The sequence below is a fragment of the Microcoleus sp. PH2017_12_PCY_D_A genome (assembly GCF_020738565.1).
Lineage (GTDB): Bacteria > Cyanobacteriota > Cyanobacteriia > Cyanobacteriales > Microcoleaceae > Microcoleus.
Genome location: NZ_JAEQCI010000112.1, coordinates 1 through 47,112, shown reverse-complemented (window position 1 = coordinate 47,112; position 47,112 = coordinate 1). Strand labels below are relative to the sequence as shown.

Genomic DNA, 47,112 nt, shown 5'->3' with positions numbered 1-47,112 from the left:
GGTTTGTGCATCATTACAATGCTAATTTACAACTCTAAATGCCTACTTTTCTTTGACGTGAGTTTTATTCTCTCGATCCTTTCCTTCAGGGCACTACCAGCTTTCCAAGCTTGTCCGATCGCAATTTGTTCGGGAATTACCCAAGCGTGTACCCATCTCAGAATGGTTCGCAAATCGTTAAGGGCGTTGCTGTTGACTTGTCCTCCCAACACGCTGATTGCACCCGCAACTTTCCCGTCCAAATGCTCGAAACTCATCAAATCCAGGGCATTCTTGAGAGCACCGCTAACGCTACCGTGATACTCCGGCGTTGCCAAAATTAAACCGTCGGCTTGCTTCACCCCATTCCGCAGCTTTTCCACGTCCGGGTAATCGTGATAATCATTCTCTCCGTCGCAGAAGGGCAGATTGAGCGATCGCAAATCTAATATTTCAACTTCCGCGCCCAGGGCCTGGGCCCGTCCTGCTGCTATCTTCAGCGCTAACTGGCTGTAGGAGCCAGGCCGCAAACTTCCACCAATGCCGACAATCTTTACCATAGGACTTGAAAAACAATAACTACTTGATTAAAGCGTACTCAGTACGACTATGATTAATGTAACAAGTGCGATCGGCAAATGTCAATCGATTTTCGGTTTTGGATTTGAGATTTGAGATTTACGGACGTGGCCGAGAAACCGGGTTTTTGCCAAAATCCTTGGTAAAAGCCTCAGATCAGGTAAAAAACCCGGTTTCTGAGTCTCCGTGCGTAAGTTCAGTGGAGGGGCCGAGAAACCGGGTTTTTGCCAAAATTCTTGGTGAAAGCCTCAGATAAGGGAAAAAACCCGGTTTCTGAGCCGCAGTGGGTTCAAAATCCAGCATCTTGAGCGGCCCCTGGAAATACAGGCGAGAGATAAACCCATTGAACACCCGGCATCTTGTTAAAATAAACGAACGTAGCAAACCACAAGCGGTCAATCTTAGCAGTCTTCAACCTCGGGCACAGCAATATATATGAAAAATTCTTGGAAACACGCATGGCTGGGGCATCTAGCTGTAAAAAAAGACAAATCGAGCCAGCAGAATCCTAAAAAATCAATTCCAGGACGAAATCTGTGGCGCATTCTGGGTAGTTTGGTGATTTCTCAAGGAATATTGCTCTCTACCCCGGTTTTTGCCGACAGCGCGCCAAACAACACGATGAGTTACAGCCAACTGATCGACAACATAGAAAAAGGACAAGTCACTAAAGTCGAAATAGACGAAATTCAAAGAACTGCCAAAGTTAGGCTAAAAGATCAAAAAAACGATCAGGCGCAAATTGTTACTCTCTTCGACTACAACAACCGAGAACTCTACTCGCAAATCCGCGCCAAAAAGATTGACTTTGAAGTCAAACAAACAGCCGACAACGCCGCCGCAGTTAGTTTAGTCGTAAACTTGCTGGTAATTTTTGCAGTGTTGGCAGTGTTGATGGCTATCCTGCGCCGATCGACCCAATCGCAAGGAAATGCCATGAACTTCGGCAAATCCCGAGCCCGTTTCCAAATGGAAGCCAAAACCGGCGTGATGTTCGACGATGTAGCAGGTATCGAAGAAGCTAAAGAAGAACTGCAAGAAGTTGTAACTTTCCTCAAAAAACCCGAACGCTTCAACGCCATCGGCGCCAAAATTCCCAGAGGAGTTCTGTTAATCGGGCCTCCGGGAACAGGTAAAACCATGTTGGCAAAAGCGATCGCAGGGGAAGCAGCCGTCCCCTTCTTCAGCATCTCCGGTTCAGAATTTGTCGAAATGTTCGTCGGAGTCGGCGCCTCCCGCGTCCGCGACTTGTTCAAGAAAGCGAAAGACAATGCGCCCTGCATCGTCTTCATCGATGAAATAGACGCCGTAGGAAGGCAGCGCGGTGCTGGTATTGGCGGCGGAAATGACGAGCGCGAACAAACTCTCAATCAGTTGCTGACAGAGATGGACGGCTTTGAGGGTAACAGCGGCGTGATTGTGATCGCAGCTACTAACCGCCCTGACGTGCTCGATACTGCTCTGCTGCGGCCCGGTAGGTTCGATCGCCAAGTAACGGTAGATTTGCCCAGCTACAAAGGGCGTTTGGGGATTTTGGAAGTGCACGCGCGCAACAAAAAACTCGACGAGGAAGTTGCCCTAGATACGATCGCCCGCCGCACTCCAGGCTTTTCCGGCGCTGACTTGGCAAACTTGCTCAATGAAGCAGCTATTCTGACAGCGAGGCGGCGCAAAGACACGATTGGTACTTTGGAAGTTAATGATGCGATCGACCGAATTACGATCGGGCTGACTCTGAATCCGCTGCTCGACAGTAAGAAAAAGTGGCTTGTAGCATACCACGAAATCGGACACGCCCTCGTCTCAACGATGCTCAAAAATACCGACACCCTAGAAAAAGTAACGATCATTCCCCGTTCCGGGGGCATCGCAGGGTTTGCCAATTACGTGCTCGACGAAGAAATGCTTGACAGCGAAGGTTTGAGGAGTCGGGGGTGGCTGTTAAGCCGGATTACGGTAGCTTTGGGGGGACGGGCTGCGGAGGCGGAAGTTTACGGCGATGCGGAAGTAACTCTGGGCGCCAGCAGCGATATCACAGAAGTCAGCAAGCTAGCGAGGCAGATGGTAACGCTTTACGGAATGTCGGATTTGGGGCCTGTGGCTTTGGAAAGTCCGAACAATGAGGTGTTTTTGGGCCGAGACTGGAATTCGCGATCGGATTATTCTGAAGCAATGGCGATGAAGATCGATCGGCAAGTCCGAGAAATCGCTATTCACTGCTACGAAGAAGCCCGCCGAATTATCCGCGAAAACCGCGCTTTGGTAGACAAACTGGTCGAAGCGCTGTTGGATGAAGAAACGATCGACGGTGAGGAATTCCGCCGGATTGTCGATCGATATGCCGAGTTGACAAAAAAAGAGTTGGCCCCAACGTGAATTAGTCATTAGTCAGAAGTCATTAGTCAGCAGTCAGCATTCATTGGTAATTGATAATTGATAATTGGTAATTGCCAATTGTTAATTGGTAAGGGTTCGGTGGGCATTGCGTACTACTTCTTCTTCCCTCTTCCTACTAATGACCAATGACCAATGACCAATGACTAATGACTAATGACTAATGACTAATTAAGATTGATTGGAATACATTTCGCGAAGTACCAAAGCCGGATCTACCCAGCGCCCGCCGTACTTCAATCCCCAATGCAGGTGAGGCCCACTCGTGCGCCCTGTCATCCCCACTCTGGCAATTCTCGCACCCGCCGGCACAGTTTGACCCTGCCAAACTTGCAGGCCGCCTTCGCGATCGATATAATAACGCCCGCCGTTAGCAGTTTGCACTCTACCTTTGAGGTGACAGTAGATGTGTTCCCAATTTCCCGATCGCACGATCATACCAGTACCGCACCTGCCATCTTCCCAAACTTCCGCAACTTGACCCCCCCACCAATTACGGATGTAGCTACCTTCGGGGGCCGCCATGTCCAAACCGTAATGAAAATCGCCGCCGCGGGGGCCGAAGGGGGAAGTATACGCTTCAAAACTCTCCACCGGGAAAGAGGCTTCCTGCCATATATTGCCCGTCGCTACTTTGCTGGGTAAGCCAGACTGAGCTGTTACTAACTGCTGCTGCAAATAAGGGCCGATCAAAACAATGCCGATCGAAAGTGCCAATAGCAGCATCTGTCTGAGACGAAAAAAGCGTTTTATCGTCAGCGGGCCTCTAGAGTCTTGCAGGATTTTTTTCACGGCTCAAAGTTAAATATGTGTGCAAGTATGCGTTGTCTACTGCCAATTCGCTGCAAGAAGATTTGCGTGTGAGTTCTACTCGCTTGGCGAATCAGTCGATCAACGTGTATCTTACTCCATCCAAAACCCGTGTCAAGACTTCCGGGTGAATGCCCGAGACGGGGCGAAGCAAAATTTCGCAGCCGAATTTGTGCTGCGCTTGAATTCGATCGAGCTTTTGCTTGACACTATAGTAGTTCGGGGATTTTGGATGTCGTCTGAAATCTCAAATTCATAACACACATCAAGCAATGCTTACTGAAATTTTTCCTTTTAGTTTTGCCATAGACGCAACTGCGATCGCCGGTACATCATTATGGTCTTTGGCCCTGTATTGGGGCCTGTCACCCATCACAGAATGGGTAATCCTGCAACTCAACCGCTGGATGAATTTTGCCGAAAGATCCCTGTACACCTCAGAAGCCGAGTTTGAGAGAACCCGCCAAGCCCGAGAAGCTCAAAATGCCTTTTACGCTTCCCTGTTGAGCATTCTGCCCTTTTTGATTGTGGGAGGATTGTGCAATTGGGGCGTCGAATTGTCGTTGGGTACCAGTTGGGCCGTGTCTATGGGGACGATCGCCTGTATTGGCGGCGGCGTGTACGAGCTCGGGCGCCGAGACGGCGAGGAGTCTTAGGCGATTTTAGGTTTGAGATTTTGGGTAGGACTTGCGCGCGGGTGTTTAGAAACCGGGTTTTTTCGACAATATTTTGATTGTCACCCGCAGATTCGATAAAAATCCGGTTTCTTGGTCGAAGTTCGCAAGTTCTGTACGATCGTTGCTATGATTGTTACTTAAAAATTAGGATGTAAAGCTATGAAAATAAAGTGGTTAATACCTGCAATTATCTCATCTTTTTCAATCGTTGTTATTCCTGCGAAAGCGGCTGAAACCAGGTGCGGATGGTTGATTAATCCCACGCCTGCTAATTGGTATCTCAAAGACAAATATGCTCAGTGGATTATCTCGGCGCAAGGGGGATATCAAGCCGGAGGAATGGATAATATTCCTCCTTTTAACGACGATGAATATGTCAAAACTAATGTCAATTATGGATATGGTTGTGCTTGTTTGGATGTGGTAACAGATAGAAATCGAATCAGAATTACCACGATACAAGGTGGCGAACAATTACCACTCTCGACTTGTCGCCAAGATCCGAATTTACCAAAAATTCGTTAGTTGTGGCAAAACTAGACATTGTTTTTTAATTCAGTCAAATGAAATACGAACCAACATTATTAAATCAAGCCCGCGCTGCCTTCAAACAAATCTGGGGATACGACGACTTTCGGCCGCCACAAGCAGAAATCGTCAGCAGTTTGTTAGCCGGGAAAGATACAATTATAATTATGCCAACTGGTGGTGGCAAATCAATCTGCTTTCAACTGCCAGCTTTGTTACAAACAGGTTTAACTTTGGTAGTTTCGCCCTTAGTCGCACTGATGGAAAATCAAGTCCAAGAATTGCGCGATCGCAATTTACCTGCTGCCCTCCTCCACAGTCAATTGCCAACACAGCAACGCCGCCAAACTCTGCAATCGCTGCAACAAAAAAAGTTGAGATTGCTGTACCTGTCTCCCGAAACATTGCTCAGCAAACCTGTTTGGGAAATTATCAGTCAGCCCCACATCCAAATCAACGGTTTAATATTAGATGAAGCTCACTGTTTAGTGCAGTGGGGCGATACTTTTCGCCCAGTTTACCGCCGTTTGGGAACAGTGCGATCGGCTTTATTGAAATCTAAGCCGGAAGGTAGTAAAATTGCGATCGCAGCTTTCACCGCCACCGCCAACCCCGAAGCACAAAAAACAATCAAAAAAGTCTTGCAACTGCACAAGCCGGAAGCATTTTTGCTGAGTCCCTACCGTTCTAACCTGCACCTGCAAGTACAAACTGTCTGGACACCCAGAGGACGAAGACAACAGTTATTAAATTTTATCAAAGCTCGACCAAAAGAAGCAGGTTTAGTCTACGTCCGCACGAGAAAAGATAGCGAAAACTTGGCTAATTTGCTGGAAGATGCGGGTTATAAAACCGCAGCCTATCATGCAGGTTTGAGTTCTGAATCGCGGCGAAAAATAGAAACAGCTTGGCTGAACAACGAGCTTAAATTTGTTGTTTGTAGCTCAGCGTTTGGTATGGGAATTAACAAGCCGGATGTGCGGTGGGTTGTTCACTTTCAAGCACCTTTGCTATTATCGGAATACATTCAGGAAATTGGGAGAGGCGGGCGCGATGGTAAATCTGCGATCGCCCTGACGTTGATTAGCGAACCGACGGGTTTGCTTTATCCCGATGACAAACAAAGAGCACAATTTTTTCAAGACAAATTGCGATCGCAATTTCGAGAAGCGCAGCAGTTGGCGAAACAACTCCCGGCTAAAGGCGATGCAGATGCTGTGGCGCGGGAATTTCCAGAAAGTGCGATCGCCCTTTCAATCTTACACAGCAGCGGACAATTGACATGGCTAGATCCTTTCAATTATGTTATGAATAAATCTGCACAGCAAAAAGCCGAAAAAGCAAATTTTACCGCCGCTGAGGAAATGGCAAAATATCTCAAACATCGGGAGTGCAGGTGGCAATTTTTGCTGCAAGCTTTTGGGTTTGCAAATGAGGCTAAATCTATGCGGTGCGGTCACTGCGATAATTGTCGATAGAATTGACAATTTTACTTAAAGATGTTATGATAAAAGATGAGACGGCGGTTGAAACCGCTGCTATACAAACGATGTCCGGATGGTGCGCGGACTGAAGAGGATTTAGGATAAAAGAGCGGACGGCGGTTGAAACCGCTGCTATACAAACGATGTCCGGATGGTGCGCGGACTAAGAGAGGATAACGTAATCTTAATTGCCTTTGTCTTCAACCCGCGCACCATCCGGGTTTTGTTTTTGTCGCTGCGGTTTCAACCGCCGTCTTCTCTTTTCGTAATTCCAGCTTTATAAAATTAGCAAAAAACAGTAAAAATTAAATGATAGAAACAGAGACTGCGGCACAGATATATACAGTAGAAAATACGGATGAATTTAACCAAACTAATGTCACTCAGCGATTAGATATTTGGCTGTCAAACCAGATACCAGACTTATCGAGATCGCGAATCCAAAACCTCATATCACAAGGTAACGTCAAAGTCAACGACGAAACCTGCACCTCGAAAAAAATATCAGTCAAAACGGGCGATCGCATCCACATCACTTTACCCGAAGCCCAGCCCACAAAATTAGAACCCCAAGCAATTCCCCTCGATATTCTCTACGAAGACGACAGCCTAATAATCATCAACAAACCAGCCGGATTAGTCGTCCATCCAGCCGCCGGACATTTAGACGGTACCTTAGTCAACGCCCTGTTAGCCCACTGTCCCCTCGCAGAAATCGGCGGAGTTCAACGGCCCGGAATCGTCCACAGATTAGACAAAGATACAACAGGTGCGATCGCGATCGCCAAAACCGACATTGCCCACCAAAACCTGCAAGCCCAACTCAAAACCAAAACCGCCCGCCGCGAATATTTAGGAATAGTTTACGGAGTTCCTAACGCCGAAACAGGTACAATAGACCTACCCATCGGCCGGCATCCCACAGACCGCAAAAAAATGGCAGTAGTACCAGAAGAAAAAGGCGGTCGCCCCTCCGTTACTCACTGGACAATCAAAGAAAGAATCGGCAACTATTGCTTAATGCACTATCAATTAGAAACCGGCCGCACCCATCAAATTCGCGTCCACACAGCCGAAATCAAACATCCCATAGTCGGCGACCCGATGTACAGTTCCAACCGTTCCATCGGCGTAAATTTAACCGGACAAGCCCTCCACGCATGGCGCCTGCAATTGCAGCATCCGTTAACCGGAGAGTTGATTGAGGCGATCGCACCTTTACCCGATCAATTCAACACCCTACTAAAAATATTGCGCCTGCGATCTCATATTTGATATTATGTCCTGTCAATTACCCGCATTAAAGGTTCGTAGTGAGGACTTTAGTCCTTCTTTCTGAGGACTAAAGTCCTCACTACGAACCAATCGGCCTTGATTCGGAAACTATCTTAAAATCATCTGCATTTATCTGTGTTTATCTACAAATTATCTTAAAGTGCATCTGCGTCGATGTGCGTCGATCTGCCTTAATCTGCGGTTGACCTATCAATCCAAAATTTATGCAATAAGTCAGCTCAATATCTTCTTCCTTGTTCCTTCTTCCTTGTTCCTTCTTCCTTCTTCCTTGTTCCTTCTTCCTTGTTCCTTGTTCCTTCTTCCTTCTTCCTTCTTCCCAAAAAATTATGAGTCCTGAGTTTTGGATTCCGAGTTTAATAAAAAACTCAAACCTCAAAACTCAAGACTCAAAACTCTCTCAGCCTAAAAGCCGATCGATTCAGTCGATCGCCCGACACAAACAATAGCACCAAGCAGCATCAATTAGCGGCGAGGAACCATCGTGGCGATATTGATATTAGCCAGAGCCACGCGCTGCGGCGGGGTAGCAGGTATAGGCATATTGCGCGCCATACCCAAATAGTTGGACGGATCGCCAGCCTTCGCTTGCTGCTCTTGAGGAACAAAACGGCGAACAGTTGACTGCCAAATGATTTGCGGGAAGCCAAGCTGCGAGCGGTGGTACTCGTTGTAGCGAGGCGTTTTCAGGTTGAAAGGAGTTTCCCCTCCAACGCGCTGAGGCAAAATTCGGCGCTGTTGATAAGGAATTGTATCGTAGCCGAACTTATCCAGGTACTCATCGCTATTGACCAACTCGTCAATAAAGCCTTGAGGCCCCTTAGTGGCGACGACGATCGACCAAGCAATCTTTTCGCGATCGCTGTAAACATCCCGGCCCAAAACGCGCTGCACGCACATTTCCACAAACCGGTAGTTGCTGTTAGTTTGGTAATTCCGCTCCAAGAAAGGGGCCGAAGTCGCCAAACCGCGAATGAAATCCCGCACAGTAATTTGGCCGAACTTGAGTTGCGACTCCAAAGACTTTTGGCGGTTGCTCTTGAGGATTTGGTGTTCGCTGTAAATCTGGCGATATCCAGCCCAAATCAAATTTTCCATGTCCCCGGACGAGAGCACATTTTCAGTTGTGAAAACTCTGGGCTGCTCGTCGCCCCCTACTTCATAACCAGCAACGCGCTGGTTTTGACTCTTGGGGGCGTAGCTTAATAAAGGAAGCGCCACGTTAAAATCTCCGTTATCTCAAATTTCAGAAATAGTTGACACCGCGAGCTGCCAGCATAACGGATACAACTAACCAACATACAGATTAGGGGATTCTCGCAATCTAAATCCGATTTTCCTGAATTTTTGCAACAATCTGTAACATTTGTTGACTTTGGGGAAGTCATTAGTCAGCAGTCAGTAGTCATTAGTCACCAGTCAGCAGTCGGCTGAGTCTCGAAACGCAAAGTAATGACCAATGACTAATGACTAATGACTAAATTACCAGCCCAGAGCTGAGTAAAACTCGCTAGCAACCGGTTCCTTCTCGGCTGATTCAGCCGCTGCATCCGAGTCTGGTTCCACTCGAACTTCCGTACAAAAAGTCGATGTGCTGAAACCGCCAAAGCGCTTTACCGCACTTGTCCGCATCCGCACGTTCGGAGTCGCAAACCAAAAACGCTCGATCGAACTCATCGTCTCATATTCGGTAATCAGCAGCAGCGCATCCTCATCATCCATCTCAAAACGGCCAGCCACCGGCGCAATTTCCGCATAGCCGCGTTCCCGCAACATCAAACCCTGCCGCGGATTTTCAGGATCCGGGACGATCGCGAACACCGTAGACCCCTTATGATTCTCATCATCCTTATCCCACGCCATAGTGCCGTTCCAAGTCACAAACGCTCCCCCAGCAGCCCGACTCGGATCTACCTCGTGCATCTGGCAAATTTCAGCCACTCGCGCGTCATTCGCACCCAGCGCCGTTACCTGAATATTTGAATCCCCAATCTCCGCTTGGCGAAAAGCCAGGTGGTGAGTGCTGCGCTGCGATCGCCATTCCCCAGCACTGCTCACAAAAAACTCCATTGCATCCATACAAACTAGCTCCTTTGGCTTACGCTTCCCGGTTGTTACCCCTGTTTTATGATAAAGCTCCCCCCACTTAGATGTACTTTTGCGACACAAATTAGTTTAAAAATGTCTACTTTGGACATATTGTCAAGCAGATGTTATGATAGTTTACAATATAGGGAACACAACAAAGTCTGCAAAACGTCATTCCGATCTATCTCGCATCGATCTCACGTAACCAACTGGAGGAGCGATTTTATGGATATGCCTGCAACCAGCCTCAGCATGGAACAGCAGTTTAAATTGCAAGTGCTGCGCGAACAAGTCAAGAGCTTGAGCCAAGACCAAGCTCAGGAATACCTGCTAGAAGTCATGCGACAAAACATGGTCAAAGAAAACCTATTAAAGCACTGGATGAAGAAGATGTGAGCTTTTTGAGAACTTCTTCAACAAAATCAGCGGCTTGTATCTGCAAAAAGTACGATCGAGCTTTTAAACATAAAAACCCAGAATCCCGGCTTCTCCAAGAAACCGGGATTCTTCAGTTATATTATGTCCGCATTGGTTCGTAGTAAGGACTTTAGTCCTGTGACGGATGAGGACTAAAGTCCTCACTACGAACCAATTTGATTGTCGTCGTTCGTGTAGGGCGATTGTTTGAACCTGTCGCAGACTCCTGCAAATCAACCAAAACGACCGCTGACATAATCCATAGTAGACTCTTCCTTCGGATTTTGGAAAATCACCTCAGTTCTGTCGCACTCGACAAGATAACCAAACCGCTTTCCATCGTCAGAAACTTTAGCATTGAAAAAAGCAGTCAAGTCAGAAACCCGAGTAGCCTGCTGCATATTGTGAGTCACAATCACGATCGTATACTTTTCCTTGAGTTCCCGCATCAACTCCTCAATCTTAATCGTCGAAATCGGATCGAGAGAAGCGCAAGGTTCATCCATTAACACTACATCAGGATTAATCGCGATCGCCCGAGCAATACACAAACGCTGCTGCTGGCCACCCGACAGCGAAAAACCGCTTTGCTTCAGCTTATCCTTCACCTCATCCCAAAGATACGCTTGTTTGAGCGACTTTTCCACCAGCTCATCCATATCTCCCTGATAATTATTCACCCTCGCACCGTAAGCAATATTGTCATAAATCGACTTCGGGAAAGGATTCGGCTTTTGAAACACCATCCCAATCTTGCGGCGCACCTCCACAGCATCAATATCAGGATCGTAAAGATTTTGACCGTAATAATCAATTCGCCCATCTAAACGAAAACCGTTCACTAAATCGTTGAGGCGGTTAAAACATCGCAGAATCGTACTTTTGCCGCAGCCCGACGGCCCGATTAAAGCAGTAATCTGATTTTTAGGAATCTCCATACAAACATTTTTTACCGCATGAAAAGCACCGTAAAAAATATTGATATTCTCAGTCCGTAAAACAGTTTCAGTCTTATTTGTCAACTTCATCATACACTGAATACTCCAATCGAATTTTACAAATGAAAATGTTCTTGGTTATTGGTTATTGGTTATTGGTTATTGGCCTTACCCAGCGACTAACAAATAACTAATAACCATAGGACTTATCCAATGGATCAATTTTTACGCTATCCGTGGGAGTAAGGTGCGCAGTGCACTACAGATAGTGCCTGTGCTTCCAGTGGGAGTAAGGTGGGCAGTGCGCACCCTACAGATATTGCCTGTGCTTCCTGGACTGAACCAATAACTAATCACTAACTAACTAATTTCCTTCTTCCCTCTGCCAACTGTCAACTCACTAATAAACTTTTTGGCGAGTAGCCCAACGAGAAAGAATACTCGTCAGCAAAACCATCAACACCAAAATCAAAGAAGCAGCCCAAGCCAATTCTTTTTGTGCCTTAAAAGGAACCGTTGCAAAGTTGTATACCAAAACCGAAAGTGACGGAGTTGGCTTATCAAATCCAGCCGGCCAAAAAGGCGAATTCAGCGCCGTGAAAATCAAAGGAGCAGTTTCACCAGCAGCGCGAGCAACCGCCAGCGTCACACCAGTTAAAATAGCCGGAATGGCCGCAGGTAAAACCACCTGCAACACCGTTTGATAATTAGAAGCACCCACACCAACCGACGCCCATCTAATATCCTGCGGGACGATTTGTAGAGCTTCGTCAGTAGTCCGCACAATCGTCGGTAACATCAGCACAGCCAGGGCTGCGCCTCCTGCAACTGCCGAAAAACCTCCCATATTTACCACGAACAAACCGTAGGCAAATACACCTGCAATAATCGAAGGAACTCCGCTGAGGACATTAGTTGCAAAGCGCACCCAGCGAGCGACTTCGCCACTGCTGAATTCCGACAAATAAACGGCTGCCAATACACCAAAAGGAACTGCTATTAAAGCAGCAATTCCTACGGTCATTAAAGTACCGATAATTGCATTGGCGATACCGCCTCCCGACAGTCCGGGCGGGGGTGGCAACTTGGTAAATAAGTCTAAATTTAGGCGGTTAAAACCCTGTATGGTTACGTAGGAAATCACTGCAAACAAAGGCAGTAGAGTGATAGCCATACAAGTTCCAGCTAGGGCGGTCATCGCCAGATTTAACAGAGCTCTCGGGCTATTTTTGACCTTCTTTAAACTGCCTACTTTTTGTTCTAAAGAATTCTCGTCAGAGACGGGATTTGACATAAATAAAGCTATTAGGAAATTGCGGCAAACTTCTAGTTGTACTTGGCTCTTACTTGAGAAACAATCCACTCTGCCAAAACATTAACAATCAGCGTCATGATAAACAGAATTAGTCCAGTGTACATCAGAGCAGACACTTGCAATCCCGAAGCTTCGGCAAATTGATTTGCCATCAAAGAAGCAATCGTATTTGCAGGAGCTAGCACAGAAGCACTTAACTGATTGGAATTGCCAATTAACAGGGTGGCTGCCATTGTTTCTCCCATCGCGCGGCCCAGGCCGAGCATAATTCCGCCGACAATCCCGGAAAAAGCGGCCGGTACGAGGACTCTAAATATTGTTGTCCAGCGAGTTGCTCCCAAACCTAGAGATGCTTGTCGCAATTCGGGCGGGAGACTGGCTAAAGAGTCGCGGGAGATAGCAGTAATAATGGGCAAAGTCATAATCCCCAAGATTACTCCGGCGGGTAACATTCCCGGGCCAACCGGCGGAGTGCTAAAAATCGGCAGCCATCCGAAGTTACCGTTGAGAAACTTTCCGATGCTGGTAAGTATGGGAATCAATACAGCAATTCCCCACAAACCGTAGACTACGCTGGGAATGGCGGCTAAAAGTTCTACTAAAAAAACTAAAGCTGTGCGTACTGGGAGCGGCAAAAAATCTTCGCTCAGGAAGATGGCAGTCCCTACTCCTAATGGTACAGCAATTAGGAGCGCGATCGCCGAACTGACGATCGTCCCATAAATCATCGGCAGCGCGCCGTACTCTTCTTTAACCGGATTCCAGCTACTGCCAAACAGAAAGCCCAAACCGTACTGCTGCATAGCTGGTAAAGCCCTGTAAGCAACGGTGAGCGCGATTACCAGCAAAATTACACCCACTCCTAGGCCCAAAATCCGAGTCAGCCAGATAAATCCTTGGTCTAAGGACTTTTCTATGGGAGACCGCGAACGGCTGTCGGATTGAGCGCTGTTATTATCTGAAGTCATAGACACAAATTCCCAAACACATTAAGAAATAATAGTCTTTTTAGTAGGGCTCCATGCACGCAGCACCTTACCTGAATCTAATTATCTAGGGTTCAATGCACACCACACCTTACGTGAACCTGAGTGGAAAAAGTGAGAATTAACTAGGGAAATGTACAGGCTTTTCGGCCTGTTCGACAAGGAGGAAGAGAAGAGAAGAGAGGAAGTTGATAAGTGATGCACTGATTTTTATATAAAAGAAGGGCGGGTTGATTAATTCCCTGACTTTTTAACAAATATTTCTCGTAAAACCTGCCCCTACAGAGATATCTCTTTTTTCCTTCTTCCTTCTTCCTGATGACTGATGACTGATGACTAATGACTAATGACTTGACTAATGACTAATGACTAATGACTAATGACTAATGACTAATGACTAATGACTAATGACTAATGACTAATGACTAATGACTAATGACTAATGACTATTTGCCAATCTCAATCTTGTATTCGGGGCTGATGCCGTCAGCGGCTGCGGCTACTTTTTCTTTGACGCTTTGGGGCAGAGGAACGTAGCCCAATTCGGAACTAACTTTTTGACCTTCGTTTAAGCCGTATTCAACCATTGCCTCGATGGTTTTAGCTTTGTTGGGGTCAGCAACTTTTTTGGGGACGAGCATCCAAGTGTAGGTGACAATTGGATAGGATTGAGCGCCTTCGGGGTCTTCGATGAATGCCCGCAAATCTTCCGGCAGTGGCACTGTCGCTAAAGCTGCTGAAGCTGAGTCGTCGGTAGGTACTACGAATGTGCCTGCTTTGTTTTGCAAAGATGCAAATTTGACGTTGTTGTTTTTGGCGTAGCCGTATTCTATGTAGCCGAAGCTGCCTGCGGTTTGCAGGATTTGGGCTGTGACGCCTTCGTTGCCTTTTGCACCAATAAAAGTACCAGTTTTGGGCCACTCTACTGTTTTGCCGTCGCCTACTGCTGTTTTCCAGTCGGGGCTGATGGCGCTGAGGTGTTTGGTGAAGACGGCTGTTGTGCCGCTACCGTCGGAACGGTGGACGACGGTGATATTCTGGTCTGGCAATTTAGCGCCTGGATTGGCTGCGGCAATTTTGGGGTCGTTCCATTTGGTAATTTTACCTTGGAAGATTTCTGTGTAAACGTCTCTGGGCAGTTTGAGTTCGGGTACGTCTGGCAGGTTGTAGCCGATGACGATGCTACCTGCGGTCATTGGTAGCAAAATGACGCCTTTGTCTGCTGGAACTTTGGCGATTTCGTCGTCTTTCATGCCGGTGTCGCTGGCACCAAAGTCTACTGTGCCTTTGGTGAATTGTTCGACTCCGGCGCCGCTACCTACTGATTGATAGTTAATTTGTACTTTGGGGTTGATTTTGTTGAAGTCTTGAAACCAACGCTGGTATAGGGGCGCGGGGAATGATGCGCCTGCTGCGGTTATGGCTACGTCTGAGGCGAGGGCGAGTTTGGTGTTGGCTGCTGCTGCCACGGGGGATGCAGCGGGTGATGTGCCTGGTGATGCTGCGGTGTCGCCGGGGCTGGGGCTGCTGCCTGTGGTTGTGCCCCCGCCGCCGCAAGCTGCTAAGCTGAGGGCGATCGCCATGGCGGAAATTGCTGTGGTAACACGGTTTGGATTAATCAGGTTGAGACGAAAAAGCATAGGTATAGAAAATTTGCGATCGTTATACGGGTCTCCGGCACCAGCATATCGCGCCAAAGTAAAGGTTAGGTTAAGAATCTTTACATTTAATAATATTTTAGTATTAATATTATTAATCAATCAAATTTCCTTGATGAGCTTGACAGGTGTAATTTTATAAGATACGCACAAGATAAATTGCTAGGAAAATTAGGATGCGATCGCCCTCCTCGCGAAAAATTCCCGATTAAATTATCAAAAGCTCCAGGCTTAAGAACCAGAAAACCATACAATGGTGGTTGTTTTGACAAGGTGGTAGTATAAAGAACTTAAAAGCTGCGGGCATTCAAGCTTGCATCTGACGAAGACCGACTTTCATCGGGCGACTTCACGCTTGACTAATGACTAATGACTGATGACTACTGACTGATGACTTCTTCCTTCAACATCTGCTAGAATGCCTGCTCCTATCGAATTAATCTGGGCTGTTATTGGTTTGCTCCTAACGATAGGAGGGACTTTTTTGCCTGCATCTGTGACAATGCCGATCGGGTTTTGGGACGATCGCGGACTTCAGGCGTACTCTTTAGGTGTTACCTATCAAATTGGAGCAGTATTGCTAGTAGGCTGCATGGGTGGCAAAAATGCTGCGGCTCTCTCACAAATTGCCTATTTGGTATTAGGATTGACTTTGTGGCCAGTTTTTGCTCAAGGCGGCGGCATCGGCTATATCAAAGAAGCGAGTTTTGGGTATTTGTTGGGTTTTGTTCCTGGTGCTTGGGTGTGCGGCTGGGTGGCTTTTAAGGTGGCTTCGCGACTGGAATCGATGGCTTTTAGCTGTTTGTGCGGTTTATTTACAGTTCACGCGATCGGCTTAATTTATCTAATTTTTAGTTACTTGCTGATTCCGGGTAAAAAAACATCTTTATTTGATGAGATTCTCAAATATTCAGTTTATCCCCTGCCGGGACAATTGGCGCTGGTTTGTGCGATCGCACTTCTGTCATTTACTTTGCGGCGCTTGATGTTTTATTAGTTGGGGAATTGGGCATAGGGCATAGGGCATAGGGCATAGGGCATAGGGCATAGGGAATTGTGCAAAATTGGGTTATACTGTCATTCTGCAACGGGAAAGTCATCTCGCTGCGGGTGGGATTGCTTTGCTGCACTGCTTTCTGCTCGCAATGACACGCGAAATTTGCGTAAATTATCCCATGCCCGATGCCCTATGTTCTATTCCCCAATCCATGCGTTTTAAAAGAAATCCCTTGTTCTGGGTTGCTGCTATTATCAGTTTAGTTTTAGACCACTTGACTAAGTTTTGGGTGGTGCAAAATTTTGACTTGACGGTTCCTCCGCAGACTCAGCCGCTGTTACCGGGGATATTTCACTTCACTTATGTTGTTAATACCGGTGCGGCTTTTAGTTTGTTCAGCAATGGCGGGGCGAGTTGGTTGCGCTGGCTGTCTTTGGGCGTGAGTGTAGGATTGATTGTACTGGCTTGGTTCGGGCCGCGAATTAACCGCTGGGAACAAGCTGGCTACGGTTTGATTTTGGGTGGCGCGCTGGGTAACGGGATCGATCGATTTGTTTCGGGCCACGTTGTGGATTTTATCGATTTTAGGATAATTAGATTCCCGGTTTTTAATCTAGCCGATGTGTTTATTAATGCTGGGATTATCTGTTTGCTGATTGCAACTTTTCACGGTGCACCGCCGCCGAGAAACCGAGACGATAGCGATTCTATTTCAGAGTAACTTTAAAGCAGGAAATGCAGCAGCGAGCAATGTACGGGATTTTAGCTAACTAACCGTAGGGTGCGTCAGGGCCAAGATGCTTAGTTTGTGGTTCAAATATTCAGTTCTGACGCACCCTACAATAACTTGGCCTTAGTCCCTACGGGTACTACTCATGAAAATCATTTAAGATTGCCATAGTAACAGCTAACTAATCCTAGGGTGCGTCAGAGGGGGATTGTTATAGCGGTTATCAAAAAAGTAAGGTATGCCCTATGCCCTATGCCCTATGCCCTATGCCCGGTTTGGTCAATCGTACCTCATCTTTCTGAGACTCGGCTATAGTTTGTGGTTAAAATATTCAAACCTGACGCACCCTACAATAATTCTGCCTTCTTCCTTCTGCCATAAAACTAAACTTGCTTGCCCGTGACTCCTAATTCTTTTGCCCAAGAACGCCTGCTATTTGCCCCAGCAACCCCCGATGCTGATGCTATTCCGACTATTTTTGCATTTCCCAACGAGTACACGGTTGGCATCACCAGTCTCGGCTATCAGATAGTGTGGGCAACTTTAGCCGTGCGATCGGATATTGAAGTAAGCCGTTTATTTACTGATATCAGCGAACCACTTCCCCGACATCCTGAATTGCTGGGATTTTCCCTTTCTTGGGAACTCGACTATGTAAATATTCTCAATTTATTGGAATCTCTAGAAATTCCAATTTGGACATCAAAAAGAACTGACAATCATCCAATAGTATTTGGTGGCGGCCCGGTTTTCACGGCGAATCCAGAACCTTTTGCAGATTTTTTTGATGTAATTTTGCTGGGAGATGGCGAACATCTCATTGACAATTTTATTGATGCTTGTCAAGAACTTCGCAGCGCCGACAGACAAACTAAATTGCGGCATTTAGCCCAAGTTCCTGGGGTTTACGTTCCCAGTTTGTACGAAGTAACTTATTTGGATGCAACTGCGGGGATTAAATCGATTCATCCTGTGGATTCGGCAATTCCGAGTATGGTGGAAAAACAGACTTATCGCGGCAATACTTTATCTGCTTCCACTGTGGTGACAGAAAAAGCGGCTTGGGAAAATATTTACATGGTGGAAGTGGTGCGGAGTTGTCCGGAAATGTGCCGTTTCTGTTTGGCAAGTTATCTCACTTTACCATTTAGAACCGCGAGTTTGGAGGATTCGTTAATTCCGGCGATCGATCGCGGTTTAGCTGTGACTAATCGTTTGGGTTTGTTGGGTGCTTCTGTGACTCAGCACCCGGAATTTGAAGCGTTACTGGAGCATTTGAACCATCCGAAATACGACGGCGTGCGGCTGAGTCTTTCTTCGGTACGCACGAATACGGTGACAGTTAAACTGGCAGAGATATTGACGAACAGAGACAGCAAATCTGTGACGATTGCGGTGGAAAGCGGCAGCGAACGAGTCCGCAAAATCGTCAACAAAAAACTCACTAACGATGAAATTATCCAAGCTGCTATTAATGCTAAGGCTGGCGGTTTAAAGGGAATTAAACTTTACGGGATGGCGGGAATTCCCGGGGAAGAGATGGAGGATTTGGAGGAGACGGTGGCGATGATGAAGGCGATTAGAAAAGCGGTTCCGGGTTTGCGCTTGACTCTGGGATGCAGCACTTTTGTCCCGAAATCTCACACTCCTTTCCAGTGGTTTGGTGTGAATAAAGATGCGGAGAAGAGGCTGAAGTTTTTAGATAAAGAATTGCGGAAGTTGGGTTTAGAATTTAGACCGGAAAGCTATAACTGGTCTGTGATTCAGGGTTTGCTGTCCAAGGGCGATCGCAGGTTGTCTAAGCTGTTGGAATTAGTGCGGCATTACGGCGATACTTTGGGAAGTTACCGGCGGGCGTTTAAGGAGTTGCGGGGAGAGTTGCCGGAGATGGATTTTTATGTTTTCCAAGAGTGGGATTTAAATCAGGTTTTGCCTTGGAGTCATTTGAAAGGGCCGCTACCAGAAGCGACTTTGAAGAAGCATTTAGCTGAGGCGATGAGTCATTTTAAGATGGAGGATTTGCAGTTGACGAGTTAGGAAATAGCGGGATCCGAAAGTGCGATCGCATTTTCGCTAGCAAGTAGATAAAAAGCTAACTGAACAAGATAAAATAAGGAGCGACGTACTATAATACAGTTAGGCCAGAAGTCCAGCCTAGAGAAATTCAGCGTTATGTTGCCGTAGACGGTCAAGTGCCGTTTGATAACTGGTGTGATTCGTTCCGAGATCGCAAAATTCCCACAATTATCAATAAAAGACTTAACCGAGTGATTTTGGGAAATTTGGGAGATTGTAAATCTGTTGGAGAAGGAGTCTTTGAATTAAGGATAGACTATGGCCCTGGTTTCCGAATCTATTTTGGAGAAGTAGGAACAACAATTATACTTCTGCTGTGCGGAGGAGATAAAAGCACTCAAGACAGAGACATTCGCCAAGCAATAGAATACTGGACAAATTATAGGAGTTAAAAAATGCCTAAAAGTTTACCATATCATGATTTTTTGATGGCGCGGCTAAAAGACCCCAATTATGTGGCTATCTATCTCGAAACTCATTTTGAATTAGATGAAGGCGAAGAAGCTGACGAAGCATTAATCAGACTTGCTCTGGGCGATGTAGCAGAAGCTTTGGGTCAACCAAAAATGACTCCAGAAGAATATGAATTGCACTTGAAAAAACTGAAGGAATTGCTGTCGCAGCAAGGAAGCAATACGATTTACAATCTGGGAACTTGGCTGAATGCTTTGGGATTGAAACTAACTGTTGCTGTTTGTACTGATACAGAGGATAATACTGCCAATGCTGAAATGCGATCGCAATTAACAGTCTAGTCCAACTATAATATAATTATGCCAGAAGTCCACCCTAGAGAAATTCAGCGTTATGTCACCTCAGATGGCAGAGTACCTTTCGCTGAGTGGTTTGATTCCTTCAAAGATACAAACACTCAAGCCAAGATTAGATCTAGGCTAAACCGAGTTATTACTGGCAATTTCGGAGACTATCGTTCAGTTGGAGAAGGAGTTTGCGAACTTAGAATAGACTATGGCTCTGGTTTCCGAATCTATTTTGGGCAAGTTGGAACAACAATTGTGCTTCTCCTCTGCGGTGGAGATAAAAGCACTCAAGACCGAGATATCCGCCAAGCAAAAGAATACTGGACAGATTATAATAGGAGTTCAAGCAATGGCTAAAAGTATCCCGGATCATCCGTTTTTGATTGAATCTCTGAGAAAAAACCCGGCATTGTCAGCCGCCTATATAACGGCGACTATAGAGGAAATAGACCCGGAACCTGAACTGCTGAAACTTGCTCTGGGCGATGTAGCAGAAGCTTTGGGTCAACCAAAAATGACTCCAGAAGAATATGAATTGCACTTGAAAAAACTGGATGAATTGCTGTCGCAGCAAGGAAGCAATACAATTTACAATCTGGGAACTTGGCTGAATGCTTTGGGATTGAAGCTAACTGTTGCTGTTTGTACTGATGATATTGGTACTGATGATGTTGGTACTGATACAGAGGATAATACTGTAAATGCTGAAATTCCAGCGGAATTAACTGTTTAGCACAATTCAAAAAATGCCTAACTTTCGATATTCATCTCTGATTAACGCCACCGTTGAAACAGTCTGGAACTTTTACGAAAGGCCGGACATTCTGCAAATGTTGACTCCGCCTTGGCAACCGGTGAAAATCATCCGCCGCGAAGGGGGACTCGGTGTGGGTGCTGTATCAGAATTTCGGCTGTTATTGGGGCCGATTCCGGTAAAATGGGTGGCGACTCATACTGAGTGCGAACAATATCGCTTGTTTGTTGACGAACAAACTGAGGGGCCGATGGCGCGTTGGACTCACCGACACGAGTTTATCACAGAAAATGGCCATACCCGATTGACGGATGCGATCGCATTTTCGATACCGGGCGGCCCGATTGTCGATTTGCTGTTAGGTTGGTGGGTAGAAATGCGGTTAACTGATATGTTTCGCTACCGCCACGAAGTCACTAAGAGAGAGTGCGAAAAAAATCCAAACAATGGCTAATAATTTTCAGGCTGATTTAGTATAATTCATAAACTTGGAAGCTGCTGCTTCGACAAAAGCCCGAAAAAGTTCGCAGTTTGGAAGACTTTTTGGCGACATTTCTGGATGCCACTGAACTGCTACCATCCAAGGGTGATATTTGTACTCGATTGCTTCTATTAAACCGTCGGGTGCTCGCGCTACAATTTGCCAGCCGGGAATCATTGTTTGTACGGCTTGATGGTGCCAGGAAACAATGTTTGTCGAGGTGGTTCCCATGATTTTTGCTAGCCGGCTGTCGGGGTATATTTTAATGATATGCTCGATCGCACGAATCGGGTTTTCTTGTCGGTGAGTCACCCCATCTCCGTAAGCATCCGGTACGTGCACCACTAAATTGCCCCCGCTGGCTACATTCAGGACTTGCATTCCGCGACAAATCCCCAACACGGGTATGTCAGCCCTTAAAGCTAGCTTAGCTAAGTTTAACTCAAAATTGTCGCGTTCTGCGTTAACCGAGTAAACCGTGCGATCGACAAAACCGCCATAAAGTTCTGGATTGATATCTCCACCGCCTGAAAAAATCAAACCATCTACGGCATCAAAAATACTAGCCGGATCTAATTGATTGGGAGGCAGTAAGATGGGAATGCCGCCTGCTGCCTGCACGGCATCAATATATGCTCCGTTGAGGCAATATTCGCCTGCTTGACTGCGACTGTAAGTTGTGATGCCAACGATGGGATGTTTTTTCATTTGCTACAGAGTGGGAGATAATTATTTACAACAGGTTCGTAGTGAGGACTTTAGTCCTTATTTCCGAGGATTAAATTCCTGACTGCGAACTAATTTTATTAGAGATAATTTGCGGGCATTGATATGATTATTGGCGATCGCACTAGATTAAACTGAGCATTTCCTGTACTGCTGTCTAATTTGTAACAATTTTAGGATTAGTTTCCGGCAGCGGCCGGCGCGCGCACAGATAAGCCAAGGGCCCGAACAGCGGCACTAATGTTACTGCCCAAAATGCTGTAGAATTTTGCATTCCTCGGCGCGCCATATCGTCGGTTAATAAAGCAGGAAATAGCAGGCAAAGCATACAAAAATCTAAACTCATCACGTGGATAAAACGGCTGGTTTGCCACTGCCGAACAAAATCCGACCAATCGCCTCTTGTCAAGCCAAAAGCAACCAACGCAGCAGCGCCTAATGTTAGGACAATCCCTGTAAAACGGGAGTCTAATATTTTTAAGAAGATATTTTTAGTGCCAGAAAATTCTGGATTTGGTTCGCGCAGGGCTAAATAAGGGAGCAAGGCAAATGCGCCGACACCGAATGATAAAGTTGCAAAAATCCAGGCTCGTATTTTCTGCCCTCTGCCGTCGGCAAATAAGACGCAACTGTAAATCAGCGGCCAGACTCCCATGATGTTAAACAAAGCTACAATTAAAGGGTTGATGCCTGCTATTTTGCCTGTGGAAAGGTTGGTAATTAGTGTGATGGTGTCGGGGTTGTCGGGTGGCGCAAATACAAAGGCGTAGGTGCTGAATGCAATCCAAAGCAGCCAAAATCCAATTTTTCTCGACATATAGCCCTTCTCAGATAAGTTCGCGGACGTTGTTGGGCTTGGGCCCTCTTATAGTTACTATATAGTAAGCGAGGTCGCATCAAAAACTCTTTTTACAGTCATACCTCATAGGAGAGATCGAAATGCTATAGTTGTTTTTTTATTCTGATATTAGTATAAATTTTCGGTAGCACCCGCGCGAGGATTGGAGCAAGAGGAGAAAACTGAATTCAAATAAGTCGCGGCAAAAATGAATTGAGGTTAGTCGAAAGAGTCATCGAAGGCGCAATCAACCGCATACTTGATTCGCTGTATTAGTTTCAAACTAACGCTGATTTATCTAAATGCAGGGTGCGCTCGGGCCGCGCACCTTACCCTAATTTCTGATAAAATCGAAAATCGACTCATGCTTCTAAAAATCATCATCGGAGCCCTCATCGGAGCTCTCTTGGCTACGCACAAGTTCCGAAGGAGGCCTGTCGCTACTCCAAGCCCACCACACGGCGCCGCACTGGCAGAGGTAAAATTCTTGCCACTTGCGGCGGTTTGACTCGGTGTATACTGGCGATCGGCGATTAATCCAGACCTCATGGGCATCCGTGCAGCTAGCACCGCACTTGGGACAGCAAAACTCAGTAGCGTGAACCGCCGCCGCAGTCCATTCGGGAGGATGGGTCGCAAAAGCTTCCATGTGTTGCGTGTTTCTATCTAAACTGCTGGTAAGTAGGCAAATCAAGGGTTGCTCGATATCTGGAGAGCTCGCAATGACACAAATACGCTGTTGAGTGCGTAATTTATCTGCGAGTTATTTTTTTGGCATTTGCCGTCCGATGAATAGTATAACTGATGTGGTGTCAGCCGTCGATCGGCATTCTCAGCTATTTCAAGGACTAGGCTCATGTCTATCTACAACTTTATCTCATTTCTGGGCATCTTTGGCTTGTGCGCGATCGCCTGGATTTTCTCAGAAAACCGCAAAGTACAGTATATACCGTGGCGCGTCATCATCTGGGGCATTGGCCTGCAATTAGTCTTAGGATTTTTAGTATTCTTGTTCCCTCCAACTCGCATCGCCCTAGAGTGGTTTACCAGCTTGCTCGATGGAGTATTCACCGCTGCTGACGCCGGGGCGAGATTTGTATTCGGTAGAAACATTGTACCAATACCCGGTCAAGACCCGCCAGTTAATTTAGGATATATTTTCGCCTTTCGGGCTTTACCGACAGTAGTCTTTTTTTCCGGTCTAATGGCATTGCTTTATAATATCGGCGTCATTCAAATTATCACCGAAGTTTTTGCCAAAATATTTTACATGACAATGAGGTTGAGCGGTGCAGAAGCACTCAGCGGCGCAGCCAATATTTTCGTAGGAATCGAAGCAGCAATTGTCGTCAAGCCTTATTTGGCTAAAATGACTCGCTCCGAACTTTGTGCAATCCTTTCTTGCTGTTTTGGAACTGCCGCTTCATCAACCTTAGCAATTTACGTTAGTTTTCTAAAGCCAGTTTTTCCCAATATTTTAGGGCATTTAGTTTCAGCCTCAATTATCGCCATTCCCGCTTGCTTCGTTATTTCAAAAATTTTAGTTCCCGAAACAGGAGTACCGCTAACAATGGGCGGCATTCCCAAGGAAGAACCGAAACCTCAAGGCCACGAGTTCATCGGCGACGAAATTGCCGACAATGACGGTGAGCTCCGCAAACAAGAGACAGTTGGCGGAGAACCCATCGAACGAGTCAGCCCTTTGGATGCAGCAATTGTCGGCGCTTTGGATGGTGTAAAAATGGCAGTCGCCATCGCCGCTGTTTTGATTTTAATCTTGGGCTTAGTTTCTTTAATCAATCAATTCTTTGGCTGGCTAGCAGTGTTGCCGGCTCCAATTGGTACAATCTTTAGTTTTATCACCCTGCAAAACATTCAAGGAGCATTATTTTACCCGCTAACCTTGTTAACCGGAGTTCCCTTTGAGGATTCTTGGACAGCATCAGTCATTATCGGACGGCGGCTGCTGGAAACGGCGATTCCACCTTATCAAAGTTTAGCAGAAGCGGCGGCAAAAGGACTGGTGAGCGATCGCACAGTATTAATTGTCAGTTACGCCCTTTCCGGTTTCGCCCACCTCGCCTCCGTCGGCATATTTGTCGGCGGTACAATTGCCCTAATTCCTTCCCGGCGCAAAGACATTTCCGAACTCGGTTGGAAAGCCTTATTTGTCGGCACCTTAGCTACAATGATGATCGCTTGCATCGCCGGATTATTTGACACCGGAGACTCCAGCATTTTAGGCACTAAGACACCGCCTGCTGCCCCGATAAGCGCCCCTGCTTCGCCGAAGTCTGAAGCATCCCCCGCCGCAAGTCCGAAGCCGTCAGTTGCCCCAGCAATTGCCAGCCCGAAGCCTTCGCCGAAGGGTGAAAAAGCGACTCCGAAAGTGAAAGAATTTCCTAAATCTGAATCGAAGAAAACGCCTTAATATCTGCTAAGGACTTGTAGGGCGGGTTAACAAACAATATTTGTCAATAATTGACAATCTGTAAAACCCGCCTCACCCAACAGTAAATCCCCTGTAGACTTGTAGGGCGGGTTAACAAACAATATTTGTCAATAATTGACAATCTCTAAAACCCGCCCTCACCCAACAGTAAATGCCCTCTAGACTTGTAGGGGCGGGTTAACAAACAATATTTGTCAATAATTGACAATCTGTAAAACCCGCCCTCACCCAACAGTAAATCCCCGCATACTGACAGTTATATTTTCGTATTCGATCGAAATCAAGGTTGATGTAGTTTATTGGTTGTGTGGGGGCGGGTTTAGGCATATTATTGATGGGAGTTAAATATTGTTGGTGAACCCGCCCCTACGAGTCCCTGATAGATAATTTGATGTAGTTTATTGGTTGTGTGGGGGCGGGTTTAGGCATATTATTGATGGGAGTTAAATATTGTTGATGAACCCGCCCCTACGAGTCTCTGATAGATAAGATTGTTTTTTTTGCAATTACCAATTACCAATTACCAATTACCAATTACCCCAAAAATCTATGAATCCCGAACCTGAAATTCGCCGCCTATTAGATGTGATGCCCGCCTCGGGCCGCATGACTTGTAAAATTATTAATAAGCCCCAACAATCGACGGTAATTGATTGCGATTTTCCTTTGCCTTGGCATCAATCTCGCCCGATTTATATTAATTTTGATTTGTGGCGGCTGCTATCTAAGCCGCAGCGGGATTTACTGATATTGCGTACTGTAAGCTTTTTGGGTAATTTTAAGTGGTTTAAGCCGGATATTTATCAAGGTGCGGCTGTGGCGGGTATTCTCGGCACTGTTGTAGAGTTGTTGCAGGGAGATGCGATCGGAATTGCGATCGCCGGTGGTTTAACTGGACTGGCGATGACTCGAATTTGGCGCGACAACCGCAGTTCGCAAGTAGAATTAGATGCAGACGAAACGGCGATTAGAGTCGCTCTCAGGCGCGGTTACAGCGAAGCGGAGGCGGCCGGACATCTGCTGTCTGCTATTGAATCTGTGGCGCAAATTGAAGGGCGCAGTTTGGATTTTAATGGGTTGATTCGGTGTCAGAATTTAAGGGCGATATCGGGTATTTCGGCGGTGAGCGTGCCCGATAGTGTCAGACAGGATTGAAATGGACGCACAGGCGGTCAGAAACCGGGTTTTTTTACGAAAATCTTTCGTTGGAGCATCGTAGATTAGGTAAAAAACCCGGTTTCTTGGGTATTGATATAATCAAGAGGGAAACCCATAAAATCCACAACTATGCTAATCCTGCCACAACTGGAAAACCTGCGCGATACTCTACCCATAGAAGGATCTGTCCGCATTGAATTAGTGGAAGGCATACCCATGTTTAGAGCCTCCACAACCGTCAAAAATCGCATAGCAGAACTGTTAGAAAAACAACAAACTTTACCCCTCAATCCTGACGAAGAACAAGAACTCAATCTTTACGAAGAAATCGACGATTACCTCAGTTTTGTTAATCGGACTGTCCGCAATCTTTTCCTCAACCAGATTCAGCCTACTGTATAAAAACTTTGGCTTTACTAATCAGTATCAGCTACACCACACAGCATTAGAAATCCTCCCTTGGAAAATTCGCCCATTCTTCCGTGCGAACTTCATCTATATCAGCCGCAGATGGTGCAGTTCCCAAGTCAGCACATAAACCCCACAACGATTTGCGGGGAGTAGGGCGAACAACAACTAATTCTCGTTCTATCTCAGGAACCATCCACTTAATCAACCGTAGCTTTTCCGAGAGAGACAACTGCTTAACAAGACTGAAAACTGCCTCGAAAGTCATATTTTTATGTGGGAATGTTCGATCGATATAATTTTAGCATTTTGGCTAAGCGCAAGTGCGATCGACAATGAGTTGCTCTTGATACTTGTCACAATTCAAACCAGTAACTCACCAAAAATTGCTTGTTCTCGAATAGCCTGATAATTTTTCAAAATCTCCGACAACCTCAGCAAAGCTTCTAATTCTCGTGCTTGCTTCGGGGTCAAATCTTTCCGTTCCGCTGCATAAATAAGTTCCCCAAGCACAATTAACCTAGCTTCAACAGGAATATTATTTTTGATGCCCAGCTCGATTCTTGCCTTAAAACTATTGAAAAGATTCTCCATTGTCCAATTCCTCCCTAGTTAACTCTTGAACTTTACCATCATTAAAAATCAGTGCGATTTTTTGCAACAGCCTTTCAGTATCCCAAACCATCGCTCTGGTAATTCCTTTATTGATATCTGCAATATCAACCTCAGTATTTATATGATAAGCTACATTGCGAGCGCGTTTTTTAGCGACAGCTACGCCTCTTTGAACTGTATTTTTGATACTGACTGCTTCTGGACTCAGCTCTTTAAACTCCCAGATTTCCCCATCAATTTCAGCATCAGGTGTTCTGATGCCTGGTGAAGCTTGCTCGCTCAATAACTTCACTCGTCGCCCAAGTCTCGCCAAAACTTCAGCGATAAACCGCTCAGAATCATTGGTATTATGGTTTTGATGGATGAGTACGAACCCGCCTGTATCCTCATTATAATAACACCGTTCATACTCAGGCTCGGCAAGGTTGTAGATGTTCAGACTTTGCTGGATATAATTTGGCTTCACGGTCAATCTTTAGCCTGATTTTATGATTGTAGCTTACTGTTTTAGGGAAACCGATCGCCCTTTTTCTCTCTACTGTGTCATCGTCCGACTTAGGGTAGGGGGAAATAAAAAAGCTCGATTCCTGCCGCAAGCTTGGCTAATGCACTTATTTTAAGCGAAAGCGCGATCGCCCGATCGACCTCCTATGACTTCTCCTCATCTATCCGCCGACTGAGATAATCCGGCAACTCATCAAAAGATACCCCCACCAAACGGCAAAAATCCCTCATTTGCCGTGTATGGGTGCGAAAACTTGAATTATTTTTGACCTAAATTGTTAGCCTCTTGCATTTTCTAACGTTTATTTGTGATTGTTTCAGCTTTTAATTCGCCTATTTTAAGCGCCTATTTTAAGCGCTTATTTTGAACCTTTACTTAATAAAATTACATTATGTAAAAACTCAATCTCAAAGTTAATTTTCGATGTAACATAACGTCATTGCCAACAGGATATTGTTTCCGCTCGTTCTGCGGCGGATCGATAAAAAAATCATGAATTAGGACGCAGATTTATTGCAATAGCTCGATCCTCTATCGCGCTCGCACTCGCGTGCAATTCTGTCACTTTCCTATGGGCAAACATACCCAATTTAGAATACAGCCATGAACACCCCAGAAACTACGAATTCCTGGATTATTTACCGACTGCTGCCCAACTTTGGGCGCTTACCCATCGGACAATTTCGCAGCCGCAGCGAAGCAGAATCTTCCCTGAAAGTCATCCGACAACTGCTACCCAATAGCGAATTAATACTTGCTTTCGAGATTGGCGCCGAAAATCCAACTACCGAACTCATTCAGTCCCCTGCTAAAGAGCAAAACTTGCCAACTTCAGTTAATCGAGAACTCTTGAAAATCTTTCTGATCAGTTCTCGTCCTATTGTTTCCCGCGTCATTCATTCTTTGCACTGCAATAATTTTGCCTGCGTTTCTGACTGGAGTCCCCTTGTCCCGACTCAAAATTCCGGTGAGGTGATGAGCGTTTTAGTTAAATATTTTGCCGCTGACTCTTAGGGACGGTCTAGTTCTCGCTTTTATAGGGGCAATTTCCCGCAGTTGCCCCTGTTTTTACGAATTATATCATGTCTGGTTGATTACTATAATAAAAAGGTGAAGTCCGCACTACGAACGAACGGCTTAAGAGCGGACTGAAGTCCGCACTACGAACGAACGGCTTAAGAGCGGACTGAAGTCCGCACTACGAACGAACTAACAGTTCGCGAAAATTCCGGTTTATGCTTAACTAGAACAATGATAAACTTGATATTCATACCCGTCCACTCGAGGTAAATCGCGAGATTCAAGCTGACACTTTTGTGCTGCTAAATTGACAGGTGCGCGAAAATTCACCAGCCACAAATCTAGGGGACGTTCCAATTGACTGAGTGTCTTGTCAACTATCCCCGCCACAATTTCCGGCGATTCCCTCCTCTGCTTAACTAAAAGAAACTGTGGAGAATCAAAGGCTTTAACTTCTTGCTTCTTCCTAACATCCGCTACATCCGTTACATCCGTTACATCCGCTACAAAATCCGTTGCCGAACCCTTCTTCCTAACATCCGCTACATCCGCTACAAAATTCGTTGCCGAACTTCTTTCCCATTCCAATCCTATCCCCATCAACTCTCCTATTTCTACATGAGTCTTTTGAGTAGTAGCAATTAACACGGGATTTTTCGAGACTTCGCGGATAATCGGAATTAAAAGGTCTGGTTTGTAATATTTGCGATAGCCGAGATTGGAATTTACTGTTACACCGCTGACAAAACCCATTGCTAAAATTAGCATAACTGCTTTTTTGCCAGCAATTTCAACAGCAGGTAAATTAAACCATCGAGTTTTGACCGTAGGTGTGTCATAAATAAATGCTAAGGTTGCTCCTAACAGCAATATCACTCCCGGAAAGTAGACAAAATTGTATCGAGGGCCGCGAGTTAGGTCAATTCCTAGAATGTATGCAAAGCTGAAAAATAGGAAAATTGCTCCTAGCACAAATCCGCCGAAAATAACAGTAGCTAAACGAGTTTCTGTTGTTTTTAAGGAAGTTTTGAGAGCGTTTTGCAGCAGGGGAAGGGCCCAAATGAAATATATTGTCATGCCGATCGCAGATCCAACCACCACGGCCAGATTTGACGATTCCACCGGAAGCAGCGATATCACAGCGATCCATCCCGCCAAAGCTTGGAAAATCGGCGCTATCCAATCTACAAACGTGCGATCGCCGCTGACAATCCAATTCGTGAGCTCGCTACCGTATTTATTCGACAAAAATATCGGTAGCCAAACTAAACCGCCAGCTAAAGTCCCCAGGGCTACTGCGAAAAGCCGCCACAGGATTTGAAATTGCCAAATATTCGGCTGCTGACTGTCTGAAAGCGCCAATTTTCCATGAAACTGCTGCCAGATTACAGCAATTAATGCTATGGCTTCGGCACACAAAGTCAAGGCAAAAAAGTAGTGAATCGCAATTCCCAAACAGTTAACAATAATCCAAAATAGCACCGTCCATATAGGCAACGGAGCGCGCTCTTGCAGCTTTTTTGCAGCTACTGTCAAGCAAAAAAGAGAGGCAATAACTAATAAGATTCCTAACGTATAATGGCGGGCTTCTTGAGCGAGATAAATGCCGTAGGGAGAAACTGCCATCATCGCAGCCGCACATTGACCGACTAAACGAGAATTGAAGGCAAATTTGCCTAAAAAGTAGATGGCGGGAACTGAAATCACTCCTAATAATGCCGGGAGCGATCGCCCAATCCACACTAAACTATCCTCCGTCGGCGCAAACAGCCGCATCCACCAGTGGGCTACCATAAAATACACGGGCGGATGGTTGCTTTCTAGCAGCAAATGCTTGAGGACATCTGCAATGCCAGCATCCGGACTCCATTGCAGCGGTTGTAGTAGGGTGGAAAGTGCGATCGGGCGATCGATCGGCACCCCGCGAAAACTGTTCCCCAAACTAAACACTAGAGTCGAAAACTCGTCTGTCCACAGCGGTTTCGAGTCCAAATTGGCAAAACGCAGCATCAGGGCGATCGCCGTCCACAGCAATATTAGCAACAGTTGTCTGTATTTAATCATTAATTCATTCATTCCAAGGCAGAGGGAAGAAGAGTCATTATAGTTGATAATTGAGGGTTGATAGTTGATAGTTCTCAACAGTCAACTATCAAATGTTTAAAAGCCTTCCTGTCTGCGGTCAATTGTCAACTGTCTAAAAATCTCGCACTTCATCTATCAACCGTCAACTGTCAACTGTCAACTGTCAACTTCCGTCACCCGCCAGCTCAGCTTCATGTTGATCCAGAAATTCCACAGAGTCACAGCGACGATCGCAATTAAATTAGCCAAATATTCATTCATCTCAAAAACATTAAACATCAGATTAACCAGCAGCACATTCAAAATCAAACCCATCAAGCAAATTGTATTAAATTTCAACAGCCGTTTGAAGCGCTGGCGATTTCCCGGCTGCCGCTTAGAAATATCCCCAAAAGTCCACAAATCATTCCACAAAAAGTTACTGATAATTGCCAATTCAGCAGCAACGATTAGACTGCGAGTCAGCTCCAAATGGAGGCTGTTCCGCAGCACGTACAAAACCGCCATATTCACAAACACGCCGCTGAAACCCACGATACCAAAGCGCAGAAACTTACCCACAGGCCAGCGGGCAAACCGCAATATGAACAAATGGCGCAAATACTCAATATACTGTTTCGATGTAACTTTGCTCTCGCCTTCTTGCCGCTCCTGAAATACATAACCAACTTCTCCAATCCAGCGGATATTGCCCCTGCCGAGCACTTCAATCAAGATTTTGTAACCCGCAGGATTCATGGTTTGGCCGACAATGCAACTGCGGCGCACCATAAAATAGCCGCTCATCGGATCGGAAACTCGGCCCACCACTCCCGGCAGTACAATCAATCCGACAGTTTGAGCTCCCCGCGACAAAAATCTCCTGATAACGCTCCAGTCGCTCACCCCGCCCTCAGCAACGTGCCGGCTCGCAGCGGCCAAATCGGCTCCTCGCTGAATTTCTGCTAAAAGCTGCAACAGCGTCTCCGGGGGATGCTGCAAGTCGGCATCGATGACACCCAAAACCTCGCCCCGAGCGGCCTGCCACCCGCGAATTACCGCTGTGGAAAGTCCCCGCTCGTCTTCCCGGCGCATCACCCACAATTGCGGATATTCGGCTGTGAGGGACAGGGCAACTTCCCAGGTGCGATCGGGACTGTTGTCATCGACTACAATTAATTCGTAGTTGCCGGGAATGCTGCCATCGAGCAATTTGCTCAATTGTTCCACAATACTTTTGACATTCTTGCACTCGTTGTAGGTGGGAATCACCAAGGAAAAATAAATTGGCGGTGTATCTGCCTCTGTAAAAGTTGAACCAGAAGCCCCTACAGCAGGAATTTGCAAAGGCCCAGACGGCACTGGTAACAGGTGATTTGCTTGGTTGACGCTCATAATTTTAGTTGCCGTAAAGTAAAGGATGGTTTGTAGGACTTGAGATTTTACATTATCGTTCCTGTCTAGTTGATTTGTTAAGATATAAAAACGCCTTAATTATAGGCAGTAATTCTGTAGCTGAGCTAACAAAAAAACTGTGGATGCAATTCTCGATCGAGCTTTACAAGGTCATAACATCTCTAGCGCTGAGGCCTTGGTACTTTTGCAGCAAAGAGATCCTGACGCGCGAGCTTCTATTCAAACAACCGCTGACTTGCTGCGCCGCCGACAATCAGGGGATACAGTCACCTATGTTATAAATCGTAATATTAACTTTACCAACATTTGCGAGCAGCATTGCAGTTTCTGTGCGTTCCGCCGCGACCACGGACATGAGGGCGCTTTTTGGTTAGATACAGCCCAAATTCTAAAAAAGGCAACTGATGCTGTCGAGGGGGGTGCGACGGAAATTTGTATGCAGGGCGGCTTAAATCTTCAAGCTAAGCTGAATGGCGGATCTTTGCCTTATTATCTGCAATTGGTGAAAACGATTAAGGATAAGTTTCCGCAGTTGCACTTGCACGCTTTTTCACCCCAAGAAATAGAATTTATAGCCAGACAAGACGATCTTAGTTTTAGCTATGTAATTTCGGCTTTGCGGGATGCGGGAGTCGGTTCGATGCCCGGTACCGCAGCGGAGGTTCTCGACGATGCGGTGCGACGGATAATTTGCCCGGAAAAACTCGATGCTGCAACTTGGCTGGAAATTGTGGGAACTGCTCACCGTCTGGGTTTGCCGACAACTAGCACGATGCTTTGCGGACATATTGAGACTGCCTCTCAGCAGGTTTTGCATTTAGAAAAAGTGCGATCGCTCCAACAAACAGCCATTAACAACAACTATCCAGCACGCATCACAGAATTTATTTTATTACCTTTTGTCGGCAAGGATGCACCGGCTCCTTTACGCAGTCGAGTCGGCCGCGACCAACCCATTTTAGCAGATACACTTTTGCTCACCGCCGTATCGAGAATCTTCTTAGGAAATTGGATTAGCAATCACCAGCCGAGTTGGGTAAAATTGGGTTTAGCAGGGGCTACAGAGGCTCTGAAATGGGGCTGCAACGACATCGGGGGCACTTTGATGGAGGAACACATTACTACGATGGCCGGTGCGGTTGGCGGCAGTTGTCAGTCTGTGGAAGATTTGCAGAATGCGATTAGTTCTTTGGGGCGGAGTTATCAGCAAAGGGATACAATTTATCGACCTTTGGGGGTTGACAAATTGGTTGCAATCAGTTAGATGATTAGGAAAACAAACGGCGGTTGAAACCGCTGCTATACAAACAATGTCCGGATGGTGCGCGGACTAAGAAATAATCAAGTAATTAGTAGGGTGCGTCAGAGTTTAAGCGATCGCAAAATAATTAAAGTTTGGCATTCCGGCGCACCTACTCTCTCTGAATGGCGATCGCACTTTCAAATTCTTCTAGCGCTTGGAGATTTCCCACCTGCCAAGCACGTTCCACGGTAGTAGGGATCAGTTGTGCGATCGCAATTCCCGGAAAATTCGGACTAATATCGGATTCCAAATACTCTCCATCTTGTTGCAGCAAATAGATGCGAAGCCTTCCGCTATCGTAAACCCAGACTTCTGGAACTCCAATAATTTTATAGGCATCGATCGTAGTTTTGGAAGTAACATCGGTTTCAATGGCTAAATCCGGCGGCGGATCGTCGGGTTGCAGTCGGCGGCGGCCAATCATCCGCTGATAATTCAGAATGTAAAAGCAAGCATCAGGTTCAACTCCTGCTGCACCTTCCCGCTTGAAAGTAGTTGAACCAAAGGGTTGGTATCTTCTGCCCGCCGACTTGAGTAAAATTTTGACAATATCGGAAATTAAATCTTTCGGCCTTTCGTGTTCGGGTAAAGGAACCATGATTTGTAGAGTTTCTTTGCTGTAAGCAACTCGTGCCGATCGCTTTTCTCCCAATTCCTCCAAAATCGACTCGAATTCCAGCCAACTTATATGGGGAATAGTTACGACACTGCCGGGAGCCAGCTCGATTTGGCTAACAGGTTTGAGGATGGGAGCGATCGCAATCATAAGCTGAATAGAAAGCTAGTTGTTAAGTTTGTCAGGATTTATGCAATCCGATCGATCTCGCTTAATATCTCGGTCGGGGCGGGTTTACTGGATCGATCGTTTTCATTATATATCTAAGCGAACCCGCCCCTACAGGAATAAAGGTCGATCGCACATTTGACACTTCAATCCAACCGAATTAACTTGACCAACAAGCTCATGATTTCTCCCTGTTCGGGTGTAATGACGATGCGATTGTCGGGAATTGCGATCCTCTCCGAGGGCTGCGCTAACGGATGCGTCCAAAGAGCAACCTCCGCGTAGCGCAATGCGTGGAGTTGATAGATAGTGCGCCGTACTCCCAGCGGCGAACCGATGATGATGTGACGGATGGATTCGCGATTATCGGCCTCAAAGCTTTGGTTGGTTGAAACTTGGGGCGATACTTGATTCGATGCGGAATCTTGCAGCATAGTTTTGACAAACAATTTTGGACAGGTTAGATGCTTTGTAACGGTAAAACCGCGTACAATAACAGATTGAAGAAAAGACAACAATTCCCCTACAGCACAAGTTGTGGTTCTGGTGCTGTCTATTCTTTATTGCCTTAGCGTAAAACAATTAACGGTTATAGTCAATAGCTTTAAGCAAATAGTAAATTTATTTAACATAAAGTAACAAATAGCCTATGGGAATCTCAGAAAGAGCCGATCGATCGCCCTTAATGCGATTGAGAACTCAGCGGTTTCTGACTCAAAAGCAGCTAGCAGAAGCACTTGGAGTTACGGAAGCGACGGTAAGGAACTGGGAATCGGGGCGATCCGTACCGAAGCTAACGCCTGTACAATACAAGAAGTTGCTAGAGATTTTGCAAATTACTTCCGATGAATTACCAGACCAATTTGGCTTTCCCAGCGATGCTGATGGATAGAATCTAATAGAATGAGATAATCTAACAACTAGAGAGTTTTAAACAGCTATGATAGACGACGATGTGATATGGGTTGTGACAGATAGCGAGCCTTTGATACCCGTTCCGTCTGGCAGTAGAGATGGACGACGGAGGAACCCATTTGATGACGAAGTGGAACAAAGTGAGAATTCTAGCAGACGGGCTGTTCCCGTGAAAGTGGACAAACTAGAAGCAGGGGTAACTGAGTTCCTGCAACTGATTGGGCGCGTATTTAGCGGTGCTAAGCAGACAGCGGGAGATTTGCCGGGAATGGAATTAGATGAAATTGAACTATCGGTAGAAGTTAATGGCGAAGGGCAATTGAGCTTGCTGGGCAGCGGTGGTAAAGTGGGTGGAAAGGGTGCGATTACGCTGAAGTTCAAAACAGAAAAAAATCATTAAAGCAGCACTGTGAGATGTCAAAAAATTGGGCGATCGTTATTGGGATAAACAACTACAACCCCAACAACTTCACATCTCTGAAGTATGCCAAGCAGGATGCCGAATCCGTGCAAGATTTCTTTCGGCGCGAGGCAAATTTTGATGAAGTCTGTTTTTTTTCAGATGATTCGGCGGACTTTCAATGGAAGGGGAATAAAATTCCTACTCAGCCAACTTATGGCAACCTAATTTCTTTCTTGCACGATCGCTTTGAAACTAAACCGTTTCTGTCTGCTGGGGACAACTGTTGGTTTTTTTTTGCAGGACACGGGGAGCAACACGCCAACCAGGATTATTTGATGCCGCAGGATGCCAATCCTAGATCGCTCCAGCGGACAGCAATTCCGGTAAACTACGTGCGAGAGCGGCTGAGTCGATCGGGTGCAGACAATGTAATTCTAATTCTCGATGCTTGTCGCACACAGGTCAGTCGCGGTGCTGCTGGAATTGGTGGTGAGGCACAGCAGGGTGCGATCGTCATTTCTTCATGCAGTCCGACACAAAAATCATGGGAGATTGACCAACTGCAACATGGAGCTTTTACCTACGCACTTTTAGAAGGGTTGCGAATGCGCGGAGAACTCAATTGTGCCACTGTAGAAAGGCTCGATTTACACCTGCGCCACCGCGTTCCGGAACTGTGCAAAAAGTATGGCAAGTACCCCGAACAACATCCCCGTACTGCTGTAGATCCCGCTGATAAGCGCTACTTTATCCTGATGCCCGATCGCGGAACGCAGCGCGGAATGCAGGACGATATCAACATACTCAAAATGAACGCTTATCGATCGCTCGCGAATTCGGATTTGGATGCTGCCGAACAGTTGTGGATTCGAGTGAATGCGGCTGCAAAAGGTCTAGATATTGAGGCGCTTGAGGCTTTTCAAAAGATTGGTCAAATGAAGGCAGCGCATTCAGTTTCACCATCTGTGCGATCGCGCAATAGTTCCAATTCCGGCAGCAGAACATCCTTACCAGCCGAGGTACAACAATCTGTCAAGTCGGCGCGATCGTCAGTTACTCTCTCCTCTCCTGTTCCTAGCAGTAAAATACAACAAACAATTCCTAATTTCAACCTTGAAGAGACGGCCAATTCATCAGCAATACCTGTTATAGCCAGTAATAAATTCAGGGGAGTACGTGCATCTGCAACAGGAGTAGAAGTAGCTAGAATGGCTTTGAAACAAAAAAGATTGAGCCAAAAGGGACTGGCTCAAAATTGCTGGCTGACTCAATTAACAATTTCTCGATTCTTGAAACAAGAGTTAATCGATCGTGAAACATTGAAAATTATTTGCCAAGCTCTAGACCTAACGCCAGAAGCTATTGTAGATAATCTTGCTGCTGTTCCATCAATCTCCAATAACCAACAAATTACATCCTCTGAAAATTCATATACTCCTGCCAATATCCACACTTTTGAGTTTGAGGTAATCTCGGTAAATTTCAAAGGACAAACAATAGAGCGTCATCCCCAAATAGCAGAACACCGAATCGATAAACTTGGTGACATTGTATTAGAAATTGTTTTAATACCGGGCGGTACTTTTCTCATGGGTTCCTCAGAAACTGAATCAGGAGGAATGAACAACGAAAAGCCTCAACATTCAGTAACCATCCAACCTTTTCTAATAGGTAAATACCCTATTACCCAGGCACAGTGGAAAGCGGTTGCTGCTTTCCCCAAAGTGAATCGAGATATTGAACTCGAACCGTCTCACTTCAAAGGTGCAGATCGCCCTGTGGAACAAGTTTCTTGGTATGATGCTGTTGAATTTTGCGATCGGCTTTCCCAAAAAACAGGAAGCAAGTACCGTCTACCAACCGAAGCAGAATGGGAATACGCCTGTCGCGCTGGAACTACAACCCCTTTTCATTTTGGAGAAACTATTACCCCCGATGTGGCAAACTATGACTGCAATTACAGCTATAAGTCTGGGCCAAAAGCGAAAGGAAGCTATCGAAAGCAAACAAATCCTGTCAAAACTTTTTCATTTGCCAATGCTTTTGGACTATTTGATATGCACGGCAACGTTTGGGAGTGGTGCTTAGATTACTGGCATGAAAACTATCACGAAGCACCCACAGATGGAAGTGCGTGGTTGACTGACAATAACAATAATTCCCGGGTGTTGCGAGGCGGATCTTGGTTAAATGCTCCCACAGAATGTCGATCGGCGTATCGTTACAACTGGAATTCAGACGATCGAGTCAGGCGCTTTGGTTTTCGGATAGTTTGTCTTCTTGTGTGAAGTTCATAGCCTTTTAATCGCTTATTCATCTGCCTCAGATTCTTCCTCCCCCTCATCCCACGTCGGTGTATAATTAGAATCAGGAGGTTGAGTTTCACCTGATTCTATAGCTAGCGTTTTGCGATACTGTTCTGCTTCCGCAACCTTGGTAAATTTAATTTCAGCTTTTTTTACAGTTTGAGTTTCTGCTGCAATCTTTTCAACTGCCGAACTGATTTCATCTAATGTTACCTTAAAAAACTCCTTACGCTCGTTAACTTTGTTGACGCTTTTATCTCGAAAATATTGATGCAATAAATTCTCAGTTTCTGGAACGTTTTCCGAAAAAATCATTGCATGAATATCAAAGGGAAATGGCACAGATGCTCCACTTAGTTCTTTAATGCGATCTTCGGGATCGATTCTTCGCGTCATCCCAATTTTATAAACATTATCTCCAAAAGAACCAATATTTGAAATAATGTAAACATATCCTGATTTTGTCATCTGAGCGCGAGAAATTGCATTTCTTTGCTGGGCAAGAGCCTCTTCAAGTTGTAGATTCATCTGTTGCAACTTAAGTTCTAATTGTTCTCTCTGTTTGCCTGTAGCTTGTTCGATCTCTCGGCGAGCTTTTTCTAAAGCTTGTTCGCGAATTTTTACTTCTTGTTCTGCATTTTTTCTCGCTTTTTCTATCTCCCGGCGTTCTCTTTCTTCTTCGCGCATTTGCTCTCTGATTCTCCGCTGTTCTTCAGCTTCCTCCTGTTTTTTCTCCAGAAACTCATGAGTAAAATATAGTTCTTCTAGTTTGAGAGAGCGATAAGTAGGCATGATTGCACAGCGATTAGTTTCTGATAGCTTATTCAAAGTATCAAAAGCCTTGTTGATCCTTGTTTCTAATTTAATAGCATTGTTATATTTAACCTGAAGCATTGCAGCATCGCACTCGCCATTAAATGCTCTCAGTATCAGCGTCAGAAAGTCATCGGTCATTTTTTTGCCTTTTTTCTTGCTTCCCTCTACTTCCCACGGTACATGACAGATAGCCGCCGTCTTATCTTTCAGCATTCTACTTTGTTGTCTTCTAATTTCCTCAAGTCGGCGCTTGTATTCTTCAGAACTGCCAAAGTTATACTTTGATTTATAAAAACCGAAAGATTGAACTGATTCTGATTCTTCAACTTCACTCAGTTTTTGCTGGAGGTTTCTAATTTTTGCATTGAGTTTTTCTTGCTCGCTTGCAAGCTGGTCGAGTTCCCCTTGTTTGAGATGTATGTTAGAATCTAATTGCTTTTCAAACTCCTCTTTGGAAAAGAGTGAATCGTATTTACGTAAAAGCTTTTTATGTTTGGCTAGTTTCAGTTGCGTGTAGGTCAAGGCGGCAGCTAGAACTAATGCTGATAATCCGAGGAGTGTTGACAACATATGACCCGGTCTTTCTAATTGAATACGTCTTAATATAACTGAAAGTTTGTGAATTGGGTAAGTTTCCAGAAATTTAACCCGATCGCCCTTAGCACCTATTCATCCTCACCAAGTCCGGCAGGGGTTTAAACCCCTGCCTCAAAGCGAAAGTCCTCTCAAAGAGGACTAATGAGTTCTTCAGTCCTCTTTCAGAGGACTTTCGCTATTAGCCAGGGAATTAATTCCCTGGCGGACTTTCGGTTTAAGCGAGAAATAATACTAAACCTTAAACTCTTCCCCAATCCGTCGCATTGCTTCCTCCACATTCTCCCGACTGTTAAATGCGGAAATGCGGAAATAACCTTCACCCGCCGCACCGAAACCAGAACCCGGTGTTCCCACCACATTCACGGTTTGCAGCAACTTATCGAAAAACTCCCAACTCGTCAAACCATTCGGCGTTTTTACCCACACGTAAGGTGCATTTTCCCCACCGTAAACCTGAATTCCCGCCGCTGTCAATTTCTCGCGAATAATCGCAGCATTTTCCATGTAAAAATTGATTAATGCCTTAATTTCTGCTTTGCCTTCCTCAGAATAAACCGCCTCTGCACCGCGCTGCACGATGTAAGAAACTCCGTTAAACTTGGTAGCTTGGCGGCGGTTCCACAGTTTCCAAATTTCCACATCGGAACCGTCGGCTGCTTTTCCGGTTAAAGTTTTCGGTACTACTGTTAAGGCGCAGCGAGTACCGGTGAAACCTGCATTCTTTGAAAATGAACGAAATTCGATCGCACAATCGCGCGCCCCTTCAATTTCGTAGATGGAATGCGGTAGACTCGGATCGGTAATATAGGCTTCGTAGGCAGCATCGAAGAAAATAATCGAACCGTTCGCCTTAGCATAGTTTACCCAAGCTTGCAAGTGTTCCTTGGTTGCGGTTGCGCCCGTCGGATTGTTGGGGAAACACAGGTAAATTAAATCGACTTTCTTGTCTGTGGGAATTTGGGCGGTAAAATTGTTGTCTGCGGATATTGGGAGGTACACAAAACCTTCGTACTCGCCTTTTTCGTTCGCATCTCCCGTATGTCCGGCCATGACGTTGGTGTCTACGTACACGGGGTAAACTGGATCTGTAACTGCGATCGTATTATTATTGCCAAAGATATCGAGAATATTGCCGCAGTCGCACTTAGAACCGTCGGAAATAAAGATTTCCGAAGCATCAATCTCGCATCCCCGCGATTGGAAATCGTGATCGGCAATTTTTTGCCGCAGCCATTCATAACCTTGTTCCGGGCCGTATCCTTTAAATGTATCTCGCGAGCCCATGTCTGCTACCGCTTTCACCATCGCCTCGCGACAAGCAGCCGGTAGGGGTTCCGTTACGTCGCCAATCCCCAGCCGGATGATGGGTGCACCGGGATTCGCATCTGCGTAGGCTTTTACTCTGCGCCCGATTTCGGGAAACAGGTAGCCGGCTTTGAGTTTGAGGTAGTTGTCGTTGATAGTTGCCATAGTGCGATCGATCTCAATGTCGTAGAATAGCTTACTCTCTATCGAAGGAAGAAGGAAGTTCGGCAACGGATTTTATAACGGATGTAACGGATGTAACGGATGTAACGGATGGATATTCAGGGAAGAGGAAGATTTTCCCTGCAGGGATACTCTGACACTCTGACACTCGGCCATCACAGCCAATCCCCGCAGTCGATCGCAGCCATTGACCAAAAAATCAAATCTGGTTGTATAATTAGATATAGTGTGCAGCGCAGAACCAATTATGGATGAGATAGAGTACGCCAAACTGTGTCAAGAACTGGCGGCCATTCTGAATGAGTTTAATTTAGGTTGGGTAGTTGAACAAGTCGCCAATACTGTAGAGATAGGTAAAGTAATTGAAGAGCGATCGCTCAAACGAAAGACACCGCTCCTCAAGATAGAAGATTATACCGCAAAAGAACAACTTTTGCTGTTAATTGCTGCTGTCGAACAAGCGACGGTGAACACTTCGGAAATGGAAGACGAGATTGCTTATTTCTTGAAAGTAGAATCGGAAACCTCTCCCCTCGGTACCAAAATTATCTTTGCGAATTCCGGCGCAGAAACAGCCCAAACCATCGAGTTTACGTCCACTTTAACAGCCCCACGCCACAAACAGGCGATCGCCCTCAAGCAATTACTCGAAAAACTGCCCTCCGGGCCGAGCAACTACGCCATCAATTCTGAAATTAAGAGCAAGTTAAAAAGCGCGATCGATCCAGATTTCAACGGAGTGGCAGAACAAGCTAGAATTTTTGATGCTTACCTATTCACCATCCTGCTGAAAGCAGTTGCTAACGAAGGCGGCAACATCTATTATAACAATGTTTTAGACGACGAAACACCGAAATATTTAACGTTTAGAAAAACGGCAGGAAAAATCCACGGAACAGCACATCCATACACCCATGCTGTGGTGGAATTTCCCGACAAACCTGCGCTGGAAATTCATCTCGGAGTCAAAGTGCAAGGTAGAGCCGGAGTTCTGCACAACTGCAACGTTTTAATTCTGTACCAAAAAGAAGCGAATATCTGCCGTTTGCTCAACCGCGAACCCCGGCACTCGCAGGTAATTTTAGCAGTAAAATCTGAACACTGCACCTCGGAACTTCAACTAGAAATGGCTGGTGCTTTTATCGGATTGGCGTCAGATATTCGCTACGAAGGTGGCAGCTATTTCATTTCTAATAGTTACTCGCAACCAGTGGCAAAATTACTGACTACTGCGCGCAAAAAATGGGAACACAATATCTTTCCTAGGGCCACAAACGATGTTCACAGGCTGATGTACTCATTTCAAACTATCTTTAAAGACTTTAAGGCTAGAAACTAAGATTAGGGCATTGGGCATTGGGAATTGGGAATAGGTTAGTGCAGTCTTGAATAAAATAGGTTTGATCGTTCGTACTTTAGTCCTCATAAATCGGAGGACTAAAGTCCGAACGATCAAACCAATATAATCTATGATATTGCGAGTACCAGAACTTTACGAATAATGTTCAAGAAAGATAAATCTTCCCTGCTGTTTACGATCGGAGCCGCCACACTTCTGATCGGTTTAGGTATCCTCGCATACTCGATCGTCATTTCCCGAGGCCCCGCCAAAGATTTGCCAGCGGGAGCCGTCGTTGTTCCCCAAGATGCGATGATGGCTCTATCCATCACTACCGATGAATCGCAGTGGAATAGGCTGCGAGAATTTGGTACGCCGGAGTCAAAAGCTTCGTTTGAAAGGTTTTTAAGCGAATTGCGCGATCGCCTCCTCACTAGCAACGGTTACGCCTATCAGCAAGACATTCAACCTTGGGTTGGTAACACGGTAATGGTGGCGTTTCTCCGCAACAAAACAGCAATACCAGTCCCTCCGCCCGCGCCCAACGCGCCACCGCCTCAGCCAATTCAGCAGTCAGTGGCAATTATCCTGCCCATCTCCAACCCGATTAAAGCCAAAGAATTATTAGCAAAACCCAGACCCCTCAACCAAGGAAAAATGGTTGAGCGCAATTACAAAGGAGTGCAAGTTACAGAAACTCAAGGTATACCCGATCGCAATTTTTCAGTCGCGGTACTCGGAACAAACTATTTAGCAGTCACCACAGATTCCACCGCCACAGACAGAATAATTGACACCTACAAAGGCGAACCATCCCTCGCAAAAACTCCTGGCTATGGAGACGCCATCGGTCAAATTAAGGATGCCGGTGCCTTCGGTCAAATCTACGTGAATATGCCGGTTGCAGCAGCCTTTACAGCCGCCAACTCATCCCGCGAAATTTCGGTAGAAAACCTGGAAAAACTGCAACAAAATCAAGGATTTGCCACCACAGCGACGCTGGATGCAGAGGGCATTGGATTCAAATCAATCTCTTGGCTAAAACCAGATTCTACCACTCGTATAGCAGTAGAAAACAACGCTCTCAAAATGGCTAACCGCCTGCCCAACAATACAATCATGATGGTATCCGGCGGGAACTTGCAGCGTTTGTGGCAAGACTACGTATTGGGAGCCGATGCTAACCCGCTGGCCCCGATTAATCCCCAAGTTTTGCGTACTGGTTTAAAATCGACTACAGGCCAGGATTTAGATAAAGATTTCATCAACTGGATGGCGGGAGAATTTTCTCTATCATTAATACCAGCCCCCGCGCCGAATCCGAAAGATAAATTTGCTGCTGGATTTGTATTTATGGTGGAAACAAACAACCGTGGCGCCGCCAACAAATCCCTGAAACAGCTTGATGAAACAATGAAAACTAAAGGGTTTAGAGTTGAGGAAATTCAACTGGGGGGGCAACCTGCGACTAAATGGACATCACCCTATGGAGGGATTGCTGTAACTCGCGGTTGGATGAATGATGTGGTGTTTATCACAGTAGGAGCTCCCGTGGTTGACTCGATTGTTCCGGCGCCGAACAGCCCGCTTTTAAGCAGCGAATTATTCCAAAAAACTGTACGATCGCAACTTAAGCCTCACAACGGCAATTTCTTCATCGACACCGAGAGTGCGTTTAACCCGAAAAACCTCGCTTTGCCGGAGTTTCCTCCCAATCAAAAAATCTGGATAGATGCCACGCGGTCGATCGGCATTACAGCGGCCGTCATTGGCGATCGTACCACCCGCTACGACGCTTTTGTCGGTCTCAAAAAATCCGACCAATCCACTCCTTCACCAAAGCCCTCACCGAATCCATCTTCACCGAGTTCACCTTCACCGAGTTCATCGTCACCGAGTTCACCTTCACCGAGCCCTGATTCACCCAGTCCCTCGCCCACCGTCCAAACTTCACCCAATTAACTCTTAAATCCTGCCAAAAATCCGCTGTGACAGCCCCTTAAACAGCAACAGGGCGATCGATTAAAACTGAAAAGCAGCAGCTCGAAAACGACAATAGCGGATTTGATTTTGAGAGGAAAAGTGAGCCGGATTTAAGTTGTTTTGTATCACCAAACCTCACACCAAGAAACCGCTAAACCCGGTTTATTAAAAAAACCGGGTTACAGCACACTCTAAAAATTTAGCTTGCAGCCCAAGGAAGAAAGAAGAAGCAAGAACAATCCTGGACGCACACCAACCTTCAAACCTTAAGATGAGGTACGTTGTTGGGCTTCAGCCCTCTTAGTGGAACTGGTTATATAAGCTATGAGTCATACCTCATCTTTTTGAGAAAGGCTATACTTTTTCTTGTCATAATTTTCGTTACAGGCTATCGTGGAGATAGCTTTGTTGTTTTTGAACCGAGGAAAGCAAAGATGTTTGACCAGAAATTTTCCCGATCGCTCTTGGACGCAGAACCTAATTTTTAACCCCATCCTTCGTTGAAAGTCTTAATAAGAGTAAAAAAAAATCGGTTAATCGGCGTCGGAGTGGGTCTAAAATGCCGTTTTTTTGAGTGTATCATGTGGCAGATGTATAGTCTAGGTATTGCGAGTTATATTGAGAGTGTAAAGAAGATATAGCCTTTCTCAAAAAAATGAGGTATGACTGACAGCTTATATAACCGCTTAAACCAAGAGAGCTCTCTTCCCAACAACGTCCGCGAATCTTTGTGATAGCCGCTATACGTTATTGTTGCGACCTATTAAAAATTAAACCCTTTAAAACTATGAAAAACCCCAAGAATCTTCAAATACCGGCTAAATTAATGTCAAGAAAAAGAATTGGCAAACTGGCACTTTATGTGCAAATAGTCTTGATAAATATTTACTTTTTGCAAGCAAAAGCCGAAGCTCAAATTGTGCCAGCGAACGATGGAACTGGCACTAAAGTCACTCCCACCCCAAGCGGAACTCCTACACCGCAAACTCGCTTCGACATTGAAGGCGGACAATTATCGAACGACAAACAAAATCTCTTCCACAGTTTTACACAATTCGGTTTGTCACCAAATCAGATAGCCAACTTTATCTCAAATCCCAGCATTCGCAACATTTTAGGCCGCATCAATGGCGGTAGCCCTTCGATTATTAACGGCTCAATTCAATTAACCGGCGGTAATGCTAACTTGTTTCTGATGAATCCCTCGGGCATCATATTTGGCAACAGTGCCAGCTTAAATGTGCCGGCTTCTTTCACAGCAACCACGGCTACCGGTATTGGATTTGGTTCTAATTCGTTTAACGCGATCGGTACTAACACCTACACATCTCTGACGGGCACGCCCAATTCCTTTGCTTTTGGAGCCGATCGAGCTGGGGCAATTATCAACACAGCCGACTTGGCAGTCAAGTCAGGGCAGAACTTAACTTTGCTCGGCGGCACCGTTGTCAGCACAGGCAATCTTTCGGCACCAGGCGGTAAAATTACCGTTGCGTCAGTCACCGGGACAAATTTAGTGCGCGTCAGCCAGTCAGACAGTTTGCTGAGTTTGGACATCCAGCCGTCGTCAGCGACAAGCAGCCCTGGAACAGCGCCCGCATCCTTACCCGAATTGCTGACAGGTATCGGTCAAACCAATGCTACAGGAATCAGCGTCAATGCAAGCGGTCAATTGGTACTTACAGCGTCTAACAACCGAGTAGTAGCTGCGGGGGATGTTGCAGTCAAAGGTGCCAGCGCTCGATCGATCGAAATTCAAGCAGCCAATACCCTTGCAGCCAGCGGCAACCTGACGAGTACACAAGGTGCGATCGTCCTGCAAGCCAGCAGCGACATTAGCACTCTAGCTCTCAACTCCAACTCCACCACCGCAGCAGGCGGCAACATCAGCGTCACCAGCCGTACAGGAAAAGTAGAAACAGGCAATATCAACGCAGGCTCAAGTGACAAAACCAGCAACGCCGGAGACGTTAGTATTGCAGCCTCAAGCAGCATTCAAACAGGCTTCATAGACGCCAACTCCGAAGAAAAAAAAGGCGGCCAAGTCACCCTCAAGGCCAGCAATGACATTGAAGTAACCCGTATCAACACCCAAGGGCGAACAGCCGGAGGAAATATTAACATTACAGCCGGCCGTTATTTCCGAGCTACAGGCACTTTTACCTGCTTGGCGCAAGCTTGTAGCATTGCCGCCGCCGCGACTGGTAGCGCAAATGGTGGAGATATCACCATTAGCCACGGTGGTCAAGCCTCAAACACTATTTTCGGCGTCGGGCCCAACTATAAAAGCTTGAACGGTACTGCTGGCAGCATTGCCACTGGGAGCGACAAGAAGGAAAATGTTATTGCATCCGGAAGTTTTCCCAGCTCAAAGACTCAGATCGTACAGCCGACGCAAATTAATATCACAACTTCTTCAACCTCGCCGACGCCGACTCCGGCACCGACTCCTGCACCGACTCCGACTCCTGCACCGACTCCTGCACCGACTCCTGCACCGACTCCTGCACCGACTCCTGCACCGACTCCTGCACCGACTCCTGCACCGACTCCTGCACCGACGCCCGCACCGACTCCGGCGCCAACTCCGGCGCCAACCCCTGCACCGACTCCTGCACCGACTCCCGCACCAGCACCAGCACCAGCACCAGCACCAGCACCAGCACCCGCACCAGCACCGACACCCAACCCTCCGCCAGCACCCAGGCGAACTCCTGCACCAGCACCGACACCCGCACCAGTACCCGCGCCAGCACCTGCACCGACACCAGCACCAGCACCAGCACCAGCACCGACACCCGCACCAGTACCCGCGCCAGCACCCGCACCGACACCCGCGCCAGCACCCGCACCCGCACCCGCACCCGCACCCGCACCCGCACCTGCGCCTGCACCTGGACAGACAATTACTGAACCCAGCGTACCAGTATCAAATTTGTCACCAGCGCCGACAATTACTCAAAATCCAGCGCCGAACTCGAATTTGTCACCAGCGCCGACAATTACTCAAAATCCAGCGCCGAACTCGAAT

General features: G+C 46.2%; 45 protein-coding genes. 25 read left to right on the top strand and 20 right to left on the bottom strand.

Annotated elements, in window-relative coordinates; all coding sequences use genetic code 11:
- Nucleotides 1–26: 26 nt before the first annotated feature.
- Complete coding sequence (locus tag JGK39_RS26670; RefSeq protein WP_293297927.1) at nt 27–539, bottom strand: NAD(P)H-dependent oxidoreductase; 513 nt, start codon at nt 537–539, stop codon at nt 27–29.
- A 454-nt stretch (nt 540–993) separates the two neighbouring features.
- Between JGK39_RS26670 and ftsH the strand changes: the two genes are divergently transcribed.
- A complete protein-coding gene (gene ftsH, locus JGK39_RS26665; protein ID WP_293297924.1) occupies nt 994–2,934 on the top strand; it encodes an ATP-dependent zinc metalloprotease FtsH in 1,941 nt (646 codons plus the stop codon).
- Between the two features lie 189 nt (nt 2,935–3,123).
- Here ftsH and JGK39_RS26660 read toward each other — a convergent pair whose 3' ends face one another.
- Nucleotides 3,124–3,678 (bottom strand): M23 family metallopeptidase, encoded by a 555-nt coding sequence (locus JGK39_RS26660; protein WP_293259782.1) that lies wholly within the window; start codon nt 3,676–3,678, stop codon nt 3,124–3,126.
- A 356-nt stretch (nt 3,679–4,034) separates the two neighbouring features.
- Between JGK39_RS26660 and JGK39_RS26655 the strand changes: the two genes are divergently transcribed.
- From JGK39_RS26655 to JGK39_RS26640, 4 genes are all read left to right on the top strand, one after another.
- On the top strand, nt 4,035–4,418 hold the full coding sequence (locus JGK39_RS26655; protein WP_293259734.1) for a hypothetical protein: 384 nt from the start codon (nt 4,035–4,037) through the stop codon (nt 4,416–4,418).
- 180 nt (nt 4,419–4,598) lie between these two features.
- Complete coding sequence (locus JGK39_RS26650) at nt 4,599–4,964, top strand: DUF4087 domain-containing protein (protein WP_293259731.1); 366 nt, start codon at nt 4,599–4,601, stop codon at nt 4,962–4,964.
- A 38-nt stretch (nt 4,965–5,002) separates the two neighbouring features.
- Nucleotides 5,003–6,445: a RecQ family ATP-dependent DNA helicase gene (locus JGK39_RS26645; protein ID WP_293259728.1), complete on the top strand. Its 1,443-nt coding sequence runs from the start codon at nt 5,003–5,005 to the stop codon at nt 6,443–6,445.
- Between the two features lie 315 nt (nt 6,446–6,760).
- Nucleotides 6,761–7,726: an RluA family pseudouridine synthase gene (locus JGK39_RS26640; RefSeq protein ID WP_293259725.1), complete on the top strand. Its 966-nt coding sequence runs from the start codon at nt 6,761–6,763 to the stop codon at nt 7,724–7,726.
- 483 nt (nt 7,727–8,209) lie between these two features.
- Here the strand turns inward: JGK39_RS26640 and JGK39_RS26635 are convergent, their stop codons facing one another.
- Together JGK39_RS26635 and JGK39_RS26630 are read right to left on the bottom strand one after the other, a co-directional pair.
- Nucleotides 8,210–8,965, bottom strand: a complete 756-nt coding sequence (locus tag JGK39_RS26635) for a phycobilisome rod-core linker polypeptide (RefSeq protein WP_293259719.1) — start codon at nt 8,963–8,965, stop codon at nt 8,210–8,212.
- Between the two features lie 261 nt (nt 8,966–9,226).
- Nucleotides 9,227–9,823: a phycobiliprotein lyase gene (locus tag JGK39_RS26630; RefSeq protein ID WP_293259716.1), complete on the bottom strand. Its 597-nt coding sequence runs from the start codon at nt 9,821–9,823 to the stop codon at nt 9,227–9,229.
- 234 nt (nt 9,824–10,057) lie between these two features.
- Here JGK39_RS26630 and JGK39_RS26625 point away from each other — a divergent pair, with 234 nt between their 5' ends.
- Nucleotides 10,058–10,228 (top strand): NblA/ycf18 family protein, encoded by a 171-nt coding sequence (locus JGK39_RS26625; protein ID WP_293259713.1) that lies wholly within the window; start codon nt 10,058–10,060, stop codon nt 10,226–10,228.
- 254 nt (nt 10,229–10,482) lie between these two features.
- Here JGK39_RS26625 and pstB read toward each other — a convergent pair whose 3' ends face one another.
- The 4 genes from pstB to pstS form a co-directional block, all read right to left on the bottom strand.
- Complete coding sequence (pstB, locus tag JGK39_RS26620; RefSeq protein WP_293259710.1) at nt 10,483–11,280, bottom strand: phosphate ABC transporter ATP-binding protein PstB; 798 nt, start codon at nt 11,278–11,280, stop codon at nt 10,483–10,485.
- A gap of 307 nt (nt 11,281–11,587) precedes the next feature.
- Nucleotides 11,588–12,481: a phosphate ABC transporter permease PstA gene (pstA, locus tag JGK39_RS26615; protein ID WP_293259707.1), complete on the bottom strand. Its 894-nt coding sequence runs from the start codon at nt 12,479–12,481 to the stop codon at nt 11,588–11,590.
- Between the two features lie 32 nt (nt 12,482–12,513).
- Nucleotides 12,514–13,470, bottom strand: a complete 957-nt coding sequence (gene pstC / locus JGK39_RS26610) for a phosphate ABC transporter permease subunit PstC (protein WP_293259704.1) — start codon at nt 13,468–13,470, stop codon at nt 12,514–12,516.
- Nucleotides 13,471–13,934: 464 nt separating this feature from the next.
- Nucleotides 13,935–15,128 (bottom strand): phosphate ABC transporter substrate-binding protein PstS, encoded by a 1,194-nt coding sequence (gene pstS, locus JGK39_RS26605; RefSeq protein WP_293259779.1) that lies wholly within the window; start codon nt 15,126–15,128, stop codon nt 13,935–13,937.
- Nucleotides 15,129–15,564: 436 nt separating this feature from the next.
- Between pstS and JGK39_RS26600 the strand changes: the two genes are divergently transcribed.
- The 8 genes from JGK39_RS26600 (at nt 15,565) to JGK39_RS26565 (ending at nt 20,918) form a co-directional block, all read left to right on the top strand.
- Nucleotides 15,565–16,143: a biotin transporter BioY gene (locus JGK39_RS26600; RefSeq protein ID WP_293259701.1), complete on the top strand. Its 579-nt coding sequence runs from the start codon at nt 15,565–15,567 to the stop codon at nt 16,141–16,143.
- Between the two features lie 211 nt (nt 16,144–16,354).
- Nucleotides 16,355–16,864 carry a signal peptidase II gene (lspA, locus tag JGK39_RS26595; RefSeq protein WP_293259776.1) on the top strand — a complete coding sequence of 170 codons (510 nt, stop codon included), beginning with the start codon at nt 16,355–16,357 and terminating at the stop codon, nt 16,862–16,864.
- Nucleotides 16,865–17,272: 408 nt separating this feature from the next.
- Nucleotides 17,273–18,910 carry a radical SAM protein gene (locus tag JGK39_RS26590; protein ID WP_293259698.1) on the top strand — a complete coding sequence of 546 codons (1,638 nt, stop codon included), beginning with the start codon at nt 17,273–17,275 and terminating at the stop codon, nt 18,908–18,910.
- Nucleotides 18,911–19,035: 125 nt separating this feature from the next.
- Entirely contained in the window at nt 19,036–19,341 is a 306-nt protein-coding gene (locus JGK39_RS26585; protein WP_293259773.1) for a type II toxin-antitoxin system RelE/ParE family toxin, read from the top strand.
- 3 nt (nt 19,342–19,344) lie between these two features.
- The gene (locus JGK39_RS26580; protein ID WP_293259695.1) at nt 19,345–19,704 is read left to right on the top strand and encodes a transcriptional regulator; all 360 of its coding nucleotides are present in this window, start codon (nt 19,345–19,347) and stop codon (nt 19,702–19,704) included.
- Between the two features lie 18 nt (nt 19,705–19,722).
- A complete protein-coding gene (locus JGK39_RS26575; RefSeq protein WP_293259692.1) occupies nt 19,723–20,067 on the top strand; it encodes a type II toxin-antitoxin system RelE/ParE family toxin in 345 nt (114 codons plus the stop codon).
- On the top strand, nt 20,060–20,443 hold the full coding sequence (locus tag JGK39_RS26570; RefSeq protein WP_293259689.1) for a transcriptional regulator: 384 nt from the start codon (nt 20,060–20,062) through the stop codon (nt 20,441–20,443). The genes JGK39_RS26575 and JGK39_RS26570 overlap by 8 nt, the downstream gene beginning before the upstream one ends.
- Before the next feature lie 13 nt (nt 20,444–20,456).
- Complete coding sequence (locus tag JGK39_RS26565) at nt 20,457–20,918, top strand: SRPBCC family protein (protein ID WP_293259686.1); 462 nt, start codon at nt 20,457–20,459, stop codon at nt 20,916–20,918.
- A gap of 6 nt (nt 20,919–20,924) precedes the next feature.
- On the opposite strand, the gene JGK39_RS26560 is transcribed toward JGK39_RS26565, so the two are convergent.
- The 3 genes from JGK39_RS26560 to JGK39_RS26550 form a co-directional block, all read right to left on the bottom strand.
- The gene (locus JGK39_RS26560; protein WP_293259683.1) at nt 20,925–21,653 is read right to left on the bottom strand and encodes a gamma-glutamyl-gamma-aminobutyrate hydrolase family protein; all 729 of its coding nucleotides are present in this window, start codon (nt 21,651–21,653) and stop codon (nt 20,925–20,927) included.
- 175 nt (nt 21,654–21,828) lie between these two features.
- Nucleotides 21,829–22,488 (bottom strand): DUF2834 domain-containing protein, encoded by a 660-nt coding sequence (locus JGK39_RS26555; RefSeq protein ID WP_293259681.1) that lies wholly within the window; start codon nt 22,486–22,488, stop codon nt 21,829–21,831.
- A gap of 391 nt (nt 22,489–22,879) precedes the next feature.
- Nucleotides 22,880–23,158 carry a hypothetical protein gene (locus JGK39_RS26550; protein ID WP_293259678.1) on the bottom strand — a complete coding sequence of 93 codons (279 nt, stop codon included), beginning with the start codon at nt 23,156–23,158 and terminating at the stop codon, nt 22,880–22,882.
- A gap of 207 nt (nt 23,159–23,365) precedes the next feature.
- Here JGK39_RS26550 and JGK39_RS26545 point away from each other — a divergent pair, with 207 nt between their 5' ends.
- From JGK39_RS26545 to JGK39_RS26535, 3 genes are all read left to right on the top strand, one after another.
- Nucleotides 23,366–24,940 carry a nucleoside transporter C-terminal domain-containing protein gene (locus tag JGK39_RS26545; protein WP_293259675.1) on the top strand — a complete coding sequence of 525 codons (1,575 nt, stop codon included), beginning with the start codon at nt 23,366–23,368 and terminating at the stop codon, nt 24,938–24,940.
- 570 nt (nt 24,941–25,510) lie between these two features.
- Entirely contained in the window at nt 25,511–26,116 is a 606-nt protein-coding gene (locus tag JGK39_RS26540; protein ID WP_293259672.1) for a DUF3318 domain-containing protein, read from the top strand.
- A gap of 132 nt (nt 26,117–26,248) precedes the next feature.
- On the top strand, nt 26,249–26,521 hold the full coding sequence (locus tag JGK39_RS26535; protein WP_293259668.1) for a hypothetical protein: 273 nt from the start codon (nt 26,249–26,251) through the stop codon (nt 26,519–26,521).
- A gap of 43 nt (nt 26,522–26,564) precedes the next feature.
- On the opposite strand, the gene JGK39_RS26530 is transcribed toward JGK39_RS26535, so the two are convergent.
- From JGK39_RS26530 to JGK39_RS26520, 3 genes are all read right to left on the bottom strand, one after another.
- Nucleotides 26,565–26,795, bottom strand: a complete 231-nt coding sequence (locus JGK39_RS26530; RefSeq protein WP_293259665.1) for a hypothetical protein — start codon at nt 26,793–26,795, stop codon at nt 26,565–26,567.
- A 95-nt stretch (nt 26,796–26,890) separates the two neighbouring features.
- Nucleotides 26,891–27,121 carry a hypothetical protein gene (locus JGK39_RS26525; RefSeq protein ID WP_293259662.1) on the bottom strand — a complete coding sequence of 77 codons (231 nt, stop codon included), beginning with the start codon at nt 27,119–27,121 and terminating at the stop codon, nt 26,891–26,893.
- Nucleotides 27,102–27,608: a hypothetical protein gene (locus tag JGK39_RS26520; protein WP_293259659.1), complete on the bottom strand. Its 507-nt coding sequence runs from the start codon at nt 27,606–27,608 to the stop codon at nt 27,102–27,104. Before JGK39_RS26520 ends, JGK39_RS26525 begins: the two co-directional genes overlap by 20 nt.
- 642 nt (nt 27,609–28,250) lie before the next feature.
- Between JGK39_RS26520 and JGK39_RS26515 the strand changes: the two genes are divergently transcribed.
- Nucleotides 28,251–28,661 (top strand): hypothetical protein, encoded by a 411-nt coding sequence (locus JGK39_RS26515; protein WP_293259656.1) that lies wholly within the window; start codon nt 28,251–28,253, stop codon nt 28,659–28,661.
- 225 nt (nt 28,662–28,886) lie between these two features.
- On the opposite strand, the gene JGK39_RS26510 is transcribed toward JGK39_RS26515, so the two are convergent.
- Both JGK39_RS26510 and JGK39_RS26505 read right to left on the bottom strand, forming a co-directional pair.
- The gene (locus JGK39_RS26510) at nt 28,887–30,731 is read right to left on the bottom strand and encodes a glycosyltransferase family 39 protein (protein ID WP_293259653.1); all 1,845 of its coding nucleotides are present in this window, start codon (nt 30,729–30,731) and stop codon (nt 28,887–28,889) included.
- A gap of 177 nt (nt 30,732–30,908) precedes the next feature.
- Nucleotides 30,909–32,126, bottom strand: a complete 1,218-nt coding sequence (locus JGK39_RS26505) for a glycosyltransferase (RefSeq protein ID WP_293259650.1) — start codon at nt 32,124–32,126, stop codon at nt 30,909–30,911.
- 139 nt (nt 32,127–32,265) lie between these two features.
- Here JGK39_RS26505 and cofH point away from each other — a divergent pair, with 139 nt between their 5' ends.
- Nucleotides 32,266–33,411 carry a 7,8-didemethyl-8-hydroxy-5-deazariboflavin synthase subunit CofH gene (gene cofH / locus JGK39_RS26500; protein WP_293259647.1) on the top strand — a complete coding sequence of 382 codons (1,146 nt, stop codon included), beginning with the start codon at nt 32,266–32,268 and terminating at the stop codon, nt 33,409–33,411.
- A gap of 148 nt (nt 33,412–33,559) precedes the next feature.
- On the opposite strand, the gene JGK39_RS26495 is transcribed toward cofH, so the two are convergent.
- The gene (locus JGK39_RS26495) at nt 33,560–34,216 is read right to left on the bottom strand and encodes a Uma2 family endonuclease (RefSeq protein WP_293259644.1); all 657 of its coding nucleotides are present in this window, start codon (nt 34,214–34,216) and stop codon (nt 33,560–33,562) included.
- A 164-nt stretch (nt 34,217–34,380) separates the two neighbouring features.
- Complete coding sequence (locus JGK39_RS26490; protein ID WP_293259641.1) at nt 34,381–34,668, bottom strand: hypothetical protein; 288 nt, start codon at nt 34,666–34,668, stop codon at nt 34,381–34,383.
- Nucleotides 34,669–34,883: 215 nt separating this feature from the next.
- Here JGK39_RS26490 and JGK39_RS26485 point away from each other — a divergent pair, with 215 nt between their 5' ends.
- From JGK39_RS26485 to JGK39_RS26475, 3 genes are read left to right on the top strand one after another with little or no spacing between them, the layout of a single operon-like run.
- Nucleotides 34,884–35,126, top strand: coding sequence for a helix-turn-helix transcriptional regulator (locus JGK39_RS26485; protein WP_293259638.1), 243 nt, complete (start codon nt 34,884–34,886; stop codon nt 35,124–35,126).
- Nucleotides 35,127–35,174: 48 nt separating this feature from the next.
- Nucleotides 35,175–35,549: a hypothetical protein gene (locus JGK39_RS26480; protein ID WP_293259635.1), complete on the top strand. Its 375-nt coding sequence runs from the start codon at nt 35,175–35,177 to the stop codon at nt 35,547–35,549.
- A 14-nt stretch (nt 35,550–35,563) separates the two neighbouring features.
- A complete protein-coding gene (locus tag JGK39_RS26475; RefSeq protein ID WP_293297920.1) occupies nt 35,564–37,840 on the top strand; it encodes an SUMF1/EgtB/PvdO family nonheme iron enzyme in 2,277 nt (758 codons plus the stop codon).
- A 21-nt stretch (nt 37,841–37,861) separates the two neighbouring features.
- Here the strand turns inward: JGK39_RS26475 and JGK39_RS26470 are convergent, their stop codons facing one another.
- Both JGK39_RS26470 and JGK39_RS26465 read right to left on the bottom strand, forming a co-directional pair.
- Nucleotides 37,862–39,244 (bottom strand): DUF4041 domain-containing protein, encoded by a 1,383-nt coding sequence (locus JGK39_RS26470; protein WP_293259629.1) that lies wholly within the window; start codon nt 39,242–39,244, stop codon nt 37,862–37,864.
- A gap of 258 nt (nt 39,245–39,502) precedes the next feature.
- Nucleotides 39,503–40,741, bottom strand: coding sequence for an LL-diaminopimelate aminotransferase (locus JGK39_RS26465; RefSeq protein ID WP_293297918.1), 1,239 nt, complete (start codon nt 40,739–40,741; stop codon nt 39,503–39,505).
- Between the two features lie 265 nt (nt 40,742–41,006).
- Between JGK39_RS26465 and JGK39_RS26460 the strand changes: the two genes are divergently transcribed.
- From JGK39_RS26460 to JGK39_RS26450, 3 genes are all read left to right on the top strand, one after another.
- Nucleotides 41,007–42,098, top strand: a complete 1,092-nt coding sequence (locus JGK39_RS26460) for a hypothetical protein (RefSeq protein ID WP_293259623.1) — start codon at nt 41,007–41,009, stop codon at nt 42,096–42,098.
- A 162-nt stretch (nt 42,099–42,260) separates the two neighbouring features.
- Nucleotides 42,261–44,060: a DUF3352 domain-containing protein gene (locus JGK39_RS26455; RefSeq protein WP_293297915.1), complete on the top strand. Its 1,800-nt coding sequence runs from the start codon at nt 42,261–42,263 to the stop codon at nt 44,058–44,060.
- Between the two features lie 847 nt (nt 44,061–44,907).
- Nucleotides 44,908–47,112, top strand: a 2,205-nt coding sequence (locus tag JGK39_RS26450) for a filamentous hemagglutinin N-terminal domain-containing protein (RefSeq protein ID WP_293322492.1), incomplete at its 3' end; no start/stop codon positions are given.

Bases quoted from the DNA above. Each gene is read 5' to 3' on its own strand.
- JGK39_RS26535 (WP_293259668.1), top strand. From the start codon at position 26,249: ATGCTAATCCTGCCACAACTGGAAAACCTGCGCGATACTCTACCCATA.
- JGK39_RS26670 (WP_293297927.1), bottom strand. From the start codon at position 539: ATGGTAAAGATTGTCGGCATTGGTGGAAGTTTGCGGCCTGGCTCCTAC.
- JGK39_RS26505 (WP_293259650.1), bottom strand. From the start codon at position 32,126: ATGAGCGTCAACCAAGCAAATCACCTGTTACCAGTGCCGTCTGGGCCT.
- JGK39_RS26530 (WP_293259665.1), bottom strand. From the start codon at position 26,795: ATGACTTTCGAGGCAGTTTTCAGTCTTGTTAAGCAGTTGTCTCTCTCG.
- JGK39_RS26515 (WP_293259656.1), top strand. From the start codon at position 28,251: ATGAACACCCCAGAAACTACGAATTCCTGGATTATTTACCGACTGCTG.
- JGK39_RS26625 (WP_293259713.1), top strand. From the start codon at position 10,058: ATGGATATGCCTGCAACCAGCCTCAGCATGGAACAGCAGTTTAAATTG.
- JGK39_RS26640 (WP_293259725.1), top strand. From the start codon at position 6,761: ATGATAGAAACAGAGACTGCGGCACAGATATATACAGTAGAAAATACG.
- JGK39_RS26655 (WP_293259734.1), top strand. From the start codon at position 4,035: ATGCTTACTGAAATTTTTCCTTTTAGTTTTGCCATAGACGCAACTGCG.
- JGK39_RS26565 (WP_293259686.1), top strand. From the start codon at position 20,457: ATGCCTAACTTTCGATATTCATCTCTGATTAACGCCACCGTTGAAACA.
- JGK39_RS26570 (WP_293259689.1), top strand. From the start codon at position 20,060: ATGGCTAAAAGTATCCCGGATCATCCGTTTTTGATTGAATCTCTGAGA.
- JGK39_RS26555 (WP_293259681.1), bottom strand. From the start codon at position 22,488: ATGTCGAGAAAAATTGGATTTTGGCTGCTTTGGATTGCATTCAGCACC.
- lspA (WP_293259776.1), top strand. From the start codon at position 16,355: ATGCGTTTTAAAAGAAATCCCTTGTTCTGGGTTGCTGCTATTATCAGT.
- pstB (WP_293259710.1), bottom strand. From the start codon at position 11,280: ATGATGAAGTTGACAAATAAGACTGAAACTGTTTTACGGACTGAGAAT.
- pstC (WP_293259704.1), bottom strand. From the start codon at position 13,470: ATGACTTCAGATAATAACAGCGCTCAATCCGACAGCCGTTCGCGGTCT.
- JGK39_RS26495 (WP_293259644.1), bottom strand. From the start codon at position 34,216: ATGATTGCGATCGCTCCCATCCTCAAACCTGTTAGCCAAATCGAGCTG.
- JGK39_RS26575 (WP_293259692.1), top strand. From the start codon at position 19,723: ATGCCAGAAGTCCACCCTAGAGAAATTCAGCGTTATGTCACCTCAGAT.
- JGK39_RS26540 (WP_293259672.1), top strand. From the start codon at position 25,511: ATGAATCCCGAACCTGAAATTCGCCGCCTATTAGATGTGATGCCCGCC.
- JGK39_RS26560 (WP_293259683.1), bottom strand. From the start codon at position 21,653: ATGAAAAAACATCCCATCGTTGGCATCACAACTTACAGTCGCAGTCAA.
- JGK39_RS26470 (WP_293259629.1), bottom strand. From the start codon at position 39,244: ATGTTGTCAACACTCCTCGGATTATCAGCATTAGTTCTAGCTGCCGCC.
- pstA (WP_293259707.1), bottom strand. From the start codon at position 12,481: ATGTCAAATCCCGTCTCTGACGAGAATTCTTTAGAACAAAAAGTAGGC.
- JGK39_RS26600 (WP_293259701.1), top strand. From the start codon at position 15,565: ATGCCTGCTCCTATCGAATTAATCTGGGCTGTTATTGGTTTGCTCCTA.
- JGK39_RS26645 (WP_293259728.1), top strand. From the start codon at position 5,003: ATGAAATACGAACCAACATTATTAAATCAAGCCCGCGCTGCCTTCAAA.
- ftsH (WP_293297924.1), top strand. From the start codon at position 994: ATGAAAAATTCTTGGAAACACGCATGGCTGGGGCATCTAGCTGTAAAA.
- JGK39_RS26525 (WP_293259662.1), bottom strand. From the start codon at position 27,121: ATGGAGAATCTTTTCAATAGTTTTAAGGCAAGAATCGAGCTGGGCATC.
- JGK39_RS26630 (WP_293259716.1), bottom strand. From the start codon at position 9,823: ATGGATGCAATGGAGTTTTTTGTGAGCAGTGCTGGGGAATGGCGATCG.
- JGK39_RS26650 (WP_293259731.1), top strand. From the start codon at position 4,599: ATGAAAATAAAGTGGTTAATACCTGCAATTATCTCATCTTTTTCAATC.
- JGK39_RS26550 (WP_293259678.1), bottom strand. From the start codon at position 23,158: ATGGAAGCTTTTGCGACCCATCCTCCCGAATGGACTGCGGCGGCGGTT.
- JGK39_RS26490 (WP_293259641.1), bottom strand. From the start codon at position 34,668: ATGCTGCAAGATTCCGCATCGAATCAAGTATCGCCCCAAGTTTCAACC.
- JGK39_RS26475 (WP_293297920.1), top strand. From the start codon at position 35,564: ATGTCAAAAAATTGGGCGATCGTTATTGGGATAAACAACTACAACCCC.
- JGK39_RS26455 (WP_293297915.1), top strand. From the start codon at position 42,261: ATGTTCAAGAAAGATAAATCTTCCCTGCTGTTTACGATCGGAGCCGCC.
- JGK39_RS26465 (WP_293297918.1), bottom strand. From the start codon at position 40,741: ATGGCAACTATCAACGACAACTACCTCAAACTCAAAGCCGGCTACCTG.
- JGK39_RS26510 (WP_293259653.1), bottom strand. From the start codon at position 30,731: ATGATTAAATACAGACAACTGTTGCTAATATTGCTGTGGACGGCGATC.
- JGK39_RS26660 (WP_293259782.1), bottom strand. From the start codon at position 3,678: ATGCTGCTATTGGCACTTTCGATCGGCATTGTTTTGATCGGCCCTTAT.
- JGK39_RS26545 (WP_293259675.1), top strand. From the start codon at position 23,366: ATGTCTATCTACAACTTTATCTCATTTCTGGGCATCTTTGGCTTGTGC.
- JGK39_RS26485 (WP_293259638.1), top strand. From the start codon at position 34,884: ATGGGAATCTCAGAAAGAGCCGATCGATCGCCCTTAATGCGATTGAGA.
- JGK39_RS26480 (WP_293259635.1), top strand. From the start codon at position 35,175: ATGATAGACGACGATGTGATATGGGTTGTGACAGATAGCGAGCCTTTG.
- JGK39_RS26460 (WP_293259623.1), top strand. From the start codon at position 41,007: ATGGATGAGATAGAGTACGCCAAACTGTGTCAAGAACTGGCGGCCATT.
- JGK39_RS26580 (WP_293259695.1), top strand. From the start codon at position 19,345: ATGCCTAAAAGTTTACCATATCATGATTTTTTGATGGCGCGGCTAAAA.
- pstS (WP_293259779.1), bottom strand. From the start codon at position 15,128: ATGCTTTTTCGTCTCAACCTGATTAATCCAAACCGTGTTACCACAGCA.